The sequence below is a fragment of the Candidatus Chloroploca asiatica genome, assembly GCF_002532075.1.
Classification (GTDB): domain Bacteria; phylum Chloroflexota; class Chloroflexia; order Chloroflexales; family Chloroflexaceae; genus Chloroploca; species Chloroploca asiatica.
Map to the genome: position 1 here is coordinate 1 of NZ_LYXE01000078.1, position 56,965 is coordinate 56,965.

At 59.8% G+C, this 56,965-nt stretch carries 51 protein-coding genes, 1 pseudogene and 1 riboswitch (1 of these 53 cut by a window edge); of the genes and pseudogenes, 19 read left to right on the top strand and 33 right to left on the bottom strand.

Annotated features, from left to right (window positions below; translation table 11 throughout):
* Positions 1-514 precede the first annotated feature (514 nt).
* Complete coding sequence (locus tag A9Q02_RS08865; protein WP_097652043.1) at positions 515-1,354, top strand: transglutaminase domain-containing protein; 840 nt, start codon at positions 515-517, stop codon at positions 1,352-1,354.
* Between the two features lie 188 nt (positions 1,355-1,542).
* Here the strand turns inward: A9Q02_RS08865 and A9Q02_RS25165 are convergent.
* From A9Q02_RS25165 to A9Q02_RS08960, 17 genes and pseudogenes are all read right to left on the bottom strand, one after another.
* Positions 1,543-1,704: pseudogene (locus A9Q02_RS25165) on the bottom strand (DUF5615 family PIN-like protein); the annotation flags it as partial.
* A gap of 422 nt (positions 1,705-2,126) precedes the next feature.
* On the bottom strand, positions 2,127-2,540 hold the full coding sequence (locus A9Q02_RS23655) for a hypothetical protein (protein WP_141508795.1): 414 nt from the start codon (positions 2,538-2,540) through the stop codon (positions 2,127-2,129).
* Between the two features lie 41 nt (positions 2,541-2,581).
* On the bottom strand, positions 2,582-2,791 hold the full coding sequence (locus A9Q02_RS24610; RefSeq protein WP_216361482.1) for a hypothetical protein: 210 nt from the start codon (positions 2,789-2,791) through the stop codon (positions 2,582-2,584).
* 234 nt (positions 2,792-3,025) lie between these two features.
* A complete protein-coding gene (locus A9Q02_RS08895; protein ID WP_097652047.1) occupies positions 3,026-4,492 on the bottom strand; it encodes a cobyric acid synthase in 1,467 nt (488 codons plus the stop codon).
* Complete coding sequence (locus A9Q02_RS08900; protein ID WP_097652049.1) at positions 4,489-5,553, bottom strand: pyridoxal phosphate-dependent aminotransferase; 1,065 nt, start codon at positions 5,551-5,553, stop codon at positions 4,489-4,491. Before A9Q02_RS08900 ends, A9Q02_RS08895 begins: the two co-directional genes overlap by 4 nt.
* A complete protein-coding gene (cobU, locus tag A9Q02_RS08905; RefSeq protein ID WP_097652051.1) occupies positions 5,532-6,086 on the bottom strand; it encodes a bifunctional adenosylcobinamide kinase/adenosylcobinamide-phosphate guanylyltransferase in 555 nt (184 codons plus the stop codon). Before cobU ends, A9Q02_RS08900 begins: the two co-directional genes overlap by 22 nt.
* Positions 6,083-6,862, bottom strand: coding sequence for an adenosylcobinamide-GDP ribazoletransferase (cobS, locus tag A9Q02_RS08910; RefSeq protein WP_097652053.1), 780 nt, complete (start codon positions 6,860-6,862; stop codon positions 6,083-6,085). Before cobS ends, cobU begins: the two co-directional genes overlap by 4 nt.
* Entirely contained in the window at positions 6,859-7,917 is a 1,059-nt protein-coding gene (gene cobT / locus A9Q02_RS08915) for a nicotinate-nucleotide--dimethylbenzimidazole phosphoribosyltransferase (protein ID WP_097652055.1), read from the bottom strand. The genes cobS and cobT overlap by 4 nt, the downstream gene beginning before the upstream one ends.
* 53 nt (positions 7,918-7,970) lie before the next feature.
* Complete coding sequence (locus tag A9Q02_RS08920) at positions 7,971-9,398, bottom strand: cobyrinic acid a,c-diamide synthase CobB (RefSeq protein ID WP_097652057.1); 1,428 nt, start codon at positions 9,396-9,398, stop codon at positions 7,971-7,973.
* 19 nt (positions 9,399-9,417) lie between these two features.
* Positions 9,418-10,362: an adenosylcobinamide-phosphate synthase CbiB gene (gene cbiB / locus A9Q02_RS08925; RefSeq protein ID WP_097652059.1), complete on the bottom strand. Its 945-nt coding sequence runs from the start codon at positions 10,360-10,362 to the stop codon at positions 9,418-9,420.
* Positions 10,359-11,405, bottom strand: a complete 1,047-nt coding sequence (gene cobO / locus A9Q02_RS25410) for a cob(I)yrinic acid a,c-diamide adenosyltransferase (RefSeq protein ID WP_245860468.1) — start codon at positions 11,403-11,405, stop codon at positions 10,359-10,361. Before cobO ends, cbiB begins: the two co-directional genes overlap by 4 nt.
* Positions 11,402-12,184: an ABC transporter ATP-binding protein gene (locus A9Q02_RS08935; protein ID WP_097652061.1), complete on the bottom strand. Its 783-nt coding sequence runs from the start codon at positions 12,182-12,184 to the stop codon at positions 11,402-11,404. Before A9Q02_RS08935 ends, cobO begins: the two co-directional genes overlap by 4 nt.
* 50 nt (positions 12,185-12,234) lie before the next feature.
* Positions 12,235-13,323, bottom strand: a complete 1,089-nt coding sequence (locus A9Q02_RS08940) for a FecCD family ABC transporter permease (RefSeq protein WP_216361483.1) — start codon at positions 13,321-13,323, stop codon at positions 12,235-12,237.
* The gene (locus A9Q02_RS08945) at positions 13,320-14,396 is read right to left on the bottom strand and encodes an ABC transporter substrate-binding protein (protein WP_097652063.1); all 1,077 of its coding nucleotides are present in this window, start codon (positions 14,394-14,396) and stop codon (positions 13,320-13,322) included. Before A9Q02_RS08945 ends, A9Q02_RS08940 begins: the two co-directional genes overlap by 4 nt.
* Before the next feature lie 225 nt (positions 14,397-14,621).
* Positions 14,622-14,771: riboswitch (cobalamin riboswitch) on the bottom strand.
* A 233-nt stretch (positions 14,772-15,004) separates the two neighbouring features.
* Positions 15,005-16,234: a glycosyltransferase gene (locus A9Q02_RS08950; protein ID WP_097652065.1), complete on the bottom strand. Its 1,230-nt coding sequence runs from the start codon at positions 16,232-16,234 to the stop codon at positions 15,005-15,007.
* Positions 16,235-16,240: 6 nt separating this feature from the next.
* Positions 16,241-16,834, bottom strand: coding sequence for a TetR/AcrR family transcriptional regulator (locus tag A9Q02_RS08955; protein WP_097652067.1), 594 nt, complete (start codon positions 16,832-16,834; stop codon positions 16,241-16,243).
* A gap of 449 nt (positions 16,835-17,283) precedes the next feature.
* Complete coding sequence (locus A9Q02_RS08960; RefSeq protein WP_097652231.1) at positions 17,284-18,330, bottom strand: ROK family protein; 1,047 nt, start codon at positions 18,328-18,330, stop codon at positions 17,284-17,286.
* 311 nt (positions 18,331-18,641) lie between these two features.
* Here A9Q02_RS08960 and A9Q02_RS24180 point away from each other — a divergent pair, with 311 nt between their 5' ends.
* The 3 genes from A9Q02_RS24180 to A9Q02_RS08980 all read left to right on the top strand — a co-directional run bounded on the left by A9Q02_RS24180 (position 18,642) and on the right by A9Q02_RS08980 (position 20,778).
* Positions 18,642-18,842 carry a hypothetical protein gene (locus tag A9Q02_RS24180; RefSeq protein WP_172450808.1) on the top strand — a complete coding sequence of 67 codons (201 nt, stop codon included), beginning with the start codon at positions 18,642-18,644 and terminating at the stop codon, positions 18,840-18,842.
* Positions 18,843-19,137: 295 nt separating this feature from the next.
* Positions 19,138-19,794 carry an FHA domain-containing protein gene (locus tag A9Q02_RS08975; RefSeq protein ID WP_172450810.1) on the top strand — a complete coding sequence of 219 codons (657 nt, stop codon included), beginning with the start codon at positions 19,138-19,140 and terminating at the stop codon, positions 19,792-19,794.
* A 111-nt stretch (positions 19,795-19,905) separates the two neighbouring features.
* Entirely contained in the window at positions 19,906-20,778 is an 873-nt protein-coding gene (locus A9Q02_RS08980) for a protein kinase domain-containing protein (RefSeq protein WP_097652122.1), read from the top strand.
* Positions 20,779-20,951: 173 nt separating this feature from the next.
* Here the strand turns inward: A9Q02_RS08980 and A9Q02_RS08985 are convergent, their stop codons facing one another.
* Together A9Q02_RS08985 and A9Q02_RS08990 are read right to left on the bottom strand one after the other, a co-directional pair.
* Positions 20,952-23,963 (bottom strand): BACON domain-containing protein, encoded by a 3,012-nt coding sequence (locus A9Q02_RS08985; RefSeq protein ID WP_097652124.1) that lies wholly within the window; start codon positions 23,961-23,963, stop codon positions 20,952-20,954.
* 239 nt (positions 23,964-24,202) lie between these two features.
* Positions 24,203-26,158, bottom strand: a complete 1,956-nt coding sequence (locus tag A9Q02_RS08990; protein WP_141508797.1) for a BACON domain-containing protein — start codon at positions 26,156-26,158, stop codon at positions 24,203-24,205.
* Positions 26,159-26,202: 44 nt separating this feature from the next.
* Between A9Q02_RS08990 and A9Q02_RS08995 the strand changes: the two genes are divergently transcribed.
* Positions 26,203-27,336, top strand: coding sequence for a DegT/DnrJ/EryC1/StrS family aminotransferase (locus tag A9Q02_RS08995; RefSeq protein ID WP_097652128.1), 1,134 nt, complete (start codon positions 26,203-26,205; stop codon positions 27,334-27,336).
* Entirely contained in the window at positions 27,333-28,337 is a 1,005-nt protein-coding gene (locus A9Q02_RS09000; protein WP_097652130.1) for an NAD-dependent epimerase/dehydratase family protein, read from the top strand. Before A9Q02_RS08995 ends, A9Q02_RS09000 begins: the two co-directional genes overlap by 4 nt.
* 19 nt (positions 28,338-28,356) lie before the next feature.
* Here the strand turns inward: A9Q02_RS09000 and A9Q02_RS09005 are convergent, their stop codons facing one another.
* Both A9Q02_RS09005 and A9Q02_RS09010 read right to left on the bottom strand, forming a co-directional pair.
* The gene (locus A9Q02_RS09005; RefSeq protein ID WP_097652132.1) at positions 28,357-31,518 is read right to left on the bottom strand and encodes a DUF2298 domain-containing protein; all 3,162 of its coding nucleotides are present in this window, start codon (positions 31,516-31,518) and stop codon (positions 28,357-28,359) included.
* A 69-nt stretch (positions 31,519-31,587) separates the two neighbouring features.
* Entirely contained in the window at positions 31,588-32,157 is a 570-nt protein-coding gene (locus A9Q02_RS09010) for a dihydrofolate reductase family protein (protein WP_216361484.1), read from the bottom strand.
* Positions 32,158-32,330: 173 nt separating this feature from the next.
* Here A9Q02_RS09010 and A9Q02_RS09015 point away from each other — a divergent pair, with 173 nt between their 5' ends.
* The 4 genes from A9Q02_RS09015 (at position 32,331) to A9Q02_RS09030 (ending at position 36,574) form a co-directional block, all read left to right on the top strand.
* Positions 32,331-32,837, top strand: a complete 507-nt coding sequence (locus tag A9Q02_RS09015) for a hypothetical protein (RefSeq protein WP_097652134.1) — start codon at positions 32,331-32,333, stop codon at positions 32,835-32,837.
* Between the two features lie 210 nt (positions 32,838-33,047).
* On the top strand, positions 33,048-33,737 hold the full coding sequence (locus A9Q02_RS09020; protein WP_097652136.1) for a response regulator transcription factor: 690 nt from the start codon (positions 33,048-33,050) through the stop codon (positions 33,735-33,737).
* Positions 33,738-33,743: 6 nt separating this feature from the next.
* The gene (locus tag A9Q02_RS09025) at positions 33,744-35,336 is read left to right on the top strand and encodes a HAMP domain-containing sensor histidine kinase (protein ID WP_245860469.1); all 1,593 of its coding nucleotides are present in this window, start codon (positions 33,744-33,746) and stop codon (positions 35,334-35,336) included.
* A gap of 8 nt (positions 35,337-35,344) precedes the next feature.
* Positions 35,345-36,574 (top strand): molybdopterin molybdotransferase MoeA, encoded by a 1,230-nt coding sequence (locus A9Q02_RS09030; protein WP_245860470.1) that lies wholly within the window; start codon positions 35,345-35,347, stop codon positions 36,572-36,574.
* A gap of 22 nt (positions 36,575-36,596) precedes the next feature.
* Here A9Q02_RS09030 and A9Q02_RS09035 read toward each other — a convergent pair whose 3' ends face one another.
* The 5 genes from A9Q02_RS09035 to A9Q02_RS09055 form a co-directional block, all read right to left on the bottom strand.
* A complete protein-coding gene (locus A9Q02_RS09035) occupies positions 36,597-36,968 on the bottom strand; it encodes a cupredoxin domain-containing protein (RefSeq protein ID WP_097652140.1) in 372 nt (123 codons plus the stop codon).
* 1 nt (position 36,969) lies between these two features.
* Positions 36,970-37,563, bottom strand: coding sequence for an SCO family protein (locus tag A9Q02_RS09040; protein ID WP_097652142.1), 594 nt, complete (start codon positions 37,561-37,563; stop codon positions 36,970-36,972).
* 83 nt (positions 37,564-37,646) lie between these two features.
* On the bottom strand, positions 37,647-38,198 hold the full coding sequence (locus A9Q02_RS09045) for a copper chaperone PCu(A)C (RefSeq protein ID WP_097652144.1): 552 nt from the start codon (positions 38,196-38,198) through the stop codon (positions 37,647-37,649).
* Between the two features lie 512 nt (positions 38,199-38,710).
* On the bottom strand, positions 38,711-39,115 hold the full coding sequence (locus A9Q02_RS09050) for a hypothetical protein (RefSeq protein ID WP_141508799.1): 405 nt from the start codon (positions 39,113-39,115) through the stop codon (positions 38,711-38,713).
* A gap of 47 nt (positions 39,116-39,162) precedes the next feature.
* Entirely contained in the window at positions 39,163-39,825 is a 663-nt protein-coding gene (locus tag A9Q02_RS09055) for an HD domain-containing protein (protein ID WP_097652148.1), read from the bottom strand.
* 187 nt (positions 39,826-40,012) lie between these two features.
* Between A9Q02_RS09055 and A9Q02_RS09060 the strand changes: the two genes are divergently transcribed.
* Positions 40,013-40,984 (top strand): bifunctional enoyl-CoA hydratase/phosphate acetyltransferase, encoded by a 972-nt coding sequence (locus tag A9Q02_RS09060; RefSeq protein WP_097652150.1) that lies wholly within the window; start codon positions 40,013-40,015, stop codon positions 40,982-40,984.
* A 140-nt stretch (positions 40,985-41,124) separates the two neighbouring features.
* Positions 41,125-42,315: an acetate/propionate family kinase gene (locus A9Q02_RS09065; RefSeq protein ID WP_216361485.1), complete on the top strand. Its 1,191-nt coding sequence runs from the start codon at positions 41,125-41,127 to the stop codon at positions 42,313-42,315.
* A 77-nt stretch (positions 42,316-42,392) separates the two neighbouring features.
* Here A9Q02_RS09065 and A9Q02_RS09070 read toward each other — a convergent pair whose 3' ends face one another.
* Positions 42,393-43,097 carry a glycosyltransferase family 2 protein gene (locus A9Q02_RS09070; RefSeq protein WP_097652154.1) on the bottom strand — a complete coding sequence of 235 codons (705 nt, stop codon included), beginning with the start codon at positions 43,095-43,097 and terminating at the stop codon, positions 42,393-42,395.
* A gap of 231 nt (positions 43,098-43,328) precedes the next feature.
* Between A9Q02_RS09070 and A9Q02_RS09075 the strand changes: the two genes are divergently transcribed.
* The 3 genes from A9Q02_RS09075 (at position 43,329) to A9Q02_RS09085 (ending at position 46,613) form a co-directional block, all read left to right on the top strand.
* On the top strand, positions 43,329-44,351 hold the full coding sequence (locus A9Q02_RS09075) for a lysylphosphatidylglycerol synthase transmembrane domain-containing protein (protein ID WP_172450812.1): 1,023 nt from the start codon (positions 43,329-43,331) through the stop codon (positions 44,349-44,351).
* An 8-nt stretch (positions 44,352-44,359) separates the two neighbouring features.
* Entirely contained in the window at positions 44,360-45,148 is a 789-nt protein-coding gene (locus A9Q02_RS09080) for a WecB/TagA/CpsF family glycosyltransferase (RefSeq protein ID WP_172450814.1), read from the top strand.
* Between the two features lie 64 nt (positions 45,149-45,212).
* On the top strand, positions 45,213-46,613 hold the full coding sequence (locus A9Q02_RS09085; protein WP_097652160.1) for a sugar transferase: 1,401 nt from the start codon (positions 45,213-45,215) through the stop codon (positions 46,611-46,613).
* A gap of 37 nt (positions 46,614-46,650) precedes the next feature.
* On the opposite strand, the gene A9Q02_RS09090 is transcribed toward A9Q02_RS09085, so the two are convergent.
* Positions 46,651-47,475: a sortase gene (locus A9Q02_RS09090; protein ID WP_097652162.1), complete on the bottom strand. Its 825-nt coding sequence runs from the start codon at positions 47,473-47,475 to the stop codon at positions 46,651-46,653.
* 674 nt (positions 47,476-48,149) lie between these two features.
* Between A9Q02_RS09090 and A9Q02_RS09095 the strand changes: the two genes are divergently transcribed.
* Positions 48,150-48,905 carry a YceI family protein gene (locus tag A9Q02_RS09095; RefSeq protein WP_172450816.1) on the top strand — a complete coding sequence of 252 codons (756 nt, stop codon included), beginning with the start codon at positions 48,150-48,152 and terminating at the stop codon, positions 48,903-48,905.
* Positions 48,906-49,067: 162 nt separating this feature from the next.
* Here the strand turns inward: A9Q02_RS09095 and A9Q02_RS09100 are convergent, their stop codons facing one another.
* Together A9Q02_RS09100 and A9Q02_RS09105 are read right to left on the bottom strand one after the other, a co-directional pair.
* A complete protein-coding gene (locus A9Q02_RS09100; protein ID WP_097652166.1) occupies positions 49,068-49,856 on the bottom strand; it encodes an RDD family protein in 789 nt (262 codons plus the stop codon).
* Between the two features lie 136 nt (positions 49,857-49,992).
* Complete coding sequence (locus A9Q02_RS09105; protein ID WP_097652168.1) at positions 49,993-50,667, bottom strand: histidine phosphatase family protein; 675 nt, start codon at positions 50,665-50,667, stop codon at positions 49,993-49,995.
* A gap of 159 nt (positions 50,668-50,826) precedes the next feature.
* Here A9Q02_RS09105 and A9Q02_RS09110 point away from each other — a divergent pair, with 159 nt between their 5' ends.
* Positions 50,827-51,474, top strand: coding sequence for a CAP domain-containing protein (locus A9Q02_RS09110; protein WP_097652170.1), 648 nt, complete (start codon positions 50,827-50,829; stop codon positions 51,472-51,474).
* A 78-nt stretch (positions 51,475-51,552) separates the two neighbouring features.
* Here A9Q02_RS09110 and A9Q02_RS09115 read toward each other — a convergent pair whose 3' ends face one another.
* The 3 genes from A9Q02_RS09115 to A9Q02_RS09125 form a co-directional block, all read right to left on the bottom strand.
* Positions 51,553-52,890 (bottom strand): protoporphyrinogen/coproporphyrinogen oxidase, encoded by a 1,338-nt coding sequence (locus A9Q02_RS09115; RefSeq protein ID WP_172450818.1) that lies wholly within the window; start codon positions 52,888-52,890, stop codon positions 51,553-51,555.
* Entirely contained in the window at positions 52,887-53,756 is an 870-nt protein-coding gene (locus tag A9Q02_RS09120) for a UbiA family prenyltransferase (RefSeq protein ID WP_097652174.1), read from the bottom strand. Before A9Q02_RS09120 ends, A9Q02_RS09115 begins: the two co-directional genes overlap by 4 nt.
* Positions 53,757-53,836: 80 nt before the next feature.
* Positions 53,837-55,228, bottom strand: coding sequence for a sensor histidine kinase (locus A9Q02_RS09125; RefSeq protein ID WP_097652175.1), 1,392 nt, complete (start codon positions 55,226-55,228; stop codon positions 53,837-53,839).
* A gap of 160 nt (positions 55,229-55,388) precedes the next feature.
* Here A9Q02_RS09125 and phnD point away from each other — a divergent pair, with 160 nt between their 5' ends.
* On the top strand, positions 55,389-56,429 hold the full coding sequence (gene phnD, locus A9Q02_RS09130) for a phosphate/phosphite/phosphonate ABC transporter substrate-binding protein (RefSeq protein WP_216361486.1): 1,041 nt from the start codon (positions 55,389-55,391) through the stop codon (positions 56,427-56,429).
* Between the two features lie 111 nt (positions 56,430-56,540).
* Positions 56,541-56,965: the 5' portion of a phosphonate ABC transporter ATP-binding protein gene (gene phnC, locus A9Q02_RS09135; RefSeq protein ID WP_097652177.1), read on the top strand. Its footprint extends 403 nt past the window's final position; 425 of the gene's 828 nt are visible here — the first part of the coding sequence; the start codon lies at positions 56,541-56,543; its stop codon lies beyond the right edge, outside the window.

Genomic DNA, 56,965 nt, shown 5'->3' on the forward strand with positions numbered 1-56,965 from the left:
CGCAGGTCACGAGGGAAGGGAGCGGGAACCGGCAAATCTAGTTGACACCAGGCGGCAAATCTAGTTGACATTTAACACCGCCCCACGCTTGAAAGCGGGGGCTACCGCGCCGATCTATTTGGTGTATCCGCGCTGGCGATGGTCATGCTCCAGCCCGCGCTCGCTTGCTCGCCTCGCGCGCAGGCCGTTCGGCTGGTGCAGGTCGTCGTCAGCAGGAGCAGTGGGATACCATTCCAGCGTCAAGGATGGGCACGGGGTCGAGTTTACGTGAACCAGATGGATCGGATCCGCTCACCAAGTCTGCGCTAAATAGGCTATACTAGTAGCAGAGGACAACTACCGACGCAGTGTTGCTGATCGTGCCGTTGCTGGCGCGCTCAGCTTTTTTGTTTTTGACGCCTCATACCAATTGGCATTGAGCAAGCCGCATCGGTATTGCTGCCCGAGCGCATGAGCACGCCATGCGCGGCAATCTACAATCCAAAATCTGCAATCTCAAATAGAGCAGGGTGCTATGCACGTCCAGATTGGCTTCGAACTTATGCTTGAGTCGGTGGCTCCAACGCCGACCGTCGCAATAACCCAGCCGCGTTCTACCGAGGGCCAACGCATCCTTGGGCCGTGTCTGAGCATCACGCCAGAGATGCCGCTGCACACCTACAACGACAGCTTTGGGAACATCGTCTGGCGCTGGACGGCACCCCAGGGGATGCAGCGCATCCACTACGACGCCATCGCCGAGGTCGCGTCCCTGGCCGACCCGGTTCTGCCCGATCTGCCTGGCACGCCGGTCGACCAGCTTCCTGATGCGGTACTGCTCTATACACTGCCCAGTCGCTACTGCCCCTCCGACATGGTGCTCAACGATGCGTGGCAACTCTTTGGTGGCGTGCCGGACGGTTGGCCACGCGTGCAGGCGATCTGTGACTGGGCGTACCGCAGTGTTGCTTACGTCGCGGGGAGTAGCACCGGGACAACCTCGGGCTATGATGTGTATCTGAGTCGCAGGGGCGTCTGCCGCGACTTTGCCCATCTTGGCGTGATGTTCTGCCGGGCGCTGAGCATCCCGGCCCGCTATGTCTGCGGCTACCTCCCCGATATCAACGTGCCGGTGAACCCTGAGCCTATGGACTTTCACGCCTGGTTCGAGGCCTACCTTGGCGGGGCGTGGCGCACCTTCGATGCCCGCCATAATCAACCGCGCATCGGCCGTGTGGTGATCGCCCATGGCCGTGATGCTGTCGATACGGCCATTCTGACCAGCTATGGCGCGAGCATCCTGACGGGTATGACGGTCTGGGCCCACGAACGGCCTGATCTTACGCTGCTCGGCGAACAGAAGGCCCAGCGATGAGCAACCTGAGCGACGCAGACGACCCGGAAGCCTTGCTCGACCATCATGATGTGGCCTGGGACACCGTCCGGCGCAGCCGTTACTGGATGCACCAACGCTTCCAGTAGCGCTATCCACCGTCCTCCGGCTTGCGGTTGAGAAGCCGATGCCCTTGCGCTGAAGGTGATCGTCGCAACATCGTGCGTGAGCACTCCTCGACCTTCCTGCGCTGCCCATGCAAGCACCGTCGGGTCATCTCCTCCCGACAAACCAGCATCTTGCACGCGAACGATATCCAGGCTGGGAGCGCGGCGAAGCAAACCACGAACAATGTTGTTATTGAAATGCTCGTCAGCAGCCAAACGCAGCATCGCATGATGACCTTTGTTGATCTCGACGCGCGAGTAACCGGTCGCGAATGCCAACAGGGTCAAACTGCGCCTCGTTGTGCGCTCGCAAGAGCGCTGCTCGTTGCTGACGCTCTGCGAGATAGGCGTCTACGTCCGCTCGGTGCTGCAGGAAGTACCCAATGACCCTACGCAGCCGACATCGCAAGACGTTACGGGCCGTTTGTAGTGATCCCGTCCCACCCGCGGTGCGCTTGCCTGGAACGGGGCCGACAGTGCCCGCCAGCCTGACGATTTGCGCCGGGTGTTGGGCTACCTGCCCCAGGATTTTGGCGTCTACCCCAACCTGAACGCGGTGGAGTTTCTCAGCTCGGAACGGCCGTTGCAAATTCTGCTGCTCAGCTTCTGGTACCGCGGCCCGCTCAACGGGCGCGCCACCTTCGACATCACCGGCGCGCCACCAACGGTATTGACGTACGGAGCCGCTTCCACCCGGCAGCGGCGTACATGACACCACAGACAATCAAGAGGAGACCGCACAAGAAGAGCATCGTGCTGCGGGCGATGATGGACATGATGCTGTCGGGGATCGGTTCTCCCCGCAGCAGGGTGCGCACAAGAGGGATGACGTGGAGGTTGATCAGCAGGCCCAGCAAGGCTAACCCGGTTACCCCGCGCATCGAGGATGTGTAGTAGGTCGGTTCAGTCGCCAGAAAGCCCAACAAGGCAATGGGCATCCCAAAGATGGCTGGAATCAGGGAACTGACCCCACGCAAGCCGATCAGATAGCGGCTGATCAGCCCGAGGATGATCAGCAGGATGCCGAGCCAAAGCACGATCCGGGGTATGGTGCGCAACATCAAGCACCTGGAACTTTCCTGTATGCTGGAACCTCACTTTATTATATTATATCAATGATGTTTGAACGTGCCGCCTGGCGATGCTGCACTGTGCAGGCGGAGTCGTGTGCATGATCATGCGCTGGATGGGCCGGTGACTGATGAGGGGTCAAGGCGATCGTATAGCGCCCGACGCCAAGTAGCAAATTGAGGGGCACCTCGCCGTGAACGGCGGGCAGAATGCGTGCGCGAGGCACAATCTGGCGCACCATGCCTCGATCTCAGCACGCTGGGCCTCATCCACGAGGTCGATCTTATTCAACACCATCAATACGTTACTGATACAAGGTATCATTAAAGTGGGGCCTTGTCAATGAGCGCAGCTTCCGCCCGAGGATGCCCAGCGCATCCTGAAAATGGTCGGGGTACTCGCGCTGATCGCCGCAACCAAAAAGCGCCACGGTGATGCCCTGAAAATCGAGTGGATCCAGGTATGGTTCTAGCGTTTAGCGTGCAAACAACTGATCGAGGTGTTGCTTGTCCAACGCAGCTTGCACATGATCAGCGAGCCGATGGTACGGGTCAACGGGTATGCTCGTTGGTTGCTCACGCCAACCAAGCGAGGTGAGCCAGGCGTGCCGGAACGCGTGGTTGGCAAAGATCCCGTGGAGATAACAGCCCCAGATGCGACCGTCAGGTGTGACATAGCCATCTCTTTCCTCAACCGGCACCCGATTGCGTTGGCGCATGCGCACCGCCGCACGCGCCTGGCCGAGTGGCTGGGTTCGTCCCATATGGATCTCATAGCCGGTGATGGGCAGCCGCTGCGCCCAGGGCATCAGTGCTTCGCCGGTGACCTGGACGGTGCGTTTCTCAGCTGTAAACACGGTTGTGACGGGCAGCAAGCCTAACCCTGGCTCATCGCCCCCGTTGCCTTCCACGCCCTCCGGGTCGCTGATGCGCTCACCGAGGAGTTGGTAGCCCCCACAGATGCCAACCACTGCGCCGGGGAAGGCTTGCAGGGCTGCGTCGAAGCCGCGCTCGCGGAGCCAGCGCCGTGCTGCGAGCGTATGCTTGACGCCGGGCAGGATCACGGCTGCGGCGCCGGCCAACTGGTCGGGGCGTTCGATATAATGCACACCCACACCTGGCTCGGCAGCTAATGGGTCAACGTCATCGAAATTGGCGATCGTTGGGAGCTTGACGACGGCAATGGTCAGGCCGTCGGTGGACGGCCTTACGCCACGTTCGAGCACGACCGCATCTTCTTCGGCCAGACCGAGCGCGTCGATCCAGGGTACGACGCCAAAAACGGGCACGCCGCTGCGCGCTTCCAGGATGGCGATCCCATCGGCAAACAGCGCGGGATCACCGCGAAAACGGTTGACGATCAGCCCCTGCACCAGCGCCCGCTCCTCAGGGTCGAGCAGCATCAGCGTGCCAAGCAGTTGGGCAAAGATGCCGCCGGTATCAATATCGCCGACCAGCAGCGTGCGCGCCTGCGCATAGGTTGCGACACGAGCGTTGACGATGTCACGCGGCTTGAGGTTGAGTTCCACCGGACTACCGGCACCTTCGGCAATGACGAGATCGTACTGAGCCCGCAGACGATCGAGATTGCGCGTGACCACGTTCCACAGCAGATCCTTGCGTTGCCAGTAGTCAAGTGCATCGAGCGTGCGCCACGGCGTGCCTTCCACGATGATCTGGCTACGGCGTTGGCCCTCGGGCTTGAGCAGGATCGGGTTCATCGCCGTCGTCGGCGCAATCTGGGCCGCCGCTGCCTGCACCGCCGTACTCCGTCCAATCTCGCCGCCAGCGTCGGTCACCGCAGCATTATTGCTCATATTCTGCGCCTTGAACGGCGCGACCTTGATCCCGCGCCGCACCGCGATGCGGCACAGTGCCGCGACCAGTGTGCTTTTGCCGACCGAGGAGGCGGTGCCGAGAACCATAATCACTGGTGCGGTCATCGTGTTTCCTTCCAGGCGGCGAGCAGCCGCCGATTCTCGTCGGGGCGACGCGGGGCCACCCGTACCCACGCGGGGAGCCCGAACGAGGTGCAGTCGCGGACAACACAGCCTCGCCCGAGTAGCGCGGCCCGGGTTGCCGCCCCATCGCCGGTACGTACCAGCACAAAGGGCAGCGCAGCACGCCAGACCGGAAGGCCGAGTTCAGCGAGGCCAGTGGAGAGCATCTCGCTGGCCGCCCAGAGCGGTGATCGTGTTGACGCAAGAAAGGTTGGGTCGCTGAGCGCGGCCAAGCCGGCGGCCTGGGCGGCACTGCTCACACTCCAGGTCGGCTGAAAGGTGCCGACGCGTGCGCTCAGTTCCGGGGATGCCAGCAGATAGCCCAGACGTAACCCGGCCAGGGCATAGCTTTTGGTCAGCGAGTGCAGGGTGATCAGATGTGGCGAAGATGTTTCCGACAGCGCTGCGGTAGCCGTCCGTTGCAGATCGCTATACGAGCGATCCAGGATCAGGTAGCCTCCATCTCCCGCAGCGATCGCGAGAAGCGTCTGCAGGATCGCCGACGCGAGCACGACCCCGGTGGGATTGTTTGGCGTGCAGAGCCAGGTGAGGCGCGGGCGCAGCGTGTGCATCAGTGCGCTCAGTGCTGGACCATCGGGTTGAAATGCTCGTTCCGGCTGTGTTTGGAACGCAACGACGTGCGCACCCATCAGCTCACTCGCATACGCATATTCGCCGTAGGTTGGCCCGATCACCAGCACCGTATCGCCAGGGTGCAGCAAGGCACGGGCGACCAGGTGGATCAACTCGTTGGCCCCGTTGCCCGGCAGGATGGCCTCGGGCTCACATGCATGACGCTCAGCCAGGGCTTGCCGGAGCCGCACACAGCTGCGATCGGGATACGGGGCGGGATCGAGCGCCGCCAGCGCTGCGCGCACACCCGCAGGCGGGCCAAACGGGTTGAGATTGCTGCTGAAATCGAGCAGATTACCGGGCGACACCCCAAGGGCCGCCAGTTCGTGCTCGTCAAGGGCGCCGTGGACTACTCGCTTGCGTGTGCCCATGCGACCTCCAAGGCCTTCAACTCGACCGCGATCCCGCAGACTACCAGATAGACGTCGGTGGCCGCAGCGGCGACCTGTTGATTGGCCCGCCCAAGCAGATCACGATAGATGCGCCCAAGCGGATATTCCGGCACGATGCCCATACCAACCTCATTCGTCACCACGATCAGGGTCAGATCGTGTGTGCGCGTTGCCTCCAGGATGGCGCTGACTTCGGCCGTGACGGCCTGATCCGGGGCGGCTTCATTGGCCAGCAGCACATTGCTGACCAAGAGCGCGAGGCAATCGAGCACGACGACGCTGCCTGGCGCGACGTTCGCCAGCGCCGTCGCGACCGCCAGCGGTTGCTCGCAGGTTGTCCAGGTTGCGGGACGGCGCTGCTGGTGATGGGCAATCCGTTCGCGCATCTCATCGTCGCGTGCTTCAGCCGTCGCCAGATAGGTCACCGGGCGATGCAAACGGGCAGCGTAGTGTTCGGCACGCGCACTTTTGCCGCTCCGCGCCCCACCCGTAAACAGAATTACCTTGCTCATAGGGCAAACCTCGCTGCTGCGGTGATGGCGGCCAAGGCCATCACTTCGGTTGCTTCACACAGGGCTCCATACGTATCACCCGTGAGCCCACCGAGGTCACGCGTCCACCAGCGCCCAAGCAGATACGCCCCACTGCCGACGAGCAGGAACGCAACAATGCCGCCGAGCCCGGCGATGGCAACCACCGTCACGGCCACGACGACACTGATGCCGCTCAGCGTACCACGGTTCACCTGACCGTGGACGCTGCTTCCGAGGCCCTCGGTACGGGCCAGCGGAAACCAAACGATGGCCGCGATCATCGCCCAGCGTCCAAGCATTGGTGCGAGCAGCACGGCGGGCCACCAGCTTGCGCCGGCGTCGGCAAGGAAGGCGACCTTCAAGAGGAGCACGGCAACCAGGGCCAGCGTCCCCATTGCGCCGATGTGGCTATCCTTCATGATCGCCAGCTTGCGCTCACGCGGACGCCAACTCATCACGGCGTCGAAGGTGTCGCTCACGCCATCAAGATGCAGCCCGCCGGTGAGGATGCCCCAGGCGACGACGACCAAGACCGCCTGAACGAGCGGCGGCCAGAAGAGACCGGCGATCCACCCGCTTGCAACCAGCACGAGGCCAATGATCGCCCCCACCAGCGGAAAAGAGGGCACGGCCCCGGCAAGACCACGCCCCGAGGTTGGGGCGGGCCATGGCAGCGGGATCGTGGTCAAAAACCGCAGCGCGGTGTCGAAATCGTGCGCAAAGGCACCCCCGGAGGAAGGTTTACGGTCGGTCATTGGTTGCTTGCCACTCCAGCTTCGGCGAAGGTCGCCATTTCATTGAGGATTTTGCAGGCCGCCTGCGCGAGCGAGATCCCCAACACGGCACCGGTTCCTTCGCCCAGACGCATCCCGAGATCAAGCAGCGGTTCAAGGTCAAGCTGCGCAAAGATCGCCTGGTGTCCACGTTCGACCGAGCGATGGGCTGCAATGAGATAAGGCTGCAGGGCTGGCGCAAGGCGACACGCAAGCAAGGCGGCTGCTCCGGAAATAAAGCCATCGACCACGACGGGAACCTGGCGTGCAGCTGCGCCGAGCATCACGCCGACGAGTCCGCCAATCTCGAAGCCACCAACCTTGGCGAGCACATCGAGCGCATCGGTCGGGTCGGGGCGCTGGCGGGCAAGGGCTTGTTCGATCAGCGCGATCTTGTGGGCCAGCCCGGTATCATCAATACCAGTGCCACGCCCGGTCACCTCGGCGACGGGGGCGCCGGTGAGGGCCGCAACGATAGCACTGGCGGCGGTCGTATTGCCGATGCCCATCTCACCGGTGGCAATGACATCAACGCCGTCTTCGATCAGCTCGGTGACCACCGCGATGCCGGTCGCGATAGCAGTCTGGGCCTGAGCACGGCTCATCGCTGGTTCGACCGTCATATCGTTGGTACCGAGGGCGATCTTCCGCTGCAGCAGGCCAGGCGTAGCGGGTAGGTCAACCGCCACCCCGACATCAACGACCACCACCCTGGCCCCGACGTGGCGGGCTAGGACATTGATCGCGGCACCACCCGCCAGAAAGTTGTACACCATCTGGGGCGTCACTTCGGCAGGGTAGGCGCTCACACCCTGCCGGGCAATGCCATGATCGGCGGCCATCACGACGACTGCGGGGTTCTTCAGGTGGGGCCTTGCTGCGCCAGTGATCCCGGCAAGCTGGATCGACAACGTTTCAAGCCGACCGAGCGCACCGTGCGGCTTGGTCAGTTGCTGCTGGCGAAGACGGGCAGCGGTCATGGCGTCCTGGTCGAGGGGGCGAAGGTGATTGATGGTCGTGGGCAAGAGCGAATTCATTGCTTGTTCCTTTCTTGAAAACGGACTGATAGGCGCCTGGGAGTGGGACTATATCACCGACGACGACGTTGTTGGCTTGCCGCCGCCGCAAAGCGTGCAGCAAGCGCCGGATGGGCCAACCAGTGAATGTGGACATAGGACGCGAGCACATTGGCTGCTTGCACGCCCTCGGGACGCTCGTCGGGGTGAAAGGCATCAGGCAGGCAGGTATACAATGGAACCAGATCCGCCGGACGCTCCTCCCAGACCGAGTAATGAAACTCATGGCCGCGCACGGTCTCACCTGCCCGCCAGAGCCAGGTATCGGCCTGGGCGCGAACGGTGCGATAGCCCAGGGTGAGGCGTGAGGTCATCACGGATCGTCCTGGGAGCAGACCAAGCATAGGGAAGGTTGCGCCCTCAGCCGTAACGACGGCTTCGGTGCAATACATCAACCCACCGCACTCGGCATAGATCGGCAGACCGCGCTGACCTGCGGCACGGATCGCGGTGCGAAGTGCGGTGTTGGCGCTCAACGCAGCGGCGTAGAGCTCCGGGAAGCCGCCGCCCAGATAGATCGCGTCCGTCTCCACCGGCAAGGCTTGGTCACGAAGTGGACTGAAGAAGGCGATGTTGGCACCTGCCTTGCGGAGCAGATCAAGGTTCTCTTCGTAGAGAAAGCTAAAGGCCTCGTCACGGGCAACGGCGATGACCGGATGCGGTGGGAGTTGGGCTGTGTACGGAAACGCTGGCATCGCGAGCGTCGGTACCGCGAAGCGTGGTGCGGTCTGCGCCAGCGCGACCAGCCGATCCAGATCGACGCTGCTCTCAACCCGCGTACGCACCTCGGCGAGCCAGGCATGCCAGCGACCTGGCTCGGTCGTCGGAATCAGACCGAGGTGACGTTCGGGCAGCGCTAGCGCTTCGTCGCGCTGGAGGGCTCCGAGTACCGGCAGACCCGTGCGCTGCTCAATTGCCCGGGTCACCATCTGGGCGTGGCGGGCGCTCCCAACCTGGTTCAGGATCACGCCGGCAACCTGGATGCGCGGGTCAAAGTCGCGCAGGCCAGCGATCAGGGCGGCAGCGGTGCGCGCCATTGCACGGACATCGAGCACAAGCACGACCGGGGTACTGGTGAGATACGCAATCTGGGCACTGCTGCCTGCATCATCGTCACCGGCATAGCCATCGAAGAGGCCCATCACCCCCTCGATCAGGGCGAGGTCGGCCCCACCGCTACGCCGCGCCAGGATGCCCGCGATCTGCGCGGGCGGAACCATCCACGCATCGAGGTTGTGACAGGGACGACCGGCAGTCAGCGCGTGGTAGCTCGGGTCGATGTAATCTGGCCCGCACTTGAATGGAGCAACGGTCAACTTTCGTGCAGTGAGGGCGGCGATCAGTCCGGCAGTCAAGGTTGTCTTGCCGCTGCCACTCATTGGCGCAGCAAGCAGCAGGCGGGGAGGCAGGTGAGTAGATGGTTTCACGCAAGTCTGGGTCATACGTTGAGGCCTTTCTCTCCTACTCGTTGGGCTTGCACGCGCACACGGATCGCCCACATCGCAGTGCTGCGGGTGTTCCTCCGCCAAGGAGAAGCAACACCCAAACCATCCGCGCCATCTTCCGCGCCTCGGCGATCATGGCTGCATCGGGTTGCCGCGAACCGTTGCCGAGGGTATAGTGGCCCCGCTTGGTGAGCGTAGTGTCAAGCGCGCCGGCCATCGCCGCCATCGGCCAACCAGCGTTGGGCGATGCCGTACGCTGTGCATCGGCCAGCGCCGTCTGCCAGGCCTGCACACCGCGCCCGTTGACGAGGTGTGCTGCGATGGCAAGCAACGCCGCCGTCAGACGCGCCGGCAACAGATTGAAGAGATCATCAGCGCGCGCCGCAACCTTTCCTAAATCTTCGTAGCGCTCGGTGCGGTAGCCCCACATCGCGTCGGCAGTATTGGTCAGGCGGTAGACTGCGATACCAGACAATCCACCGAACAGGTAGGCCAGCGACGGGGCCACCAGACTATCGGAAAGGTTCTCGGCCAGGGACTCGATCGTCGCTGCGGCCACCTCGTCGGGCCTCAGGTCGGACGTGGGCCGACTGACCAGATGCCAACTTAGGAGCCGCCGGGCTTCGGCGAGATCATTGGCCTCGAGCGCCGCTTGCACCTCGCCGACGGCCCGATCCAGGTTGCGATAGGCCAGCAGGCTCGACGTGGCGATGCCCTGGATGAGCAGATCGCGTGGAAGGAGCCGGGCCGCGCTGCCGCCAAGCGCCGCGCCAGCCCCGAGCCAGGTCGCCCCCCAACACAGGCGCGCCAGATGCCCCTGCGGTGCCCATCGTTCACCCAGGCGCATCCAGCCACCAAGCGCCACGACCGGATGCCAGCGATTGGGCGGATCGCCGAGCAAGGCATCGACAGCCAGTGCGACCAGCAGAGTGCGGCAGCGTAAGTACAACTCGTTGCTCAAAACTCAATGCCTTTCTGCGCCCTGATGCCCTGGTCACGGAACGGGTGTTTGACCTCGCGCATCTCGGTGACGAGATCGGCTGCCTCGATCAGGGCAGTATGCGCATCACGCCCGGTGATGATCACATGGAGCAGCGGTGGTTTGTTGGCTTGCAGCCAATTGACAACCTGGGCGGCGTCGAGCCAGCCGTAGCTCAACAGATAGGTGAACTCGTCAAGCAGAAAAACGTCATAGTCGCCCGAGGTGATGCGTTCCTTTGCGACCTCCCAACCGTGCAATGCTTTGGCTTGCGTCTCATCAAGGTCACGGCTGGTCCAGGTCCAACCATCACCCAGCGGGATCAGTTCGACGCCAAGCTCGCGCAGGGCGCGCAGTTCGCCAAAATTCGCGTTTTCGTGCTTGAAGAACTGAATGCCCCCAATGCGAAGCTTGCGCCCGCGGGCACGGAGCAGGATCCCCAGCGCCGCCGTCGTCTTCCCTTTGCCATGACCGGTATTGACGATCAGCAGGCCCTTCTGCTTGCGCGTCGCCCGGGCTGCCTTACGCCGCGTTTCGGCTTCGGGGGTCGAGCCAGGCGTGCGTTCCTCGGCCCCAGCGTCGGGCTCCCGTACATCGTCGCGGTGATGGTCTTGATGGGAAGTGGCGACGCCCCTGGAAGAACTCGCCCCAGCGTCGAACTCCCGTGCATCGTCGCGGTGCTGGTCGAGTGCCTCGCTCTGGCGATGGAACACATGCGCTTCGACCGGACGCCCTTCAAGCAAGTGCTCGCACACAATTCGCTCGAGCAGGGCCTCGTCAACGTGGTGATACCAGATGCCGTCGGGGTAGACGACGACGATTGGGCCGCCAGCGCAGACGCCCAGGCAGCCAGAAAGCGTACACTTCACCCGCCCCGGATGGCCCAACTTCATCAGCCCGCGAGGTTGGGCCAGTTCGCGGAAGCGCTGCTGCAGGCGATCAGCAGCCTCGGGGTCGGCGCAGTCACCATGTGCGCAAATCAGCAAGTGGCGTCCGTAGGATCGCATCTTGGGTGTATCGCTCATCGGAAAACCTCCGTACAACGGGGCAAGAAGACTACGTGCAACCGCCCGGTGGCCGGGTGAAGCGCAACTTCGGCCTGCACGCCGTAGACCGCCTGGATCAACGCTGGAGTCAGTACTTCCTCGGGAGGGCCACTGGCGACCAGCGAACCGGACTTCAACACATACAACTGATCACAGTAGAGTGCTGCCAGATTCAGATCGTGCATCGCGGCAATCGTTGTCACCCCCAACGCACGCACGAGATCAAGGACTTCAAGTTGGTAGCGGATGTCGAGATGGTTGGTCGGCTCGTCCAGAACCAGCAACCGTGTCTGCTGGGCAAGCGCACGGGCCACCAGGACGCGCTGCTTCTCGCCGCCCGAGAGGGTCAAAAAGCTGCGCTCGGCGAAAGCGAGCATGCCCACCTGGTGCAGCGCGTGCTCAACCATGCGCACATCTTCGCTGCTGTCCCGCTCGAACAGCGTTTTGTGCGGCGTACGGCCCATAAAGACCATCTCGCGCACACTGAAGTCAAACTCACCACTGTGCTCTTGCAAGACAACGCCAATGCGCTGGGCGGCCTGGCGTGCGGTTAGGCGCCAGACATCCTCGGTGTCGAGCTGAATAATCCCGGCATCAGGCTGCAAGATGCGATAGATGCAACGCAGCAACGAAGACTTGCCACTCCCGTTCGGCCCAATCAGACCAACAAAGCTCCCGACTGGGCAGTCCAGACTCACCTCGCGCACAATGCGTGCCTCGGCCACCCCCCAGGACACCTCGCAGACATCGACCCTCATCGCCACCTCGTCTCTACACAGAGAGGACTGCCCCCGGCCCCCGACCCGCATCACCTCCGGCCTAGGGCATCGCCGTTGCGCCGCATCAACCAGAGAAAGAAGGGCGCACCGAGCAACGCGGTGATGATCCCGATGGGCAACTCTTGGGGGGCAACCACCGTGCGTGCCAACACATCAACCCAGATCAGAAAGATCGCGCCGGCCAGGGCCGCCACCGGCAGAAGACGTCGGTGATCGGCCCCAACCAGAAAGCGCAACATATGCGGCAGCATCAGCCCGACAAAACCAATTCCGCCACTCACCGCGACCAGCGTCCCGGTCAAGAGGGCGCAGAGCGCGAAGATCTGCTGGCGAAAGCGGCTCGTGTCGACCCCGAGGGTCGCCGCCGTCTCTTCGCCAACACTCAGCGCGTTGAGCGAACGGGCCTGCACGGTGAGATAGAGCGTGCCGAGTGCGAGCGCGAGCGCCGGCATGCCCAGATAGTCCCAACGTGCCCCGCCCAACCCGCCGAGCATCCAGAAGATGACACTCTTGACCTGCTCGCCGTTGTCGGCGTTGTAGATCAAGAAGTTGGTCAGCGCACCGAACACATACGCAACCGCCACGCCCGCAAGGATGAGCCGTCCGGTCGTGAGTCGCCCACCTTGCAGGGCCAGCAGATAGACCGCACTAAAGGCCAGCAAGGCCCCAAGAAAGGCCGCGAAGGAGAGCGAGTAGATCCCAAACCAGTTGAAGCCAAACAAGATGACGGCCACGGCACCGAGTGAAGCCCCTGACGACACACCGAGCAGGTACGGGTCGGCGAGTGGATTACGCACGAGGGCCTGCATCGTTGCGCCGATCACTGCCAGGCCCGCCCCAACCAGACCGCCAAGCAACACCCGCGGGAAACGAAGTTCCCAGATGATGTTGCGCTGAAACGCTTCCCAATCAGGCGTGACGAGCCCCGGCGCAAGCTCGTGGAAGGCGACGCGCCAGACCAGGTCCGGTGCGAGGGGCACCGGACCAATCATCACGGCCAGCGTCACCGAGAGCAACAACAACAGCGACAGCCCGCTCAGCAATGTGCCAAAGCCGAGCCGCGACGTTGTCATGCGTTGGGCCAAAGCCGATGCCGGTGTCGTCGCTGCCTGGTTCACAGATGACACCGCGCAGCGTGGAGGGACGACCATCCCCCGGTGGGGACGGTGCCACCGAATAGCTCGGGGTAGAGGGTCGCCGCCAGCAACTCGACCGCATCGGCGAGGCGCGGGCCGGGGCGCGAGACAATGTTGCCATCAAGCGTGTAGACCCGCCCATCGCGCACCGCCTGCAGGTCGGCCCAGCCAGGTCGCTCGCTGATGGCGGCAACGGTGAGGAATTCGCCATGACTGTCTGGCCCAAGGATCACCTGGGGATCACGTGCGAAGACGGTTTCCGGGCTGACGGTTGGATAGTCCTCGTTCGTATCAGCAAAGATATTGGTCGCACCGACAAGCGTGATCATCTGACCGATAAAGGTATTCGGCCCCGTCGTCATCATCGGATCATCAATGACCTCCCAGTAAACGGTTGGGCCACCATCGTCGGGGATCGCCTCAAGCACAGCTGCGATCCGCGCTTGCATCGAGGCCACAACCTGTTCAGCCTCATCGTTATGCCCAGTAAGCGCCCCCACCCTGAGGATGCTCGCGTAGACGGCCTCGAAGCTTGCAGGTGCAAAGATCACCACCGGCACCCCGAGTTGTTCAAGTTGCTCGGCCACGGCCTGCTGGCGTGCGCTGCCCGCAATCACCAGATCGGGTTGCAGCCCAACAATCACCTCAAGGCTGATCGACGAGGCCGAGAAGCCGCCAATCTCGGGGAGCGAGTCGGCTTCCGGTGGATAATTGCAGAACGTGGTGACGCCGACAACCTGCGGGCCAGCACCGACCGCAAAGAGCAGTTCGGTGACCGAGGGGGCCAGCGAGACAATCCGCTGCGGCACGACTTCCAGCGTCACCGTACGGCCAAGGTCGTCGGTGACCGTGATCGCGTCAGGCACCGCCGCGACCGTCGGTACCGTCGTGGGCACGACGGTTGGTACGTCTGTTGGTGCCATCGTCGGTGCGGCAGTGGGCGGCGCAATCGTGGATGCCGCAGTGGGCGACTGAGCGGCGGGAGATGCGCCGCATGCGGTCAGGGCAATCAACAAGATCGTGAGCAAGCTCAGTGATCGGATAAACAAAAACATCAGGTGCTCCTACGTGAAGATAAGGGCTGAGCGTCGGCTCGTTCAGGATCGCGGAACGCATCGTGATGCGCGGTGCCTGCTCGCGGAACGCTTGAAACCTTGTCAACGGCATGCAAAAAACCCGGCCTCATCAAGAGACCGGGGTGACACAATAGCCGGGCAAACCATCACGCAGGCGCGTTTATGGAGCGCGGATCATGCTCGTCCTCCTTAGCTCGAGAAGGGTTGAACGTATACATCGCGGTAGGCATCCTGGCTTCCGGCGTTTCACTTAAACGACCGGTTACAGTTGCGGCACAGCGCTGGACTCACACCAGCTTCCACCTTTACACCCTGGCATCCGGGCAACGGGACACCGCGACGAACATAGCTGCTTGGGTAGGTACAATAGGTCATATTATAGCATATATATCAATCGGTCACGTTCAGTGCTTTCTTGCTCACGGCTGATGCAAAGTCCAAGTAGGGTTAGATAGTGTCCGCAGATGACGCAGATGACGCAGATTATACATTGACCCTCAGTACCGCCACGGTTCCTTCGGCTCCGCCGATGGCGAGGGTCTGATCGGAGGGTACGAGCAGACCTCGGCCATCAGGACGCTGCCGACTTATGCCGGAAATGTCTGCCGCAAAAACGCCGCCACGTTGGCCGCACCAGGCCATTCTTCCAGTTCGCGGCGCAGGTCGGTCGCTTTGTGGCGAAAGGTGGGTTCGGTGAGCAGGCGGTGAACGGCGGTTACCACCCGCTCCTCCTTGACGGCATGCCGGTTCAAATGCAGGGCGCTGCCAAAATGAACCGCTTGCAGTACGTTGAGGTCTTGCTCTGGCTGCAAGCCGATCCCCAAGAAGGGCGTGCCGGAAGTGCAAGCCGTCTGCACTGTGCCCTGCCCGCCGTGAATGATGGCCACATCCGCCAGCGGGTTGACCAGATGGGCGGGCAGCCAGTCGAACACCAGTACGTTGTCCGGAACGGCCACGTCCAGCCCGGCCAGATGGCGCTTGATGGGGGCAATCACGGTGTAGGGCTGTCCTGCAAACATCCCCAACACCCGCAGCAGCACCTCCCGGTTGGCCGAGCTTCCCATGGCGAAGTAGATGAGCGGACGGTCGCGGGGCAGCGCGATGATTTCTGGCGGGATTTCCCCCGCCAGTCGGGCGTATATGGGGCCGACGTACTGCCACGTGTCCGGCAGTTTGGGTACGCCGGTCAACTGGGGGATGTCGGTGACCAGGGTATAATCGCCACGCAAGATGTCTAACGAGCGCGGGAAGGTGGGTGCGCCGAACTGTCGCGCCACGCGGTTCATCGACCCGGTCCAGACGCGGGTGCGCAGCGCCCAGCGGTTGATCACCCAATTGAGCAACCTCTCTGGGAGCCAGTCGAGCGGCGTGCCGCGCAGCATCTCGCCCCAGATGGTGGGCTGCGCCTGGAAAAAGGGGCGCGTCAGGGCGAAGGGGTTAACCGATACCAGCGGGATACCGGCCGCCCGTGGGGAGATGAAGGCGCTCATGGTGAAGCCGATGATCACGGACGTTGGCCGCACCCGTTCATACAAAGCCAACTCATTTCGCACCCGCGTCGCCAACTCCTCGGCGGTGAAGAATTTGCCACCCCGCTCCATGCGATCCGCTTTCCACAGTTCTTCGGCGCGTTGCGGCGTCAGGCGCGGTTCCAGGGTGTGGCAGGTGAAGCCAGCCTCGCCAATCAGGTATTGGTACTCGCCACCATAGCCGAAAAACTCACAGTGAAAGGCATCGCCACAGGCGCGGGCAATTTCAATCATCCGCGTCGTCTCGGCAATGTTCAGGGTTTCTGGGGCAAAGAGTAACGTCTGCATCAGTAGTCATCCTTTTTCGGCTGCCAGACCGGTCAACAGCAAGGCAACGGTCGTTTCCATCTGTTCGCGCAGGTTGATCTGGTCGGGGAAGAGGCTCCAGAGCAAGATCCCCCCCTCAATGGCACTGATAAGCACGTGAGCGGTCGCGGCAACGTCGGTTGTCGCTGTCCAGACCCCTTCATCGATGCCCGCTTGCAACAGGTGGCAGAGCTTTTCATGGTAGGTGGTGTAAAACTGCGCCAGCCGTGCCCGCAGCGTTTCGTTGTGGGCCGCCAGGGCATAAAACTCCAGCGGTGCGGGTAGGCGGACCGTGGTGGCTTCCAACTCGGCCCCGGCCAGCTCAACCAACCGGCGAAGCCGGATGGCCGGATGCTCCGCGCTGTTCAGTACCCTGGTCAAAATCACCTCTTGCTCGCGGAAGAAGGCGTCGAAGATCGCCAGCACCAACGCATCCTTGCTCGGGAAATGCCAGTAGACCCCCCCTTTGCTCACGCCTGACGCACGCACGATGTCGTTCATGCTGGTATGGGCGAAGCCCTGCCGGGCAAATAGGGCGAGGGCGGCGTTGAGAATCTGGTCGCGGGCATCTTGGGCATCCATCGGCGTCACACCTTTTCACATACCGACCGGTTGGTCTGTTGCGAACAGCATATCATTGCTGCGCCCGGTTGTCAATACTGCGAGCGCAGGGTCGCCGGGTGGGTGGGGCTGCGCGACGGTCATCAGCGCCCGACCACCGCAAAAACGCCGCCACGTTGGCGCGCCAGGCTCCCGCACCTCGTCGTGCAAGCATCTTTGCGCTATGTAGCGGCATGTTCGCCGCCGGATGCCCAGCGATGAGGTACACGCAGCGCCGTCCTCGCTGCGTGCCGCTGCCCAACGCCGAGGGAGATAGGCGATCCTGGGAGTGTGCTGCTCGTGCTCAATGGGGAGGTTTCAGATCGCCTTGCGTGCGTTACGGGTTGTCAAGGCTATGGCAATGGCAGAGGCCGAGGGTTCATCCTGACGGTCTCACTGGAGAGCCCCTGCGGCACTGCTCCGCTTTGCCTCTACCTTTGTGCCAGACGCGCCTGGTACAGCGCCACCAGAGCCGCGCCGATCGCCTGCGAGAGATCGCCCAGGGTTGCGGGCACCAGGCGCATATTGGCCTGCTGGGCGGGCCACAAGTACGGATAGGCTGCCTCCCAGACCTGCTGCAGGTAGCGCTCGCGAAAGGCGACAGAGGTCGACTCGGTGTCCATGAGCCCCCCGCCGATGACCACGAACTGAGGGTCGAGGGCCATCGCCAGCGTGGCGACGTGCAGGCCGAGGGCGCGCGCCTGAAAGTCGAAGATCTCGGTGGCGAGCTGGTCGCCCTGCTGGGCGAGGCTGCGCAGGGCAAACGCCCGCTCTTTGAGGCTCAACGGCAAACTCGCCAGCGGGTGATCGGGCCGTACGGCGAGCTTCTCGGCGAGCAGCAGCGGCAGGCCAGCCAGGCTGGTGTAGATCTCGACACAGCCCCATGTCCTGCCGCAGCCGCACGGGTACGGGCGCACGCCGAGCAGGTGCAGTGGCGCGGGCATATGCGCTGCTTCCATTCCGGCAAGCGTAGCGCCATCGAGCGGCAGGCCGTGCTCATCAATGTAGGCGCAGCCGAGGCCAGAGCCGGGGGCGAGCATCAGGACGCTGCCGGTGCTGCTGCCGCGCACGCGCTGGGCCTCAGCGACGCCGCCCATGTTACCGTCATTGCCCACCGCCAGCGCGATTGCGCGTCCAGCCCGCTCGGCAAGCGCCCGGCTGTAGGCGCTGTAGACATCGAAGCCGACGAAGCTCTCAGGCAGGTTCGGCCCACGCTCGAGCACGCCATAGCTCCGCCGCGGTCCTGGGATGGCGACCCCGACCCCGCGCACCTGCTCCCACTGGAGATCGTTCTGCTCAAGGTAGGTGCTGATAGCTTCGACCCACCCCTGTACGACCATAACGGGCCCAAGGTGAGCATCAGTCGATCGCTGGAGCAGGTTGGTCGACACGGGGGTTGCATCTTCCCAGACGCCCCCGATCTTCGAGGTTGTCGCACCGCTATCGGTACCGATATAGACGGGTTGTTGTGCGCGCATAGCCATTTCAGCTTTCCGTTTTCAACTCTCTGCTTGCTCTTCTTCCCCGCAAGAAACCACCCACACCAACCTGATGGTGCAATGCCGCCCTGGTTATAGTATACCGTACTTCGGACACGACATACATTTGTTCTGTGCAATATTCGCTGCTGCTGTGCGAGATAGCGACCAGTAGCGTGTTTCAAGCCGAACAACCCGAGCGTTTTGACAAGGCGTCGCCTTCTGGTGAAAAGAGCAGCGGCAGCGCCTGGCGAAAGAGGAGGAGCGCGGCGCCCCGTAGGGCTGCACAGGGGCGCTCGCTCGGAGGGCTTGTGGACGACGGCGTTGCCCACCAGCAGCGCGGCGGCGATGGGTTGCAGTGGGATCATCGCCTCGATAAACCGCTGCTCGAAAGGTGTACTCCCCTCAGCGATGCTCATTGGCCCCATGTCCATTTGCATTCCATTGGTTGGCGCATTATATCAGACTGGGAAATTGCAGCGCCACTACGCCGTCGCCTCCAACGCAAGTAAGCTCACCGCAGCGTTGCGTGCCGGCCATGCGCTCGGGGGGGAGGATAGGGCGATTGCATCATACGAAACCGGATACAAGGGGGCACCCGCAAGGGGTGCCCGTACCGGGGCGGGGGCCGAATCCGGTGTACGGGCACCCCTTGCGGGTGCCCTTGCGGGTGCCTTGGCGTCAAAATAACAGCCCTGAGCTAGGCGCATCTTTGTGCATCGTCATACGGTACATGATCAACGGATGAACTGGTATATCAGGCCAGTGCAACGGGCAGACTTTGTTTTGGGTGAAGGAGAAGGGCCGATGCGCATTGTTCACTGGCTTGTCGGGATAGGACTGGGGGTGAGTGTGCTCATTTCAGGGTGGCTGATGATCACGCTGGTATTGGCCGACATGCGTACGGGTTGGGTTCTGGTTCCAGGCTTGATCACATGGTTTGGCGTGGGTTTGAAGCTCGGGCGCGATCTGACCCGTCGCCAGTCGAGGGAATCAGAAGAAATACGACAAAATATCGGCGAAACATTACCAGCCTTTCTCACGGTGACCACAGCGCGGCGGAACCCGCTTGAGCAAGTCCCAATGCGCCTAACCGCTACCATCTGGCAAGGGGAGCGACGGATCACCACGATCCTGAATGGGCGTCATTGGACAATAGGGAGCGACCCTGGTTGCGATCTGTGTCTCCAGGGTGTTGGTGTTGACCCACTGCATGCGCGGCTGAGTCTTGTGGGTAACGAGGTGATGCTGACCGATCTCGAAAGCAATGGCGGGACATTTCTGGGCACCCTGGCCCGGCGGCTCAACCCTGGTGCGCCGGAAATTGTCGCTGAAGATGATCCCGTGTTCATCGGGCCCGCGTTTCGTTTGACGCTCATGCTTGATTTCGACTGCGCTCAGGGCAGGCGCTGTGAGGAATCTGCACGGATCGGCATAGAAGACCCCTCACGGAGTGGGCCCTGAGCGCAGTCGAAGGGTTCGAGGTGACAAGGGCGGGCCTGGGCAACACCTTGGTTGCTCACGGCATCACTGGCCCGTGGGCCACTTGGTACTCAGCATGACAAGGCTGCAAGAATGGCCGAAAATGTAGTTGACACATGCATCAATGGCTTTCAATTGATCGCCCGCCTGGGGCGGGGAGGCCAGGCGACGACCTACCTGGCTCTTCCGGCCCATCACGCGCCAGGGCGGGATCTGGCCTGGCGTGTGATGATGAAGTTTGGGTTGCGCACGGGGCGCCTGACGCCGCCTCGGGCGAAGCGTTGGCGGTTGGGCGTACTCAAGCTAGCCTCCTCGGCGACCGCGACCAGTCTGTATGCTGAGCATACCATTCTGGCGGCCCCGCAGATATGTCACCCCCACCTGGTCTGCCTCTATCGGCAGCGCTTCCCCGAGGCGCTGGGCCAGCGTAATCTTGGGCTACGCGGTGCCGGTGCGCAGCAGCGGGTTGCGTTAGCGCTTGCCTATGAACCCGGCCAGAGTCTGGCGCATTTGCTCGTGCGGCGGCAGGTGCCACGTGATCCCGCCTGGGCGATCAAGGTTGCGCAGCAACTCGCCGATGCACTAAGCCATTTGCACAGGCATGGCATTCTGCATCACGATCTACACCCGGCGAATGTGCTGGTGCAGCATGCGTCAACGAATCAACCCTACGTACGGCTCATCGATCTCGGGGCTGCCGAACGACTCACCGCGCCGCGCCGCTATGCTGTCTATGGGACGCCGGGCTATCTTGCGCCTGAGCGTATGGGCACTGATCCCGCACCACCTTCACCGCTTGTTGATGTCTATGGTCTTGGCAAACTGCTGGCTGCCTTGACTCCGCACACGTATCCATTGCCGGCCTTGCAGCGCCTGATTGCTCAGGCAACCGCCGTTGATCCTGTCCAACGTGGGCGATGTATTCCGCATATGGCCTACTTTCATGGGCGCCTGAATGAACTATGATAACTTATTCACATGTAATTTTTTTTATAGAAAAAGCCAGCAACGCTGGCTCATTCCAAATAAAGTTGATCTGTGTTGACGCAAAGGCGCAAAGCTGCGCATGCAGCTACCTCAACCCTTCGCGCCTTTGCGCCTTTGCGTCACATCATCAGCGAATGAGGTTCACAGACTCCTTAATTCGATTTCACGGTTGGCAAGTAGACCCGGCTTCCTTCGATGATCATGTTGACGGTGATCGTGCGTGAGAGTTGGCCGGAAGTGACAAGGATGGTTGAGTTGTAGCTTCCGATGGGCAGGCCCGTAGGATCAACAACGACTTCAAAATCTTCAGGTGTGCTACCGGTGATCCTATCGGCAAGCGCACCTTCACCTTTGCGCAGCGTCACCCATGACGCACTACTCTGCGCGGTCCAGTCCAGGGTCTGGTCACTATCGCCCAGGGCGCGGGTGCTGACCACGGTTGTCTCGGCCGATCCAGCGAGCATCGTCGCAACGCCAATGACGCCGGGGGCTAACTCGAGTTCGGTGGCAAGCGGCACATCAATGGCCGAGGCGATGGTCAGGGTGCGTGTGAGCGTTGTTTGTTGGCCCTGGCTGTCGGTTGCCGTGACGCTGATCACATGCGTATTGGTCGAGAGATTGTCGATCGTCAGCAAACTTCCATTGCCAAGTTCGCCATCCTGAGTGCTGCTCCAGACAAGAGCCTGGTCAGTCAGTTCGCCATCCTCGAGATCATAGGCGCTTGCTTCAAGGGCCACGGGTTGGGCCGGGTAGTAGGTTGCACCTTCGTCGGGCGTGACAATAGTCAGTTCAGGCGCTTTATCGGGAAGGCCGAAGGTCGCCGAGTCGTTCTGACCAGTCAGGACGCCGTCAGTGGCAATGACGCGAAAACGGCTGCTTTCGCCACCAGGCAGATTCGCCAGGTTGACGGTCAGTTCGGTTGCCGCCAGATCGGTAGCGATCGGTCGCCATGTATCACCGCCGTCAAAACTATAGAGCACCGTGTAGCTCAGTTCATCACCATCAAGATCCTCGCCAATCCAGCGCGTGGTGACACTATCGCCGCTCAGGTTACCGCCGGTTGGTTCCGTGATGGTCACGGTCGGGGCAGTGCCACTCACGTTACGGGTATCAACCGTGGTTGTGCCCTGGCGCAATTCGAGCCGGGCCGTTGCCGGGTTCCACGGGATGATCTCGGCGAAGAGGGCGGGCTCTTCGGGACTTTCGTCATCCTCAACCCGTGCCGGCGTAAAGGGGTAGCTTGCGAGTTCTTGACCGCTACCACTGAGCAATACAATCGACCAGTCGCCTGCACTCGTCGGCAGTTCGGCACTCCCTTCGATGACATTGATCTGGTCGAATTGTCCCGTGCCAGGGGCGAGTTTGGCGTTGCCCGTAACAAGCGCAAAGGTTCCCTGTTGCAACTGAGCCTCACTCAGTTCAAAGCTATTGAGCGTGGCAAAACGAGCTCGAATGCCTTCATACGTAAAGTCGCTGACCCACTGATTGTTGCAATAGGTCATCACATCGCGCCAATCGGGTGGATAGATCGCCCTGGTTTCGATATCAAAACCATAGATCGCCGTATTGCCGGTCAAGTCTGGGCTGATGCGCCCGCTTGGATAGGGGAAAGCGACACCACCACCGGCACCACAGAACTCGGCGTGCGAGCGCCCCAGACTATGGGCAATCTCGTGGCCGCCGTACCAATCGCCATAGCTGCCATCGGTATCCCAGCCCCAACTTCCCGAAGGCGTGCCGGTAGGCCCGGATGAGACCTTGCCCGGAATGCCGAGCGCCTTGCCGCGCATAAAGCCGCCCCCGTCGTCCACCATGCCATAGAAAAAGGTAGAGGAGGACATCCCGCCAAAGAGACGATCAAACAACCATGCCAAGGCCATCCGTGAATTGAGCGAGTCAACATTTGGTAGACCACTCGGCGTATAGTTGTAGGTGCGTCGAGTTGCATTGAGTTGTGCAATCGGATAGGCCCGCCGTAACCAGGACTCAAGGGCATTCACATGGAAGTTCGCGGCCTGATAGGTGTTGCTGCCAACGGTATAACGCACATTGTAAATGCGCAGCCGCATCACGGGGCCACGGAGCAGATTGACGTTGACAGTGCGGCGGTTGTTGCTCAAGACCGGATCGACTACCGTATTGCCGGGATCGAGGCGGGCTGTCAACTCAAGGTTGCCTGTTCCATTCACCCAACTGGCCGGCAACTCAAAGAGGAAACTGTCGTTGATCAGCCCACGGTTTGGTGACGGCTTGACCGTGACGGTGCCGCCGGGGTTGATTGGGGTAAGCACCGGTGCGAGGGTGGTGCTACCGCGACGCCCACTCAGCGTTGCCGTGACCCCGCTGCGCGCTTCAGGTGAAGTAACGTGTACCCGTACATAGGTGCGTTTGCCGGCGAGCAATTCGACACTATTGTTGAGATCCTGGATCGCCTGGGTCACCTCAATGGCGGTGACACTCATGTTAGGGCCAAAGGCTACCTGGAGACAACAAGCCCATTTGGCCGCCGTTTTGGCAAAATCAACACTGACCAGACCCGTTGGGGCCAGAATGATCCGTCCATCTTCGAGCAACGCGCTTGCTAGTGTGGTGCTACTCAATGCACCAAAACCAGCCCGGGTCTGCGGAATCCATGCTTCACCAAGGGTCGCGATGGGCACAATGCCAAAGCCAGCCGGAGGCAGATTCTTGGCTGATTCTGGCTCACCCACAATAGGTGTGAAGAGTCCCGCCCGCGTCAATTCGCTGGCCCGGTTGATCCGCGTAGAGCGAGTTGGTGCGGCAAGGCTCGGATCAAGTTGTTCGCCAAACGCCGGATCGAGCAGCAGCAGATTGCCACCCCGACGCACATAATCACCGATCCGCTTGATTTCGTCACCCAGTGAGGAGCCGCTGCCCCTGGTCACCACAAACATATCAAAATCATTCGGATCCCAACGCGAGAGTTCGACCCCCGTGACAATAACCACTGACCACGGCGGATCTTCTAACTTTCCGGCTGCCGCAAGGTTCTGGCAGTCGTCAGGGAAATTACTTTCTGGGGCCTCATAACAGAGGAGGCGAGGACCAGTTGGTTGGGCAAGGGTTGGATGGCTGGAAGGCAAGATGAGGGCGAGGATGACGAGCAGGGCCATGGCAAGCCGAAATTGGTGATAGCGCTTCATCGCGTTCTCCACATAATGCTCGAGGTTGCCTCAACGGTGTTTGCTCAGTATAGCACTGCGTCAGAGGACTGCAAGACCATATCACGGCCCCACTAGGGCGATTGCATCATACGAAACCGGATACAACGGGGCACCCGGCCCTGTAGGGGCACCCCTGGCGGGTGCCCTGGCGGGGTGCCGCATCCGGTGTAGGGGCACCCCTGGCGGGTGCCCTGGCGGGTGCCCTGTTGCAGCCGCAGTCACCGCCCCACGAGCGGCAAATAATGCCGGTTGAGCTGTGAACTGACGATCACGCGCAACGGGATGGTCGCGTTGCCGGCGCTGCTGGTGATGCGCAAGGTGCCCGTATGCGTCCCTTCACCCAACGCACTGGGATCCAGCGTCAGCAGCAGATCACTGGTGTAGCCAGTTCCGCTTGCCGGCTGAACGCTTGCCCACGCAACATCCAGTTCGGTTTGCCAGGTGATTGTGCCTGACCCTGCGTTTCTGAGCGCGATGCTGATGTTTTGCGGCCCTGTGCCCGGGCGTACCATGATCGCGATGGCCGCTGGACTATGCTGGAGCACCGGCGGCAATGCTTGGCGCAGATAGACCGGACTCTCGCTCAGACGAATGATGCCCTGACCCTCCTGGATCGGCAAGGCGACGGCCTGTCCATCGCGGTTGAAGAGACTCGCGTTGGCACCGGGTTGCAAGGGGACGGCGACATCTTCGAGGCCTTCGTTCCGCCAGATGAGATCGACCGTCTGGCGGTCGGGTGTGGTAAAGCGTAGGTGAAAGCGCGCCACGCTACTCAGCGCATCGGCCTGGTGCTGAAAAGTGTGCAGTGGCCCAAAGCCCACAAATTGTGGTTCCGGTCCAAGCTGAGCGACGAGGGTGGCATACGCATTCGCCGCCGGTTTGCGGGCGTACCCTTCCCTGACGGTACGCAAAAGCGCGGCCTGCTGCCAGAAGTTCTGGGCAGCCCCGTCAAATTTGTCTTCCAGTTGGAACCAGTTGAGATGGGTGATGCCCTGCGCCAGCGCGATCCCGTAGGTGCGCACCAGATAGTTTGCCTGCTGATCCTCGCTTTTACCCACCAGCGCACTCAGGTCGCCCCGTGCGTTACAGTCACGACAGCTATGCAGCGGTGCGCGTGATGCGGTTGGGCCAAAATAGAGGTGTTGAGCCTCAGGGTTGCTGGCAGTTCGGTTGCGTGCGGCACCCCCGATGAGGCAGCCAGGATCGGCAGCCGTACAGGTCGACCAGCCGACCTCGCTGATCCAGATTGGGCGCACTGGCCCGCCGCGCCGCGCGGTCTGCTCGTTGAGCCAGTTGCGACTGGTGGTCAGGCGGCCCCACATGGTGACACTGCCAAAAATCCCTGCCCCATCCGGTGCAGCCGTGGGCATATACGGGTGGATCGCCAGCGCATCAAAATTGAACCAGATTGACGGGCGGGCTGCCAGTGCATCGTTCATGAAACTCAACCCATCACGATGCCCGATGCCGTCGTTCCAGCCTCCATCAAAAACATAGAGCCCGCCGGTTGCGACGATGGCGGTTGGATCGGCGGCTTTGGCGGTCAGGTAGCCCGTCTCGAGGAGGGCCGCATATTCGGCTGGCGAGCCCGGCCAGGTCTCCCAGGCATTCGGTTCATTCCAGATTTGCCAGACCGCAATGCGTGGTGAACCAGGCGCATCGTTGATCCCGTCGCCATCGTAGCGCTCAACTACAGTTGCGACATAGTCGGCAAAATCTTGCGTACTGGCCGGCGGGCACCAGTAGGCTTCGGCAAAAACACCTGCCGATGCGTACTGGGTGCGGCGTGGCTCGCAATCGGCGATGCGCGCCCACTGGGGTGTGGTCAAGAGCATGCCGACAATGCCATAGCCGGCCTCGGCCATCTCCAGGATGCGTCGATCCATCAAGGCCCAATCCCACTCGCCTTTGCCGGCCCGCTCAAGATTGGCCCAACTCAGTTCCTCGCGGCCCCAGGCCACACCAAGCTGCCGCCCCTCGGCGACGAGCGTAGCAATACCCGCATCGCCGTCATTCCAGAAGCGCTCAAGACCCGTAAAGTAGGTGTTCATCCCAAACATCGTCAACCGCTCAGCCTGCCTTGTCGCCAATCCAGGATCGGGTTCGGCATGACTCGACGGCACGGTTGTGACGAGGATGCTGATAAGCACGAGTAGCAGGATTACTCTTTTCATATACGGTATAATACCATTCAACATGCATTGTGGAGAAGAAGCCTATGGTGAGCGCAGTGGTACCTTTTGGTGATCTGAAACGTCAGTACGAGGCAATGCGTCCTGAACTTGATGCGGCGATTGCGCGCACGCTCGCGAGTGGATGGTACATCCTGGGCGAGGAGGTTGCCGCGTTCGAGGCTGAGTTTGCGGCCTATTCCGGGGCGAGCCATTGTGTTGGCGTTGCCAGTGGGGCCGAGGCACTCTATCTCGCCCTTGCTGCGCTCGGCATTGGTCCCGGTGATGAGGTCATTACGGTCGCCAATGCGTGCATGTATCAGGTTGCGGCTATCCTGCAGGTCGGGGCGCTTCCGGTACTGGTCGAGGTTGACCCTGTGACCCAGAATATGTCGCCGACGGCCTTCGAGTCGGCTATTACGCTGGCGACCCGTGCGGTCATCCCGGTGCATCTCTTTGGGCGCATGGCTGATATGCCTGCCATCATGGACATTGCAACCAGCCACGATCTGGTAGTGGTAGAGGATGCCGCCCAGGCGCACGGCGCTTTTCTCCTTGATGACCAGGGCCAACCGCGGCGCGCTGGGGCCTGGGGCCATCTCGCCTGTTTTAGCTTCTATCCAAGCAAGAATCTTGGGGCCATCGGCGACGGCGGGGCGCTGACTACCGATGATCGCCTGCTCGCCGAGGCGCTGCGGCGCCTGCGGATGTATGGCTGGGGCAAGAAGTATGAGACCGTTGAAGCTGGCGGGCGCAATTCGCGCCTCGATGAGTTGCAAGCCGCGATCCTCCGGGTCAAGCTGCGCTATCTTGAGCAGGGCAATCAGGCGCGCCGCGAACGCGCCGCCTGGTATCGCCAGTTGCTCGCCGATCTCCCGCTGGCGTTGCCAGTTGATGACCCCGGCATGGTCTATCACCTCTTTGTGATCACGCTGCCCGATCACGCCGCTCGTGAGCGCCTCCGTCAGACGTTGCTCGCCGCCGGGATTGGCTGCGATGTCCACTATCCTCTCCCCGCGCATCTTCACCCCGCCTATGCCGAACTCTATGCTGGCACCGTGAGCTTGCCAGTGACCGAGGATCTCGCTGGACGCATTCTTTCGCTGCCGATGTTCCCCGAGTTAACCCGCGCCGAGATCGAGCAGGTCTGCGCAGTGGTGCGTGAAGGAGTTGCCCAATGAATGCGCTCTCTGCCTATGCCGATAGTTTCAACGGGGCCCGCGTCTTGATTACCGGTGGGATTGGTTTCATTGGCTCAAATCTGGCCTTCCGCCTCGTTGAACTCGGGGCGACGGTGACGCTCGTCGATTCGCTCATTCCCGAGTATGGTGGCAATCTCCATAATCTTCAGGGTCTCGAAGATCAGGTCAGGGTCAATTTCTCTGATGTGCGCGATGAGCATTCGATGAACTATCTTGTCCAGGGTCAGGATTATCTCTTCAATCTGGCTGGACAGACGAGCCATATGGATTCGATGCGTGATCCGTATACCGATCTTGAAATCAATGCACGTTCGCAGCTTTCGATTTTGGAAAGTTGCCGCAAGCATAATCAAGCCATTCGCGTTGTCTATGCCTCAACCCGGCAGATCTACGGTAAGCCTGATTATCTGCCCGTTGATGAGCGCCACCCCTTGCACCCAGTTGATGTCAATGGCATCAATAAAATGGCTGGCGAGTGGTATCATATTCTTTACAATAATGTCTATGGAATTCGCAGTTGTGCCTTGCGGCTCACCAATACCTATGGCCCAAGGATGCGGGTGAAAGATGCCCGTCAGACCTTTCTTGGCATCTGGATCAAGCAATTGATCGAAGGACAGACGATCCAGGTCTGGGGTGATGGTTTGCAGATCCGCGATTTCACCTATGTTGATGATTGTGTCGAGGCACTCTTGCTCGCGGGGGCGAGTCCCAATGCCCATGGGCAGATCTTCAACCTGGGCAGCGACGAAACGATCAACCTGCGTGATCTCGCGGCACTAATGGTCGAAATCTATGGGGAAGGTCAGTACGAGATCATTCCCTTCCCGAGCGACCGCAAGCCGATTGACATTGGCGACTACTACGGCGACTATCGCCTCATCCGCGGGCGCCTCGGCTGGATGCCGCGCGTCGCCCTCCGCGAGGGCCTTGCCCGTTGTCTCGCCTTCTACCGCGAGCACCGCGCTTATTATTGGTAAAGCATGGTTCAAACGCATTTCATCTTTCATCTTTCCTACGGTAGATCTGAAACTCCCCCTGGCTATACACGAGTTCAAAGTGCTTGGCAAAGAGTTGCTCGCCTTGCGTGCCATGGAATTCACGTTCAAGCGGGCTCATATAGATGTAGCTTATATTGTGTTTATGCAGCAGTTCGAGCGCTGTTTCGAGCGTTGTCGCCTGGTAGATCGCTGGTACGTCACGCTGCCGTTCGTCCATCACCGCTATCTGCTCGGCAAGGCCACTGCGCCAGAGCCGCTCGTGACCAACAAGCCACCCTAGCACGCTTTGCACGCCACTGAACGCCGAGGCTCGGTTCAGCCGTTCGTATTCGCAGTTGCAGAACCCGTTGACCATCCGTTCCTCGAGACCAACGTTGGCCTCGAGCCAGCGGATGGCACCTAGTTCGTCGGGGGCGGTCTTCGCCAGAAAGGCCATCCCGTCAAAGGTACGCTCGCCCGGTAGTGCCGGTTCAGTCCAGCGGGCTAGGCCAATTGGGTAGATCGATGCACCGGCGAGCAAGATGATCAGCGGGAGCATCCACGCTAGGTGGGTGCTTTGCCTGAGCCATGTTTGCCACACGGGCGGGCTCGTCTTCGCTTGATCATGCACCTGCTTTCGCTCAAGCCCTATCTGCGCGGTCAGCCACCAGACGGCATAGGCGGCGACGATGCCCCAGATCAGCCAAACTTGATAGTAAAATTTAAAGATCATATTCTGACGGCTCATGATGGTCTGAAGATGATCTTCAATATAGATCACTTCGGGCACAAAGAGCGCGACGCCCCCGACTGCCGCCGCCCAATATGCCACGCTCAACCCGGCACTCTGGGCCTGCCAGGCTCGTAAGGCGAGTAGTACGATCAGGGGGAGCAGGAAGAGCAGGGGGAAACCGATGACCAAGCCGACCACCAGCGTGATCACGCCACCCCAGATCACGCTCCGCACAAGCCAGTCCGGGACATACGTGGGCCTGGCTTGCCCCAGATGATCGCCTTGATCATGCGGAGAGCGAGCCTCGGTCTCACCAGGACCACGCAGGGCAGCAGCAAGAATCGGCACGAGAAAGAGCCCGAACATCACCAGGAAGCCGAGCAGCCGCGACCGATGCTGTGACCAGGCCAGCATGGTTGCCAGCCGTCCAATGATGGGGAGCTCGGCGAAGCTTTCGTCCAGAACCGAACCGGCTGGCGCGGTAAAGGTGAGCAGAAACGGCACCACAGTAACAAGCACGGCGAGCCCAAAACAGCCAAGGGCCACCACCAAGCGTTGCCAACGCCGGGTCTCTCCCCCACGCCACACACCTAGCCCTAGCGCCCCAACACTGAGCAGCGCGTAGGTTGGGGCATCCCACGAGTTGATGCAGTAGAGCGCACTTACCACGCTTCCCGCGACCGCCGCTGTGAGCGGTTGCGCACCACCTGCGACCAGCGCCAGCGCCAACCCGAGTCCCAGCAGCGCAATCGGGAGCGCCAGGGTGTGCGGGTGCAGATCGCCAAGATAAAAGGTAAATGCGGGGAATTCGGTAATTGCCTGTCGCCGCTCAACGCCGCCTTCGGCCAGCGGCATCTCATCGAAGATTACCCGCGAAGGCCGAAACCAATCGAACGAAGGCCACGGATCGACCGTCAGTTCACTCCGCGCTGGTTCTTCCCAGCCACGCACTGTAGGCCGACTGAGCGTGATGGTCGCGGCCCCGGCCAGACGTTGCTGCAATGCTTCGCCAAGCTGATCGATATCGAGTACCCACCAGCTCTGCGTGCCAACCGCGAGCTGAATCGCCGACGCCTGGCTGCCAAGCGGAATGACAAAGATCAGCGCGAGCAAGCCAACGGCAAGGGCTTCTACCTGACGCACTGGCCGCGTTGCCATATGCGTTAGCCGCACCAGCGCGATGGCAAGATAGGCAACCCCGACGACAATCAGCGCGACAACGACCGCAAAGCCAAGATTGAACGCATATGCGCCTGGTGTGCCCGTGAGCAGTGCCAGCGCTCCGATCGCGACATAGCCAAGGTAGTAGTAGTTGAACGGATATCCGGCAAACCAGGGTGAGGCCGGAGGAATCTGATCATACCGCAAGAGCGCATTGATGATCATGACCTCCATTGGTTTTTCGGTTCCCGTCAGGGCTGGGCCAACTGACCCATGCCAGCGAAACATGCATCCGGCAAAGAGGCCGACCAGCAAGAGCAATTCCCAGCCGACGATGGCCCGCCAGTTGAGGCGCGGCCAGTCAAGCCCCCGGCGATGGGCGATGATCCACGCGCCGATGCCAACCAGGGCCACCACCAGCAGCGCACCAATCACCAGCGGAACCTCGAATGGCGCAAGACCAGCGATGGCACCAACCCAGGCAACCAGGGTGACGAGCAAGAGACCAAGGATCTTGGCAAGCGGATACCCGGCGAGCGGCAGTGAGCGCAAGGCGAGCATCGTTATGGGAAGCCCGGTCAACCCGATCAGTTGAAGTGCTAGCCACCAGCGCAACACCAGCGGATCAACGAAGGCGTGCAGATCGCGCAAGAAAGATCCCGTCAATTCGGGACGCAGCGCCCACACGAAGACCAGCGCAACTCCGGCTGCGCTGGCGATCGTCACCGCCCGCGTCAGCCCCAACCCTGCAAGCCCCAGAGCCAGCAGCACTGGCAGGATGCTCAGGGTAAGCCACGCAAACCCTGGCGGCAACCGAGGCCCGGCCTCAAATGGCCGCACGACAACCTCAAAGAGTGCCAACCCAATCTGCCGACCCTCGACCACTGCTGGTGGCTCGGCGCGCAGATGTATGTCAATCCACCCCAAGCTGTCGGCAGGCAATGGCGCGAGCAAAGCATAGTAACGCAACTGAGGTTCAGGCTCATCAGAGACAAGCCGAGCCAATGTCGTCTCGCCAACCCCGATGGCGACTGTTGCCCCTGGTGCAAGCGCACCGTGGAGCCGAAGCAAACTACGTTCGGTATGCACCGGCAGACTCAACCGCGCCTCGGGGCCACTCCAACGATACGCGCCAGTCGCATTGCGTTCAACCGGCTCGAAGCCCGTCAACTGATCAAAGCTAGGCAGTGACGCAGGGCGCACAACCGTACCACCCTGATACTGCCACAGCAGCAGCGCCGCCAGCGGTGGCACGAGCAAGAGCAAGAGAACCTTCCATGTACGCATGCCATGATTCTACCTGATCGCACGTTGCGAGGGAAGACGAAACGAACGCCCCCCAGACTTCACAGGTCTTCAAGGCCTGTGAGGTCTGACTCTTGCATACCTGACCTGCACAAAACCATTCGCCGAGACACTGCATCCAAGCAGGTGTAGGCGTTGCTCAGGCCCAGGCTCACCAAATAGTCCAATGCCTGCCCCGAGTACGAGCGGGACACGGGTGATCGTTAGCTCATCGATCAGCCCGGCTTCCAAAAAATGCTGGATCGTCTTGCCTCCATCAATATAAAGATGTTGCTTGCCCTCGGCACCCAGCCGCGCAACAAGCTCTGCCGGTGCCCCATTCATCAGGCGCACCTTGCCCTCTAACTGGGCTGGCACAGCCAATCGACCACCTGTCAGCACAACCACCGGCACCCCCTCATAGGGCCAGTGCTCAAAGGTGAGCACCTGCTCAAACGTCTTGCGTCCCATCACGATCGTATCCACCGTAGCAATGAAATCCTCGTAGCGCAATCCTTGCAACTCAGTCGTCGCATACTCAGGCCGCTGCAACCAATCAATGCTCCCATCAGGGCGGGCAATGAAGCCATCAACACTCGTTGCGATATACACCGAGCATTTCACCGTAGACGCGCTCATCATCTTTCTCCCCAGGATCTTCATAACTCCTTCACAATTCTTCCGTACTATACCTCTTGTCACAGAAAGAATCTCGCTGGTGCTGGCGAAAACGGCCAGCTTCGCTGGCCGTTTTCGCCAGCACAAACCTATATCATTGCGCTGGCGCACTGTGCCAGCGCAACAAGGAGAAAGCATTGAAACAGCAAAACTGGCTCGGATGGCTCGCCCTTGGTGTCGCAGGGCTTGCCTTGATGGTTGCCCTTGGGGGCTTTTTTGGTGGTACCATGATGCGGATGCGTACGATGGCGTATCAGCCGACAGCGCCACAGGCCAGTGCTCTGGTGGTACCCTTAGAAGGGTCGAGTATGCGCGGCGACCGTGAACGGGGCGGCCCGCCGGCCTTTGTTCTCGAACGGCAGCAGCAGCGCAATGAGGCTATGCGCGAACGGATGGATCGTGGCGATATGCGGCACATGGAAATGGGGCAAATGGCGCATCCGTCGCGTGATCACGGACGGTTCGGCCTCTTTGGGATGGTTGGCATGTTTTTTGGGTTGGTCAACGCGCTGAGCAAGCTGGTTGCCCTGGGTTTGCTGGCCTGGCTCTTGCTGCGGCTCTTCCAGCAGCGCAATGCCAATAGTGGTGGTACACCGCCAGCCCCACCGTTGACGCCCGCCGGGCATGATCCGCGTGTCGAGTAGGGGCAAAACTTTTCAAATAAGCTCACGCGAAGGCGCGAAGGCGCGAAGGGTTAAGCTCACCTACGCAAAAACCTTTGCGCCTTTGCGTCAAAATAGCCGCCTTATTTGCACATTATTGCCGCTCAACGCCCTTTGCGTCTTTGCGTCAAATCATCAGAAAATGTAATTCATACCCTCCTAACGAGCGCACAGGTGTGAAAGTGAACGCCGATGAAAACAATCCTGGTGGTAGACGATGAACCTGGCATTGTCCAGATTGCCCGCGATTACCTTGATCGTGCGGGCTTTCGTGTGCTTACGGCTGATGATGGGCCTGGGGCTTTACGCCTTGCCCGTACCGAGCACCCCCATTTGCTCGTGCTTGATCTGATGCTGCCAGGGATGGACGGCCTCGATGTGACCAGGGCGCTGCGTCAAGATCAGGCGACCCGCAAATTGCCGATCATTATGCTGACCGCCCGCGTCGAAGAGGCTGATCGCCTGATTGGCCTCGAGCTCGGGGCTGATGATTATATGACCAAGCCCTTTAGCCCCCGTGAGCTTGTCGCCCGCGTGCGCGCGGTGTTGCGCCGTACCGAAGATACTCCTCCCCCTGCTGCTCTTATCCAGATCGGCGCGTTGAGCATTGACCTCGAACGACGTGTCGTCCGTCGCAATGGGATCGCTATTGAACTCACGGCTACCGAGTTTGATCTGCTTGCGGTGCTCGCGCGTGAACCCGGACGGCCTTTTACTCGTAGTCAGTTGCTCGATATCGTCTTTGATCTGACCTATGCTGGGTACGATCGCACGGTTGATGCCCATATTAAAAATCTGCGCCGTAAAATTCAGCCTGATCCCGCTGGTCTCCAGTATATTGTGACTGTCTATGGGGTTGGGTATAAATGTCTTGAATTGTGAAAGCATATGCGTAAACAACCCCGTGTTTTTAGCCTGATGCTGACTGCCTTTGGTCTTGTTATTGTGCTGGGCATCGGTGGCATGCTGCTCTTTTTCTGGGTTGCGGTGCTCAGTTTTCAGCGTGGGCATGATGATTGGGGGGCGCCGCCCGAGTTTGTGGCCCGCGGCGAAGCTTCACGCCTGGCCCAGGTCTATCGCCGCGAGGGTTCGTGGGAGGGGGTCGAGCCACGCTTCGATGTGATCGAGCGCCAGTTGCGCGATGATCGCTGGCAGAGCATTACGCTGCTTGATGCCGATGGGCAGGTTGTCTCACGGCGCATTGGGACTGAGCCGATGATGCCGATGATGCCGATGATGCCGATGATGGCTGCCTCGGCTGAAAGCTTGCCTGTCCGCCCACCACGTGGCACGACACTGCCTCTTGTGCCCGTTCCTCCCGAAGCGGTTGTGCCAGGTACACGCCCCTCTTCTGATGAGATTGGCTCGCCGCCCAATGCTGTCCAGACGATCGCTGCCGATGGCCAGGTTCTCTTGACGATTCCTATTCAGTTGCGCGGTGAGACCGTGGGGGCGCTGGTGATCGATTATGCCAGTGGCGAAGGGCGGACGTTCGGCTTCGCTAATCTTGCCCGCGGGGTTGGCGCCGCCGGTTTGGCCCTGGGCGGGATCTTGCTGGGCCTGGCGATCTTCTTTTCGCGCCGGATCAGTACGCCCCTTGCGCAACTCAACCAGGCGGCCCAGGCACTGACGGCAGGTGATATGCAGGTGCGGGTCGAGCCGGGCCGCGTGCGCGAGGTGGCCGATCTGGCGCTTAGTTTCAATCAACTGGCTGATGCCCTGGCTGCGGCTGACCAGCAACGGCGTCAGTTGACCGCCGATGTTGCGCACGAGTTGCGTACCCCGCTCTCGATCATCAAAGGTCGCCTCGAAGGGGTGCAGGATGGCGTCTATGAACCCGATCAATCGCAGATCGCTGGTCTGCTTAGCGAAGTTGCGTTGCTCGAACGCTTGATCGAGGATCTGCGCTTGCTCGCGCTGGCTGATGCCGGTCAACTCGCGCTCTATCCCGAACCTTGCGCCCCGGCCCACCTGTTGCACGATACGGCACGCTCGTTTGCCCGCCAGTCCGAGGAACAGGCGGTCGCGTTGCACGTGGAAGCCGCCGACGCGCTGCCCGAGGTGCTGGTCGATCCCCAGCGCATCAGTCAGGTACTCGGCAATCTGGTCGGCAATGCGCTGCGCCATACACCCCCAGGCGGCCAGATAACCCTGTCGGCGCAGGTTGTTGCTGATGAGGGTGTCGCGTTTGCGGTGAGCGATACAGGTCACGGGATTGCGCCTGCCGATCTTCCCCATATCTTTGACCGCTTCTATCGCGTTGATCGCGCCCGCTCACGTAGCGCCGGCGGGGCCGGCCTCGGTCTTGCCATTGCTCGCCGCATCATCGAAACCCACAGCGGCACGATCAATGTGACGAGCACGCTCGGCCACGGCACGACGATGCGCTTTGTCTTGCCCCTTGAACCGGCCAGCGATGGTACAATAGATCGTGCGCTGCCCCATCAAGGCAGCGCAGATGATCAAACCCTGCCAGCGTGAGGAATGGCATGCCAGAGTCGCCCTATCCGATGGTGTCGGTTGACGAGGCCCAGCAGATGATCATGGGCCGAGTGGTGCCGCTCGAAGCTGAAGAAGTTGATGCGCTGACTGCCGATGGGCGTGTGCTTGCCCACGTGATCCAGGCGCCGCTGAATATTCCCGATGTGCCCAAGGCGGCGATGGATGGCTATGCGCTGCGTACCGACGATGGCCTGAAGCCGCGTCGTATCGTCGCCGAGTTGACGGCTGGCACGGCTGCCGGGGTGTCGCTCGAACCAGGCACAGCCGTGCGCATTATGACCGGTGCGCCAATGCCTGCCGGTGCCGATGCGATGCTTCCTGTCGAACTCGCCGAGGAGCACGCTGGCTGGCTGACGTTGCACCACACGTTGCAATCTGGTCACCATGTGCATACCGTGGGTCAGGATGCTGCTCAGGGCGCGACAATCCTGCCGCAAGGCACCGTGATTGGCACGCCAGAACTTGGTTTGCTCGCTACCTTTGGCCTCACCAGAGTGCAGGTCTATCGCCGCCCGCGGGTTGCTGTGCTGGCGACTGGTGATGAAGTGATCGAGCCAGGCTTACCTCGCCCTGCTGGCGCAGTCTATGACTCGAATCGCTACGCCTTGATGGCGGCGTTGCGCGAGGCGGGCTGCGAGGTTCTCTCCCTCGGCATTGCCCCTGATGACCACGCCAAGCAGCGCGAAGCCCTTCTCTACGGGCTCGAAGCGGCTGATGTGCTTGTCACGAGCGGCGGCGTCAGCATGGGTTCACGCGATCTGATCAAGCCCCTGCTCGCCGAACTTGGTACCGTTCACTTTGGGCGCATCGCCTTCAAGCCGGGCAAGCCAACTACGTTTGCCACCGTGGGTTCCAAACTCGCGTTCGGGTTGCCGGGCTATCCCGTCTCCTCACTGGTCTCGTGCGAGGTCTTTGTGCGCCCAGCCCTCCGCGCTTTGCAGGGCGATCCGCATCCCTGGCGCCCCCGCGTGCGCGTGCGCCTCAGCACCCCGATCCGCCCCTCACACGACCGCCCCGAATATCAACGGGTCACCATTCGTCAAGAAGGCCTGCATCTCGTGGCGGGAACAACCGGCGGCCAGGGGAGTTCCCGCCTGATGTCGCTCCTCGGAGCCAACGGGCTTTTGCTTGTCCCCCCCGGCAAGGCGATCTATCCTGTCGGCACCGAACTCGATGCGCTGTTGACGGCCTCTTTTGTTGCCACCAAGCCCGCATAGCGGGCTTGGTGGCAACAGTGTATCACCGTTTCACTACGATGCGCAGTTGCTCGCTCGGATGGAGCGAACAGACCAACTCGAATGTCCCGGGGCCAGCAAAGTGCTGGATAAAGCGTTGCCCAGGGGCAACCCGATATGGCCCGATCGTGATCGCCTCGTCGTCGTCGTTCTGGATTACAAGCGTATCCTGTTCGCTCAGGCGCAAGACGATCTCTTGGGGAAAGAGGTCGATCTCTTCCCCTGCGGCAAGCCGCACCGCCGTACCGGGCGGCACGCTAATCACCAGCGTGCGCTGCACTTGGTCACGCATATTCAGCCACCAGATGCTTCCAATGCCTACCCCAACCAGCAGAACAAGCCCCACCAGACTAAGCAGCAGAGAACGACGATGCACCTCAGCCTCCCTCACGGGCGAGTAGGCGCAGGTCGGCGGTGATGTCTTCCACCGCGGTGCCGTGGGCAAAGAGGATCCGCCAGTTCCCGGCTTTGTCAATCGCGTAGATAAACCCCGAATGATCGATGGTATACCCCATTGCCGAATTCGGCAACTCGCGCTGCTCTGAATAGACCCCGTACGACTTTAGAATCGGCGCAAGCGTGGCCTCATCACCGCGCAAACCCTTAAAGCGCGGATCAAACGCTGTGACATATTGCTGCAAGCGTTCGCTCGTATCGCGTTCAGGATCAAGGCTAACCAGGGCTACCTGAATCGCCTCGGCATCCGCCCCGAGTTCCCGACTCACGACCGACAGATCGGCCAGCGCCGCTGGACAAATATCAGGGCACATCGTAAACCCAAAAAAGAGCACAACGACCTGCCCTTTCTGCTCACTCAGCGTAAATGGTTGGCCCTGTTCATCAATCAATGTGAAATCAAAAGCTGGCTCAGCGGGCTCCAGTACCGTCCCGCGAAACTGAGGCGCACTCGGCCCACAGGCAGTTAGCATCAATAACACCATCCCTAGCAGGATGAAGGAGTATTGTTTCATTATGAACACCTCAAAGCAACAGGTTTTAAGGGCATCAGCCCTGAATGTCATGGGGATGGGGCGAACGCCCCATCCCCATCCCCTTACGGCTGACGTACAACGGCATTCACCTCGACGGTTCCTGCTCGCTCAAAAGTCAGCGTCACCGGAATGCTCTCACCTTCCTTCACATCCCTGGTAACATCAATGAACATCACGTGAAACCCACCCGGACGTAGTTCCACCTCGCCGCCAGCAGGAACCTCGATCTTCTCGACCGGGCGCATACGCATGACATTGTCTTCCATCAAGACATTGTGCAGTTCAATGGTCTCGGCAATGTCGGCAGCGGCTGCCAGAAGATAGTCCGGTTCACTGCCACTGTTCTTGATAACCATATACCCTGCCGTCGTCGTTCCTGCCGACATAGACCCATGTTCCGTTGTCTGATCCATCGTCCCATGCCCGCTTCCGCCCTGGGCATTGCCCTCCATCGGCATCGCAGCCATATTAGCGGGCCGTACCCAGGCATCACGGATTTCAAGCGCCATCCCCGTCGCAGGGGCTACCGCAGGTGTTGTCGTCGGGGCAGCCCCACAGGCCGCCAGGATCAGACTGCTGATTGCCAGCAGGATCACGCTTATTGTGTTTCGCATTGTTGTTCGCTTTCTCTTCCTTATGAGACGGCAACGTACGTTCGAGTAGAGACCAGACCTCACACGCCTGCCAGACCTGTGAGGTCTAGCCCGCGTCATGCAGAGCGAATTATGTACTTGAACACCATCAATGGTCTGTCAACCAAGTTTCGTGATATGCTGGAGTACCGGCTTTAGCCGGCTGAAGCCGGTACTCCCTTCGGTAGTCTGTCAACCAAGTTTCCCGATGTTGTGTCACCCTGAGCGGAGCGAAGGGTCTCAGGCGTTCAGACGGCAGAGATGCTTCGCTCCGCTCCTAAGAAACAACATCTCATGCTCGGAGCGCAACGGCTCCACGGTCATTCCGAACGGAGCCGTAGGCGCAGTGAGGAATCTGCACGGATCGGCATGGAAGACTCCTCACTCCGTTCGGGGTGACAAGGGCGGGCCTAGGCAACACCCTGGTTGCTCACGGCATCACTGGCCCGTGGGCCATGTGGTGCTCAGCATGACAAGGCTGGGAGCATGTCAGATTACTTGAAGCGAAGACCATTACGCTGACACAGTCGGCGCGGAGGCGGCACCGGCGGAGCATCGCCCATCCGCCTTTGCCAGAGGGGTGTATGCGCTCTGAGGCTATCTTGGAGGCGCAGAGCCAGGATAAGCAGCGCCGCAAGGGCTAAGTCCCCTTGCGTCAGGCTCTGAATCAGTCCTGGACTAAGCGCCGGGGGGAGGTTCTGGGCGAAGGCAAGGGTGTGACCACAGACAAAGGGTGATGCTTCATCAGTCGGGGCACCCCAAGGAAAGGGCACTGAGCAGTGCAGAATACAGGCAAGCAAGGTGCCTGGCAAGATAAAACTCAGGAGGGCACTGATCCAGGTACGATGCATAGCGAACCGGATCAGCCGTGACATCTGTTGGTGATGCGGTACAGCCATACCATGATTATGAGCCAGGTATCACAAGATTGCAAATAAGGCAACGCTTATTCAAGCTCCGTCCCATTGATCATCAGCCCAAACTTGCATTGCAAACGAGCCGCCGCCGAGCGACACATCACCATCCGCGAGAGAAAGATCGCAAAATAGTCCATGACAGTCGCAATTGATGGGTCAATCGTCATATTCAGCACAATCCGTCGTTCGTCGGCAACGACCTCAAGGGTTGAGCGCGTGACGGCCAGATTGACCCGATCATGAATGTCATGCTTTGCTGGATCAGGTTCGTGTACCCGTGAAAGATGCACATCGGCTTTATCGGCAAGAATCAAGGCCGCCGCAATCGCACTCGTTGCATGACCATACTCCTCTTCGTGATTGCCAATCGCACAAATAATGACAAGGATTTCTGATAACTCCATGCCCAGTTCGCCAAGCAACTCCTTCGCCAGCATTGCGCCAGTCTGACCATGCAACTGGCGATTGATCAGATTGCCAATATCGTGCAGCATCCCGGCAATGGCCGCCAGTTCACCTTCACGCTCAGGATACCCGAGCTCGGCAAGTACCCGGTGAGCCGCTTTGCTTACGCGGGTCGCGTGACGTACACCGTGTTCCGTGTAGCCGATCTGTCGCAAGTTTTCGTTGGCCGCATGGAGGTACGCAAGTGTGGTTGGATGCTCACGCACCTGTTGGATCGAGACGGGCATATGCAAACTCCTTGTTGGCAAGGTTGAAGAACGGGTGGGCGGATTGCGCTGGGCCACTCTTCCAACCCCTACGCTGTAACTTGAACCAGTACGCTTATATTGGCGCAGACTTTGCCTACGCTTTTTAGTCTGGGGTGCTAGTGGCTAGTATACCAGACGACGCACCATATAGTCAGGAGTGCTAACCATGGGTCTGTATCATCAGGCAAACGATTTCCCCGAAGACAACGCTTTTAATGGCTATGAGATGTTGATGGATGCATGCAAGAATCTTGAACCCATCAACGTTGCCGTTGTGCATCCCTGTGACGATGTCTCGCTCTCCAGTGCGCTTGATGCCGCCGAGAAGGGCTTGATTATTCCCATACTGGTTGGGCCTCAGGCTCGGATTCGGGCCGTCGCCGAGGAACACGGGCTTGACCTGAGCCCGTACAAGATTATTGATGTGGAGCATAGCCACGCTTCGGCAGCGAAGTCTGTGGAACTGATCAGGCTCGGTGCCGCCGAGGCCTTGATGAAAGGGAGCCTGCACACCGATGAGTTGCTGGCCGAGGTGGTCAATAAGGCGACTGGTCTGCGTACCGAGCGCCGTATCAGCCACTGTTTCATCATGGATGTGCCGACCTATCCCAAACCCTTGATTGTGACCGACGGTGCGGTGAATATTACCCCCAACCTCAAGGCCAAGGCCGATATTTGCCAGAATGCGATCGAACTGGCCCAGGTATTGCGGATCCAGCAACCAAAGGTTGCTGTGCTTTCGGCCGTTGAGACGATCAATCCCGAGATCCCTTCGACCATTGACGCCGCAGCCCTGTGCAAGATGGCCGACCGTGGTCAGATTGTCGGCGGCATTCTTGATGGCCCCCTGGCGCTCGACAATGCGATCAGCATGGAGGCCGCCCGTACAAAGAAGATCGTCTCACCCGTGGCTGGTCAGGCCGATATTCTCCTCGTTCCAAACCTTGAGGCTGGCAACATTCTCGCCAAGCAACTCACTTTCCTGGCCCGCGCCGAGGCGGCCGGGGTGATCATGGGGGCACGGGTGCCAATTATCCTCACAAGTCGCGCCGATACGCTCCGGGCACGCCTGGCTTCGTGTGCGGTCGCGGTCTTGCTCGTCTATGCCCGTCGTGCGACCCTGAAATCACCAGTCTAGGCGCAATCCTTTTCAAATAAGGACGAGAAGAGACTTCACAGGTCTTGATGATGGCGTCCCAATGCCGACGAGCAGACCTGTGAGGTCTTATTTGAATGGTATTGCCTCTAAAACTACGCCCGCGCAGCATAAGGAGTTCAATGATGAGCAAAGCCATTCTGGTACTCAACGCAGGCTCGTCGAGTATCAAATGTACGATCTTTGATGCTGTCGATACCACGCTGACCGTACGCTATCAGGGTCAGATCGAGGGTATCGGCACACAGCCCCATTTCAAGATGACCGATCAGGCCGGTGCGGTGCTCTTTGAGACGACCTGGGCCAATCCGTCCTCAGGCAAAGGTCATGCCTATGCGCTCGAACAGCTTGCCGCATGGCTCGATCCTCGTTTGCCCGAGGCTGGTCTGCTCGGTATTGGCCACCGTGTCGTTCACGGAGGGGCCCACTACAGTGCCCCCGTGGTCATTGACCAAGTGGTCTTGCACGACCTGCACGGATTTATTCCCCTGGCCCCTTTGCATCAGCCTGCCAACCTCGCCGGGATTGAAGCAACCATGGCTTTTTTGCCTGGCGTGCCCAATGTTGGCTGCTTTGATACTGCTTTTCACCGTACTCACCCCATCGAGGCCGACCGTTTTGCACTGCCCTATGCTTTTTATGATGAGGGTGTGCGTCGCTATGGCTTCCACGGTCTCTCGTATGAATATATTGCCCGCACGCTGCCTGAACTTGACCCCGATTTGGCTCAGGGTCGTGTTGTTGTGGCGCATCTGGGCAATGGGGCAAGTATGTGCGCTCTCAAGGCCGGGCGTAGTGTCGATAGCACGATGGGCTTTACGGCGCTCGATGGCTTGCCCATGGGTACCCGGTGTGGCCAGATTGATCCGGGGGTCTTGCTCTATCTGATGCAAGCCAGAGGTATGGATGCCAGCGCAATCCAGGATCTGCTCTATAAAAAATCTGGTTTTCTCGGGATGTCTGGGGTCAGTAGCGATATGCGCAATCTTGAGGCCAGCGATGATCCGCGGGCCGCCGAGGCGATTGCTTATTTTGTCTACCGGATTATTCGTGAAACGGGTGCCTTGGCATCGGTGCTGGGTGGGCTCGATGGCATCATCTTTACTGCGGGGATTGGTGAAAATGTGTATAGAATCCGCGAACGCGTCTGCCGTGGCCTGGCCTGGCTTGGCGTCGAATTTGATCCGGTCGCGAATGCCCACCACGGCCCACGGATCTCGACCGCTACCAGTGCTGTTTCAGCCTGGGTCGTGCCCACCAACGAAGAGCGCATGATCGCCCTGCATACAATTGCCGCCCTGACCGAAGCTTAGCCTTTATCAGTTAAATACCCAGGGGTGGTACGCAAACACGCCGGCTATGCCGGCGTGTTTGCGTACCACCCCTACATTTAATCCGCCAGGCGATAGCGAAACAAGGCCAGAATGGCATACAATCCCTGGCTCGGTTTCATCTTTTTGCCCTCTTCATAGGTGCGCCCGATGTATGAGATTGGCACTTCTAGGATGCGATGACCTCGCTTTAAGACTTTGGCGGTGATCTCGGGTTCGAGGCGAAAGTCGTTGCTCTCTAGGCTAAGCTCACGAATGATGTCGGTGCGCATCACTTTGTAACAGGTCTCCATATCCGAGATCCAGCAGTTGAAGAGGAAATTGGTCAGGAAGGTCAAACCTTTGTTGCCAATGGCATTCCAGAAGTACATGCCGGTATGACTCCCCATAAACCGGCTGCCGTAGACGACATCAACCTGGCCTTTGACAATCGGCTTGACGAGCGCATAATAGTCGTTTGGATCGTATTCCAGATCGGCATCCTGAATAATCGTAATCTTGCCGCGGGCATGCGCCAGGCCGCTTCGTACCGCTGCTCCTTTGCCGCGATTGGCGGGATGGCTGATCACGCGCATCCGGGGGTAACGCTCCGCTGCCTCTTGCAAGACGGCAAGCGTCTCATCCGACGAGTGATCGTCAACGGCAATGACCTCTTTTTCTAGCTCAATGGCATACACTTGTTCGAGGATGTGGGGGAGGGTCGTAGCCTCGTTGTAGCAGGGCATAATGATTGAGAGCAAAGGGCGTTCGTTGTGTTGATCCATAAGATGTGTGATTTTTATTTATATTTGTGATCTGAAATCACAATAATACCGCATCATCACCGACGTGACGGCAGATTGTAGCAGAAGCATGTGTCTCTCGTCAAACCCAGCTCAGGTTTGGTGGTATACTGCGCTCAGTTCCATCTGTCGCTGATGCGTCAGGTCGCGTATATCTATGCACCGCATCGGGATACGCTCTCATGCCTGGCAGATCCCCACGAGGAGAGGGAGATGGCAATGTGGCGGCTCCAGAGACAGCAGTGGTTCCGCCTGGGCCTCGGGCTCGTGATTAGTCTTGTGACGATCTATCTGGCGTTCAAAGGGGTTGACCTGGCAAGCGTTGGGCAGTCGTTGCGTGAGGCGAGTCTGCTCTTTGTTGGGCTGGCGCTCGGGAGTGTGGTGATCAATAACGTTGCGAAGGCCGCCCGCTGGAAGGTGCTGCTGGGTGAACGTGGTGCGCCGATCAGTCTGTGGCAGGCGTTGCGCCTGCATCTCGTTGGTCAGATGATCAATAATCTTTTGCCAGCTCGCGTTGGTGATGTGAGTCGCGTCTATCTCGCGGGTGAACTCGGGGTTTCGCGGTCGTTTGTGCTCGGTACGGTCGCGCTCGAGAAGGTCGTGGATATGCTCTGTTATGCCATGATCTTCGTGCTGCTGGTGATGTTGATGCCGTTGCCAACCTGGGTCAGTCAGCCAGCATATCTGATGCTCGTTGCGACTGGGCTTGCGTTTGTTGCAGTGCTTGCTGGCCTTGTTGCCTATCGACGTGGTCGACCATTACCGGCCTGGGTGCTTCGATGGCTGCCCCAGCGCTTCCAAGAGCGCGCTGATGCTTTGCTTGCTAATCTTCTGGCAAGTTTGCATGTGTTGACCGATGCCCGCGGGCGCTGGCAGATCCTCTTCTGGTCAACGGTGGTCTGGGTTACCGCTACGCTGACCAATTATCTGGTTTTGCGGGCGCTTGACATTGATGTGCCCCTCGTTGCGTCGCTCTTTGTCCTCTTTGTGCTGATGGCCGGGATCAATGTCCCTTCAGCCCCTGGACGCATCGGTCTCTTCCAGTACCTCTGCATCCTCTCCCTCGCGCTCTTTGGCATTGAACAGGCCCCCGCCCTCAGTTTTGGGGTACTGTTACATGTGTTGACGTTTTTGCCGCCGATCATTGCTGGTTTGTTCGCCCTCTGGCTCAATCTTCAGGGGAAGAAGGTTCGCCCTAGCACGGTAAAGCAGCCTGAAACTTTGCCTAAACAATGAGACCACCTATGCGATCCGATCCTTCACTTTTGCCAGACGAGGCGATGCGTTTGCCTGCTCCTCAGCGGATCGGGCAGCTTGATGTCCATCCTTTACGCCTCGTCCAGTTGCTTACCTGGCTTGAATACGCCCTCGCTTGTACGCAAAAATCCACGGTTTTTTATGCCAATATCTACGCGGTAAATCTTGCCGAGGATGATGCTGGCTTCAAAAATTCCTTTGCTCAGGCTGATCTGGTTTTTTGTGATGGTCAGGGGTTGCGCCTCGGGGCTGCGTTGCTTGGCAGGCCGCTCCCTGAGCGTTTTACCCCGCCTGATTGGATTCATCGTCTGGCAGCAAGCTGTGCGACCCATGGCTATGGTATCTTTTTGCTTGGGGGAGAACCGGGCGTCGCCACAACCGCAGCTGCCCGCCTGATCGAGCGCCATCCCGGTCTACGGGTTGCCAGTCACCACGGCTATCTTAGCCCTGACCCGCTGGTCGAAGCTGCCGCGCTAGAGGCCATCGCTGCTTTTCAGCCTGCGCTGCTGCTGGTAGGGATGGGGATGCCTACCCAGGAGCGCTGGGTTACAGCACGCCGCACCGACCTTGCAGTGCCTGTGGTGATGACCGTTGGCGCGCTCTTTGATTATCTCGCCGAGACCGTGCCACGTGGACCGCGCTGGCTCACTGACCATGGCTTCGAATGGCTCTGTCGGCTCTGGTACGAGCCACGTCGGCTCTGGCGACGTTATTTGCTGGGCATTCCACGCTTCTTTGGCTTGATGCTTCGCCAGAAGATCACGCCTCGCGGGTAATGCTGCACACGTATCCAGAGAGCGAGGGCGTCTCACCCTCACACGTAGAACGAGGGCATGTTGTATGCGCGAACGGATCGAGGCACGTTTAGCTATCTTCATTCTGGCGCTTGATCTTAGCGTAACCCTGGGCTGCCTTTGGGTTGCCTCGCAGTTGCGTCTCTATCTTGGATTTGGCCGCGAGATCACTTCAGCGCAAACCTCCCTTCCCTGGGGGCTCTATCTCGCTGTTGCGATCCTCTGGACGATCATCTTTGGCCTGATCGGTCCACATCGGCGCCTCTTGCGCAGTAGTCTCGTCGAGGCGATTGGTTGGCTCGTGGCCTCAATTGCTCTCGCTGCCCTCACCTTTGCTGGCATGCTCTACCTCTCGCTGCGCGATGTCTCACGGCTTCAGTTTCTCTATTTTGCTGGCCTGAATCTAAGTACACTTGTTTTGATTCATATCGGCATACGGTTTTATCTGCATCGACGCACACCACAGACGTTGCATCGGCGGGTGCTGGTGGTGGGCGAAGCGAGTACCGCCGAGCGTCTCGCCGAGACCTTTGCGACCCCACGTTGGTCGGGCATGCTCGTCGCTGGCTATGTACATGCAACGGCTGACCCAAAGAGCGCGTTGCCCTACCTGGGCACGGTGCAGGCGACGCCTGATTTGGTGAGGGTACACCAGATTGATGAAGTCATCTTTGCGCTCTCACCCGAAGAACACGCGGTGGTGGCGCGCATTTCGCTAGCGCTATTGCAGCAACCGGTGATGGTGCATATGATCCCGGATGTGATTGACCTCGCTTTTGCCCGTACACCTGTCGAGCAAGTGGGCGGCATTCCCTTGATCAGCCTGCGCGAACCAGCCCTCACCTATCCCCAGCGTGTCCTCAAGCGCCTCTTTGATCTGACGGCAAGCAGTCTCTTGCTCGTGTTGCTCGCCCCGCTTATGCTGATCATTGCGCTACGGATTCGCCGCGAGTCACCTGGCCCGGTCTTCTTTTTGCAAGAACGCCTGGGCGAACAGGGGCGGCGTTTTCGTATGCTCAAGTTTCGCAGTATGTACGAGCATGCCGAGCAACGCTGGCAAGAGGTGGTCACCCACGATATAGATGGCCGGGTAATCTACAAACTAGCCGACGATCCCCGCGTTACTCCGTTTGGGCGCGTGTTGCGCCGCAGCAGCCTTGATGAATTGCCCCAGTTGATCAATGTCCTGCGTGGCGAAATGAGCCTCGTCGGGCCACGCCCCGAGGTACCGGTCGTCGCGGCTGACTACGAACCGTGGCAATGGCAGCGTTTTCGCGTCCCCCCTGGCATGACCGGTTGGTGGCAAATCAATGGCCGCAGCCATCGCCCGATGCACCTCCACACCGAAGACGATCTTTATTATATTCAGAATTACTCGTTTTTTCTCGATCTGCAAATTTTATTCAAAACGATCATCGTGGTTCTTCAGGGCAAAGGCGCCTTTTGATCGTTGGGGCACGGCGGTGCCGTGCCCCCACTCGGCGTCAGGGCTGCCCACCATACGCGCTTCCTGGCGGTTCGGCCCGCACAATCACCCGCTGGTTAAAGCGGTTGGGGCCAGTCGCCGGCCAGCAGGTGACCATCGTCACCATCTCGCGGTCGGTTGGGCCAATCAGTTGCGCATTCGCCAGCCGCTGCTCAGCCGGCACGCCCTCTTCGTCAACCACCAGGCGCTCAGTGACAATGTAGAGGTGCTCACGACCCTCACTATACACAATTATGGGATCACCAGGTTGCACATAATAGAGATCGAGAAAGACTTTGCCATAGCCCCCGACATGCCCGGCTAGCACGATATTATTCTTTTCACCAGGATTCGCCGAGCCTTTGTGGTGGCCCACGGCAAATTCGGCCACTTGCCAGACGGCGATGCGTTGCGCGCCCTGCTCGATCACATCCCAGCCAACCTCAATCACCTTCGCGTCAACCTGAATGCTCGGAATAACCAGACGCTCGACATGTGAAACGTGATCTGCCGGTAATGGTGCGGGCAGTGGTGACGCGATCACCCCCGGATCGGACGGCTCAAGCAGCGGCAAACTACTGCCCGCAGGTACGCTGGTCGAACGGGTTTGATTCAGGCTACTGAGATCAGGCACTGCCATGCTCGGCGCATTGATCACCAGCGGAGGCATCTCGATATCATTATCACCGCGTGCTGCGAGGCGCAGATGCTCGACATAGAGGTAGAGGCCACCTACATAGACCAACAGATAGAGACCGCTCACCAGCAAGAGATTGCCAAGCGTCCAGTAGATGCGGGCGGCGCGGGTCGTAGGTTCGCGCCGATGTGTCTGTGCATGTGGCATACGTGTTTTTGAATGTATCAACATAGGCATTGTTTTTATTATAGCACTCAGGAGTCTGTAACGTACGTGTTCTGGTGTCGTTCGCCAGAGCGATTGCATCATACGAAACCGGATAAAAATATGCTCTATTTGGCAGCATGTGCATGCAACCAGCGGCGCAAACGGCGGCATCCGGCAACAACGAGGCACCCGCAAGGGGTGCCCCTACACAGGATCCGACCCCCGGCCCTGTAGGGGCACCCCTTGCGGGTGCCCTGGTGGGGTGCATGCACGGAAGATGCAATCGTCCTGTGTCGTTCGCCGACCACGAATGGGGCCACGAATAAACGAAGAGCGCATGGGGCAGCCCATATTCGTTTATTCGTGAGGGTTCTTCGTGGTCGGCGGCGCTACCGGGAAACTTTTGTTACAGACTACTCACGAGTCTGTAACCCTGACAGGGCTCAGTCCGGTTAAGGTCTCATGCGTCCCGACGGCAGCGAAGCATCGCTGAGCTCAGCATAACAAGTTTTGTTATCGTAGTAGGTACGTGAGGGCCGTGCAACTGGATGTATGTTGTTGATCTTGGCGGCCTGCGCCATCTTCTCAGCAAATGCTCACTTGACGCGACTTGTGAAGCGGTGTACGTTGAAATTGAAGATTACAACGTATGCTACCGATATCAGGAGGATTTGATGCGTCTACAGATGATCGTGGTTGTCTTGCTGGCCGGGTTGCTCACCGCATGTGGCAGCGCACCAGCCGCAGCCCCTGTCGCAACCGAGGCCCCGGCTACCGTGGCCACGACGGTTCCTGCCGCTGCTCCGGCGGCAACAACCCCAGTTGAACCAGTGGCTCAGCCAGATGAAACAACGCCTACCGAAGCGCCAGCGACCAGCGAAGCGCCTGAAGTCCAGCTCTTTCGCATTGATCCTGCCTCATCCGAGGTGACGTACGAGGTTGGCGAGGTCTTTCTGAATCAGGGCAACCGGTATGCCATTGCGGTAGGCCGAACGCAGCAGATCAACGGCGAAATAGAGCTTGATCGTGCCAATCCGCAGAATAGTACAATGGGGCCGATTGAAATTGATATCAGTGCGTTTGCCTCGGATAGCCCTCGTCGTGACAATGCAATCCGTGATCGCTGGCTCGAGTCGGCCCGCTTTCCCCTCGCTACCTTTGTGCCTACGCTGATCGAGGGCTTGCCTGAGCAATACACTGATGGCGAAGAGCTTACACTGATGATTACCGGCGATTTGACGGTACGTGATGTGACCAACTCGGTCACCTTTACCGTCACCAGCCAACTCGACGGTGCGCAGATGGTCGGCAAGGCCAGCGGCGAAGTCAATATGACCGACTTCGGCTTTGACCCACCCGACATTATCGGTGTCCTGCGCGCCGAAGATAAGGTCATCATCGGCTTTCGTTTTGTCGCCAACGCTGATTGAGCCGCGTGCCAGCAACGGGGCCGTGCATGCGCTCGCGTGAAAACAGTCCTGCCGGTGGTGCGCCGCCGGCGCATTGCGTGCCACCAACCGGCTTTGCCTACCCCTAACCGGCTCACGTGAAAACAGCCAGCAATGCTGGCTGTTTTCACGTGAGCCATGACATTACTCCTGACCGACCAGATAAAAAATCCGGTACTCACGCACAAAGTGCTCAACAAAACGTTCGGCATCACCATCAGAAGGCAGGTCAAGCCGTGTACGAAGCGCATTGGCGAGTTCAGTTGCCAGCAACTGGCGTTCTTCCTGGTGGAGGGTTTCACGGCGACGCAAGAAGGCTTCGGCGAGCGCGTAGTCGTTAGGGCCTACCTGGTGGAGATTAGGCAGCAAAGGTGATGTTGGCGCGGCACTGTTGCGCGGAGGTACCACCACCGGATCGAGGCCACGGGCGATCTGCTCCAGCGACAGGGGGTAATCTTCGCGGATGACGAGGGTTCCCGCAGCAAGATCGCCGAGACGGCGGGCGCGGTGATCGGCAAACATGACCAGGACGCCCAGGCCATACCCAAATGGCAAGAAATCAACAATCCGCACGAGATTGCGGATCACTGTCGCACTGAAATCAAGGGGCCGTCCACCTTCGCGCATCACCCGTAAGCCGAAGATGCGCTTGCCGGGGCTTTGCCCTAACCAGAGCATTTCGAAGCTGACATAGTACCCCCAGAGTACCGCAAAAGCGAGCGTTGCCCACAGGGCGAGGATGATGGTGCCAAAATTGTTGCTACTCGCGAGCGGAACCATCACCAGGCTGAGTGTAGCCTGCAGCAACAGGATCAAGGTGGTATCAACGCTTGCGGCAAGGCACCGCGAGGCAACTCCGGCCACTACATATTCAATCGTGACGACCTCGGGGGTTTCGATGGTATATTGTTCGCTCTGTATGGCTGAGGTCATGGCGCTTCCTTGCCTGCGGGCCTGTGGTACAGGAAGCCCGCGTGTGCTGGCGAAAAGGGCCTGCGAAGCTGGCCCTTTTCACCAGCACACGCATGGGTTTTTGGGGCGCTCAGCCCTCACCAATCACGGATCAAGCTCACAAGGCTGGCTGTTCGGCGTCGTCTGGTGGGGCCGAGATGAGCTCGGCTTCGTTGGTGGCGGTCAGATGGCTCATATCATTCACCAGGCTCATTGTCCAGTGATCGCCCTGAACCTCGATAACGCTGATCGAGGTGTTGCCGATATGGGGAAAGCGCTTGAAGCCGTCACCCGCATAATTATCCGCGTGCGCAAGCAACATACGGATGCACCCACCGTGCGTGACCACGGCGAGCGTTTGCCCTGGATGCGCGTTGCCAAGCGCCGTAACTGCCTCGACCACCCGGTTACGGAGATCGCTCAGCGACTCACCGCCACCACGGGGCATGTCGATGTTCTGGTCGAGCAGGGCTATTTCCTCGGGGAACTTCGCCTTGATCTCCTCGTAGGTGAGCCCGCTCCAGGCCCCGAGATCGATCTCGCGGAGGCTCGGCAGCAGTTGCACGTCAACCTTGGTCGCCGCCCCGATCGCCCTGGCGGTCTCGGATGCGCGGGCAAGATCGCTGCTGTAGATCGCATCGAAACGGCGGCCCTCAGTCGCCAGACGGTTGGCAACGAGTTCAGCCTGTTGCAACCCGATCGCATTGAGTGGCACATCGGCGTGGCCTTGCCAACGGCCTATCATATTCCAATCGGTCTCACCATGGCGGATGAGCAAGATGGTTGTCCTCATTGGGTTTGTCGTTTCCTTCTCTTCGTTCGGCAGCACGCTCTGTTTCATCATAGTACAGAAGCCAAGTAGCGGCAAGTTAGTGTGTTTCTGGTGCCATTGCGGTGCTATACTAGATCTACTACCCTTTATCCTTTTTCAACCTAGCCCAGGGTATTTTCTATGAAAACCAGAAGTAACCAGTTCGTGCATCAGCAGATCGCGTCACGTCTCCTCCTGCTCTTCCTGCTCATTTTGCCCATCGTGCAAACAAGGGCAGGTGGGCCTGAGCATGGCCTGTATACCACCTCAAGCGTGCAAGCGCCTTCAGCCGAAGGTATGACGACAACCAATGCGCCGTCTACGCGTGCGTTAACCGTCTATCTGCCTTTCCTTGCGCGGATCGAACTCGAACCAATTGTTATCCCTCCCGAACAGCAACTGTTTGTGAATGAGGTACTTGCCGCGACGAATGCCTACCGTGCGCAGGCCGGATGTGCCCCGTTAACCCTTAGTCCCCTGTTGACTACCTCGGCCCAGCGCCATACCGACGATATGGCGTCTAACAATTTTGTCTCGCACACCGGCTCTGATGGGTCATCACCCTGGGATCGCATTCGTGCTACAGGCTATACCTACAGCCGGGCCGCCGAGAATATCGCGGCAGGCTATACATGTCCGCAGCAGGTTGTCGAGGCTTGGTACAACAGCGATGGTCATCGCGCCAACATGCTCAACTGTGCCCTCACCGAGATCGGGATCGGCTATACGCACAACGAGACGAGCCTCTACAAATATTATTGGACACAAGATTTTGCGACGCCACGTTAAGGATGCCCCGCCGTTCGCAAAACGGGTCGTGTGGTTCGCCTCCACGTCCACTCCCAGAAAACTTCGTTGACAGACTACTCAAGCCATGCGTTGCAATAAACGCTGGGCGGCTTGCTCACCGCTGACCAGCGCCCCTTCAATAAATGGGCCCCCCAGGTAGTCACCCGCAAAGACGATTTGGCCCTGTTCGATGGCCCCATCAGCAAATGCCTTGAGGCGCTGGAAGTGGCCGACATTGAATTCGGGGAGCGCTTCGGGGCACCGGTAGAGCCGTTGCACCTCGAGGCCAGGCGTCGGATCGTACATCGGCAAGAGCCGCCGGAGATCGGCGAGCATCAAACGTGCCAGGGTATCATCATCTTGCTGGCGCAACGCTGCGGTGGCCGGCCCGCTCAGGTGCAGGCAGAGCGCCGCACGACCTGCGGGCGCCGTGGTCGGATCTTTGACCGTTTGCAACGTCGCCGAGGCAAGGAAGGGTGTCTCTCGGCGAGGAAAGAGCAGGCCGTAGGTCGCTTGAGGCAAAGGTGTACGCGTCCCAAGCGCAAGGTTGGCGGTTTGCGAATAGACAATTGCCTCGAAAAAACGCCGGCGCTCGTGATCAAGCCAGGGCAAGAGATGAGGCACCGCTGTTGCCGTGGTTGCGATCACAATGCCATCAGCCTCAAGCGTCGCGACCCCATCCTCATCCTGAACGTGGAGCGTGTAGCCGCCCTCGGTCTGGGGTGTAATGGTACGTACTTCGACACCCAGGCGTACCTGAAGATCACCGGCAAGTGCGCGTGCCAGCCCCCCCAGACCACCACGCAGCGTAAAGAGTTGCAAGCCGGTCGGTCGACTAAACCCGGCCTTGAGCACCAACAACAGGAGTGCCCGCGAGGTACGCTCGGGTGTCCAGTAGAAAATCCCTGCGATCGGTGGTTGCAACACATATTCGAGCAACTCACGCGAGAAGTGGGCGAGTGCATAGCTACTGACATCCTGGTCATCAATTGGATAGGCTTTGTGAAATGCATAGAGATCGAGCCGAGTGCGGTGACGAGCCAGTGAAGCGAGGAGGTACGTCAACGGCAGTTTCTGCTGTGACCTGATCAAATGGGTGAAGGCCAGACGCAGATTAGGCCACAGCGGATAGAGTTGCCCGTCACGCAAGATGGCCGAACTACGGGGAATACGCTGCAGATGTTGGTGCAAGCCAAGTTCACCAACCAACGCCAGGGTACGCGTATAAAAACTGGCGAGAAACTCGGCCCCAAGCTCAAAGGCGTAGCCATCAACCAGGGCGGTGCGCGCACGCCCACCAACCTCCCGCTCACGTTCGAGCAACGTTACCGTAGCACCAGCCGCTTGCAGATACCGCGCTGCCGCCAGGCCAGCGAGACCTCCACCAATTACCAGAATGTGTCGTTGTTGCTTCAAGATCGTGAGCTAAGCAAAAGAAGAGGAAGAAGATTCGTGATCCACATATAGCGCATTATTTTGAGGCTCAAGGTGATCGTTTCATCACTCGTTGAACGCAGCAAAAGCACGATCACAAAGAGCGTCGGCAGCAGGGCACAGGGCAACAGGGCAAGCGCATAGGCCCACGAAGCCAGGCCAAGCGGCCAGGGCAGCAAAGCCACCAGACAAAAGAGCAGCGCGAGCAGTTGAAAGATGCGGATCGCACCCGGCACACCGGCATACGTCGCCACCGTCGTCAAGCCAGCGGCCCGGTCGCCCTCGTGGTCAGCCGTTGTCTTCAAGACTTCATGGCTCACATCAAAGAGGAACATCAACCCTGCCACAACCCAGACCGCCGGGGTAATGCCGCCACCGGCAAGGGCACCGAAAAGCGGAATCAGCGCAATTAAGACGCCCATGCATACATTACCGAGCAGCACCGTTCCTTTGAGCACAAAAGAATAGAAGGTTGCCAAGGCAAGGGTCGTCGCAACCAGGGCAACTGAGAGCCATCCGAGCACGAGGGCCAGGCCAAGGGCCAGGCTCGCCAGCACAAGGGCAAAGCTCCGGGCCTCGGCCTGGCTCAAGCGACCGGCGACAAGCGGGCGATGGGGTTTGGCAAAACGATCAACTTCCACATCAACCATATCATTGATGACAAAGCCAAAGGCCACCACCAAACCAACAATCACCGCCGATACCCAGGCCGCCCCCGACCAGAGCGCCCCAACGCCACCAGACAGATAGGCCCCAACCAGCGTATACATCCCTGCATAGAGGCTATTGGTAAACCGGGTAACTTCAAAGAGCCCGATCAGTTGCTGCCGCACCCCACTTGCAACCACACCCGTTCCTTACGTTGCAACTCGACGCGCTCGGCTCGCCCGTCGCGCCGTCATCTGCTCTGTTGCAGTATACACGAACTTCACCGCACCTTATAAGGAACCTCAAGCCCAAAACGTGCCCCAGACGCTTTCGTCACCTCAAGCCACGCCCGCCCACCATGCGCCTCGGCAATCTCGCGCACCAGCGCAAGCCCCAGGCCAGCACTGCCATCGGTAGCCGGGTCGCCGCCACGGATGCCCCGCTGCCAGATACGCTCACGCAATGCCTCTGGGACACCGGGGCCGGTATCCTCCACCAGCACCTGTGCACCAGTCGCCCCTGGCAAGCTTTGCACGCTCACCACACCGCCCGGTGGCGTTACGCGGATGGCATTATCGATCAGGTTCAGCAGCGCTTGCTTGAGGCGGTCACGATCACCAGCAATGCTCAGTGGCACAGGGGAAGGGACCGCGGTCAGCGTCACGCCGGCACGCCGTGCGCGCCCCATCAGCATAGCGACAACCTCAGTTGCGAGTTCACCAAGATCAACCGAGGTGCGCGTCAGTAAACGGAGGCGCCCATCATCAGGAGGACGGAGCAAGTCATCAACCAGGCGACCCAAGCGTGCCGTTTCGCTCTCAAGCAACGCAAGGTTCGAGCGTTGCGCCTCGGGGAGGGCTTCGGCCAGATTCTCGAGCGTCGTCGCCATCACCGTGAGTGGTGTGCGCAACTCGTGGGAAAGACTGCGATAAAAATGCGCCCGCATCTGCTCAAGCTCTTGAATACGGGCATGATACGCCTGCACCCCCGCCTCAAGGCGATCGAGACTCTGGGTAAGCGCCACCAGTTCGTCGCGGCTACGCGAAGGATCAGACGAACCAGATGGGCCATAGCGTGCGGCGAGGGCTTCGGCGCGCCCGGTCAGATGCGTAAGCGGGCGCACCAGGCCCCGTGCAACCATCACACTAACCAGACTCATCACCAGCGCTGCGACAAGGGTAGCCTGCACCACCAGACGCCTCAAAGCCGCAAGCAACTGCGTCTCAGCCGTCGTCGCACGCGAAAGCTCAACCACCCCGATTGGCCCCTCAGCCCCGGTGATCGGACTGGCCGCATAGTGACGACTTTGAACCTGTGAAGCAGGGAGCGGGAAAGGCGGGGCTATCAGGGAAAGGACCGGGCGACTCGGAAATGGCCCCAGACCAGGATCACCATGCAGGAGCACCCCGGTCGTCGAAAAGAGACGAGCCTGGGTATCAACGGGCAGCAAATCAGCCCCAGGACGGGGCGAGGCAAGGGCTTGCAGTTGGGCGGGTGTCGCGGCAAGTTCACCAAGTAGCGCCGCATAGATCGCCGTCTGCGCTTGCAACTGTTGCACCCGCTGCGTTTCGAGATACCGCCCAGTCAACGCGAGCAAGCCCCCGCCAACAAGCAAAAGCCCGACCAGCGTCACAAAAAGATAGGTTAGCACCAGACGAAACGTGAGGGGCATAAGCTCCTACAGATGAACATACCTTGAGATCTGTATCGTACCACAACAACCTCGATTCAACAGATTCTTAACATATGCTTGAAGTTCGTTTCATCTTCTCTTAACATCAATCGCTATAGTAATTGGGGTCAGATTTTTCGAATGAAAGGACAGATACCCGATGCGTATGCTTGTGAATCTTCGTATCCTGGCAATGGTGATGCTCGCCACCATCATCCTGGCGGCCTGTGGTGCTCAGCCAGCAACCCCGGCGGCGCCACCAACTGCAGCGTCAGAAGCCCCGGCGGCTGCAGCCCCCGAAGCTTGCCCGCGCCCAGCCGAGATGGATGCACGTTTTTGTGACGCCGATGGCGATCTTGTGGCCGATGCCCCCACTGATCCTGCCCTGTGGGTCAATCCAGATACCCTGATTTTTGCGTATACCCCGGTTGAAGATCCAGCGGTCTACCGCGATGTCTGGTCTGATTTCCTTACCCACATGGAAGCGGTTACAGGCAAGAAGGTTGAGTTCTTCCCGGTCGAATCGAATGCCGCCCAGCTTGAAGCAATGCGCGCCGGTCGCCTGCACGTTGCCGGCTTTAATACTGGCAGCAATCCCTTTGCCGTCAACTTTGCCGGTTTTGTCCCTTTTGCGATGATGGCCGCCGAGGATGGCTCCTTTGGGTATGAAATGGAAATTATCGTGCCTGCCGGGAGTGATGTTCAGGCCATCGAAGATCTGCGTGGTCGCCAGATCGCCTTCACTTCGCCAACGTCGAACTCGGGCTTCAAGGCACCGTCGGCCCTGCTCGACGCCCAGTTTGGGATGGTTGAAGGAACCGATTTCGAGGCAACCTTCTCGGGTGGTCACGACAACTCGATCCTTGGTGTTGCTAACGAAGACTATGAAGCTGCGGCAATTGCCAACTCGGTCATGACCCGTATGATCGAGCGTGGTGCTTTGACAGCAGACCAGATCCGCACGATTTACACCTCTGATACCTTCCCCACCACCGGCTATGGCCATGTCTACAACCTTGACCCGGCCCTGGCCGAGAAGGTGCGCGAGGCTTTCTTTAGCTTCGAGTGGGCGGGTTCATCGCTTGAGGAAGAGTTCAGCAAGTCGGGCGAAGCTCAGTTCATTCCGATTACGTACCAAGAGTACTGGGCCGTGATTCGCGAAATTGACGCTGCACTTGGGGTTGTCTATACGCAACCGTAGAGACCGTAAGATATATTGCATCACTATATCTTCGCCCGATGCGCCCGTGAAACAGGCGCATCGGGCGAAGATATAGTGATGCTTGAGCCAAGAGAAGAGAGGCCCGACTGCATGTTACGTCTCGAACAGATTGTAAAGAAATATCCCACGGGCGACCACGCCCTCAGAGGAGTCGATCTTGAGGTGCCTGAACATCAAGTTATGGCGCTGATTGGCCCTTCCGGGGCAGGCAAGAGTACCTTGATCCGGTGTATCAATCGCCTGGTCGAGCCAACCTCGGGGCGTATCTGGCTGAAAGATCTGGAAATGGTCAGCCTCAATGCACGCGAATTACGCCGTGCCCGACGTCGGATCGGGATGATCTTTCAGGAGTATGCCCTCGTCGAACGCCTGACAGTGATGGAAAATGTGCTTTCGGGGCGTCTGGGGTATGTCGGTTTCTGGCAAAGCTGGTTTCGCCGGTTTCCTCAGACCGATATTGATCATGCGTTTATGTTGCTTGACCGGGTCGGCCTCGCCGAGTTTGCTGATAAACG

What these genes read in the sequence shown, in the direction of transcription:
- A9Q02_RS09060 (WP_097652150.1), top strand. Translation starts at nt 40,013, where the DNA reads ATGGGTCTGTATCATCAGGCAAACGATTTCCCCGAAGACAACGCTTTT.
- A9Q02_RS08945 (WP_097652063.1), bottom strand. Translation starts at nt 14,396, where the DNA reads ATGTTTTTGTTTATCCGATCACTGAGCTTGCTCACGATCTTGTTGATT.
- A9Q02_RS08980 (WP_097652122.1), top strand. Translation starts at nt 19,906, where the DNA reads ATGGCCGAAAATGTAGTTGACACATGCATCAATGGCTTTCAATTGATC.
- cobS (WP_097652053.1), bottom strand. Translation starts at nt 6,862, where the DNA reads ATGACCGACCGTAAACCTTCCTCCGGGGGTGCCTTTGCGCACGATTTC.
- A9Q02_RS08990 (WP_141508797.1), bottom strand. Translation starts at nt 26,158, where the DNA reads ATGAAAAGAGTAATCCTGCTACTCGTGCTTATCAGCATCCTCGTCACA.
- A9Q02_RS09005 (WP_097652132.1), bottom strand. Translation starts at nt 31,518, where the DNA reads ATGCGTACATGGAAGGTTCTCTTGCTCTTGCTCGTGCCACCGCTGGCG.
- A9Q02_RS08985 (WP_097652124.1), bottom strand. Translation starts at nt 23,963, where the DNA reads ATGAAGCGCTATCACCAATTTCGGCTTGCCATGGCCCTGCTCGTCATC.
- A9Q02_RS09025 (WP_245860469.1), top strand. Translation starts at nt 33,744, where the DNA reads ATGCGTAAACAACCCCGTGTTTTTAGCCTGATGCTGACTGCCTTTGGT.
- A9Q02_RS09040 (WP_097652142.1), bottom strand. Translation starts at nt 37,563, where the DNA reads ATGAAACAATACTCCTTCATCCTGCTAGGGATGGTGTTATTGATGCTA.
- A9Q02_RS08920 (WP_097652057.1), bottom strand. Translation starts at nt 9,398, where the DNA reads ATGACCCAGACTTGCGTGAAACCATCTACTCACCTGCCTCCCCGCCTG.
- A9Q02_RS08935 (WP_097652061.1), bottom strand. Translation starts at nt 12,184, where the DNA reads ATGAGGGTCGATGTCTGCGAGGTGTCCTGGGGGGTGGCCGAGGCACGC.
- A9Q02_RS08900 (WP_097652049.1), bottom strand. Translation starts at nt 5,553, where the DNA reads ATGGGCACACGCAAGCGAGTAGTCCACGGCGCCCTTGACGAGCACGAA.
- A9Q02_RS09085 (WP_097652160.1), top strand. Translation starts at nt 45,213, where the DNA reads ATGCGCGAACGGATCGAGGCACGTTTAGCTATCTTCATTCTGGCGCTT.
- A9Q02_RS09010 (WP_216361484.1), bottom strand. Translation starts at nt 32,157, where the DNA reads ATGATGAGCGCGTCTACGGTGAAATGCTCGGTGTATATCGCAACGAGT.
- A9Q02_RS09080 (WP_172450814.1), top strand. Translation starts at nt 44,360, where the DNA reads ATGCGATCCGATCCTTCACTTTTGCCAGACGAGGCGATGCGTTTGCCT.
- A9Q02_RS09020 (WP_097652136.1), top strand. Translation starts at nt 33,048, where the DNA reads ATGAAAACAATCCTGGTGGTAGACGATGAACCTGGCATTGTCCAGATT.
- A9Q02_RS09070 (WP_097652154.1), bottom strand. Translation starts at nt 43,097, where the DNA reads ATGGATCAACACAACGAACGCCCTTTGCTCTCAATCATTATGCCCTGC.
- A9Q02_RS09110 (WP_097652170.1), top strand. Translation starts at nt 50,827, where the DNA reads ATGAAAACCAGAAGTAACCAGTTCGTGCATCAGCAGATCGCGTCACGT.
- A9Q02_RS23655 (WP_141508795.1), bottom strand. Translation starts at nt 2,540, where the DNA reads ATGTTGCGCACCATACCCCGGATCGTGCTTTGGCTCGGCATCCTGCTG.
- A9Q02_RS09055 (WP_097652148.1), bottom strand. Translation starts at nt 39,825, where the DNA reads ATGCCCGTCTCGATCCAACAGGTGCGTGAGCATCCAACCACACTTGCG.
- A9Q02_RS24610 (WP_216361482.1), bottom strand. Translation starts at nt 2,791, where the DNA reads ATGGTGCGCCAGATTGTGCCTCGCGCACGCATTCTGCCCGCCGTTCAC.
- A9Q02_RS09045 (WP_097652144.1), bottom strand. Translation starts at nt 38,198, where the DNA reads ATGCGAAACACAATAAGCGTGATCCTGCTGGCAATCAGCAGTCTGATC.
- A9Q02_RS09065 (WP_216361485.1), top strand. Translation starts at nt 41,125, where the DNA reads ATGATGAGCAAAGCCATTCTGGTACTCAACGCAGGCTCGTCGAGTATC.
- A9Q02_RS08895 (WP_097652047.1), bottom strand. Translation starts at nt 4,492, where the DNA reads ATGACCGCACCAGTGATTATGGTTCTCGGCACCGCCTCCTCGGTCGGC.
- A9Q02_RS08865 (WP_097652043.1), top strand. Translation starts at nt 515, where the DNA reads ATGCACGTCCAGATTGGCTTCGAACTTATGCTTGAGTCGGTGGCTCCA.
- cobT (WP_097652055.1), bottom strand. Translation starts at nt 7,917, where the DNA reads ATGAATTCGCTCTTGCCCACGACCATCAATCACCTTCGCCCCCTCGAC.
- cobU (WP_097652051.1), bottom strand. Translation starts at nt 6,086, where the DNA reads ATGAGCAAGGTAATTCTGTTTACGGGTGGGGCGCGGAGCGGCAAAAGT.
- A9Q02_RS08955 (WP_097652067.1), bottom strand. Translation starts at nt 16,834, where the DNA reads ATGGATGCCCAAGATGCCCGCGACCAGATTCTCAACGCCGCCCTCGCC.
- A9Q02_RS09050 (WP_141508799.1), bottom strand. Translation starts at nt 39,115, where the DNA reads ATGGCTGTACCGCATCACCAACAGATGTCACGGCTGATCCGGTTCGCT.
- A9Q02_RS08995 (WP_097652128.1), top strand. Translation starts at nt 26,203, where the DNA reads ATGGTGAGCGCAGTGGTACCTTTTGGTGATCTGAAACGTCAGTACGAG.
- A9Q02_RS09075 (WP_172450812.1), top strand. Translation starts at nt 43,329, where the DNA reads ATGGCAATGTGGCGGCTCCAGAGACAGCAGTGGTTCCGCCTGGGCCTC.
- A9Q02_RS09090 (WP_097652162.1), bottom strand. Translation starts at nt 47,475, where the DNA reads ATGCCACATGCACAGACACATCGGCGCGAACCTACGACCCGCGCCGCC.
- cobO (WP_245860468.1), bottom strand. Translation starts at nt 11,405, where the DNA reads ATGAGCGATACACCCAAGATGCGATCCTACGGACGCCACTTGCTGATT.
- A9Q02_RS09000 (WP_097652130.1), top strand. Translation starts at nt 27,333, where the DNA reads ATGAATGCGCTCTCTGCCTATGCCGATAGTTTCAACGGGGCCCGCGTC.
- phnD (WP_216361486.1), top strand. Translation starts at nt 55,389, where the DNA reads ATGCGTATGCTTGTGAATCTTCGTATCCTGGCAATGGTGATGCTCGCC.
- A9Q02_RS09030 (WP_245860470.1), top strand. Translation starts at nt 35,345, where the DNA reads ATGCCAGAGTCGCCCTATCCGATGGTGTCGGTTGACGAGGCCCAGCAG.
- A9Q02_RS09100 (WP_097652166.1), bottom strand. Translation starts at nt 49,856, where the DNA reads ATGACCTCAGCCATACAGAGCGAACAATATACCATCGAAACCCCCGAG.
- A9Q02_RS08975 (WP_172450810.1), top strand. Translation starts at nt 19,138, where the DNA reads ATGCGCATTGTTCACTGGCTTGTCGGGATAGGACTGGGGGTGAGTGTG.
- A9Q02_RS09125 (WP_097652175.1), bottom strand. Translation starts at nt 55,228, where the DNA reads ATGCCCCTCACGTTTCGTCTGGTGCTAACCTATCTTTTTGTGACGCTG.
- A9Q02_RS08960 (WP_097652231.1), bottom strand. Translation starts at nt 18,330, where the DNA reads ATGCGCGCACAACAACCCGTCTATATCGGTACCGATAGCGGTGCGACA.
- A9Q02_RS09105 (WP_097652168.1), bottom strand. Translation starts at nt 50,667, where the DNA reads ATGAGGACAACCATCTTGCTCATCCGCCATGGTGAGACCGATTGGAAT.
- A9Q02_RS08950 (WP_097652065.1), bottom strand. Translation starts at nt 16,234, where the DNA reads ATGCAGACGTTACTCTTTGCCCCAGAAACCCTGAACATTGCCGAGACG.
- A9Q02_RS09095 (WP_172450816.1), top strand. Translation starts at nt 48,150, where the DNA reads ATGCGTCTACAGATGATCGTGGTTGTCTTGCTGGCCGGGTTGCTCACC.